The sequence below is a fragment of the Pelomonas lactea genome (genome assembly GCF_043555885.1).
Lineage (GTDB): Bacteria > Pseudomonadota > Gammaproteobacteria > Burkholderiales > Burkholderiaceae_C > Pelomonas > Pelomonas lactea.
In genome coordinates this window covers 223,873-278,386 of sequence record NZ_JBIGHX010000010.1, presented here as the reverse complement: position 1 = coordinate 278,386, position 54,514 = coordinate 223,873, and the positions used below count along the sequence as shown (strand labels likewise).

Below are 54,514 nucleotides of genomic sequence, written 5' to 3'. Positions count from 1 at the left end.
CCGCTGCCGTCGCTGGACATCGAAGTCGACGACTTCGAGCTGCGCGGCAAGCGCATGGGCCGGCTGGAGGTGCTGGCGCAGGCGCCCGCCGCGGCGCGCGACTGGAAGCTGGAGAAGCTGCAGATGCGTTCGCCCGACGCGACGCTGACCGCCAGCGGCCGCTGGGGCGGCACGGGCCTGGACCCCAGCCCCGGCCACCGCCGCACCCAGCTGGACTGGCAGCTGGACATTGCCGACGCCGGCAAGCTGCTGGAACGGCTGGGCCAGGGTCAGGCCTTGCGCGGCGGCAAGGGCCAGCTGGCCGGCCAGGTGGGCTGGGACGGCTCGCCGCTGGCGCCGCACTACGCCAGCATGGCCGGCGCGTTCAACATCCAGCTGGACACCGGCACCTTCCTGAAGGCCGAGCCCGGCGTGGGCCGGCTGCTGGGCGTGCTGAGCCTGCAGTCGCTGCCGCGGCGCTTCCTGCTGGACTTCCGCGACGTGTTCGCCGAGGGCTTCACCTTCGACGGCGTGACCGGCGACGTGAAGATCGCCGCCGGCATCGCCCGCAGCGACAACATCCGGATCCGCGGCCTGCAGGCCGCCGTGCTGGTGGACGGCAGCACCGACCTGGCCGCCGAGACGCAGAAGCTGCGCGTCGTCGTTGTGCCGGAGGTGTCGGCGGGTGGCGCGTCGCTGGCCTACGCGGCCATCAACCCGGCCGTCGCCCTGGGCGCCTTCCTGGCCCAGATGATCCTGAGCCGCCCGATGGCCGCGGCCAGCACGCGCGAGTTCCACATCACCGGCACCTGGGACGACCCCAAGGTCGAGAAGGTGGACGCGCCGGCGCCCAAGGCAGCAAGCGCGCCGTAGCCCCGCGCTCAGCGCGGCGCTGCTTCCAGCGGGCGCAGCGGCAGCCGCAGCCCGGTGTAGCCGCGCAGCTGCGCCAGCGCGGCCTTGAGCCCCGGCTCGGCCAGGAACAACGCGTCGAAGCTGCCGTCGGCCGCGGCGAGGTTGAGGCCGCGCAGCAGCCGCTCGGCCAGCTGCGGCCGCTCGCGCGAGACGAAGAAGTACAGAGGCTGGCGGTACTGCAGCGCCACGCCCGGCAGCTCGGCAAAGCCCAGCTCGCGATGCCGCTCCAGCTCGAAGTCGATCTCATCGCGGGTGCGCGGAATGAAGTCGAAGCGGCCGGCCTTGAGCATGAGGAACAGCGACTCGAACTTGGTGGTCGTCTCCACCGCAAAGCCGTTGGCACGCAGGATCTGCGCGTCGCTCCAGAAGGTGCCGGCACCGGCGCTCAGCTGGCGCAGCTCCGCCAGCGAACGCAGCCCTCGCAGCCGCGGCAGGTCCACCGCGCGCACGAGCAGGAAGCGCAGCTCGTTGGTGCCCTTGAGCAGGTTGAAGCGCACCGGCAGCGCCGCCGCCTCGCGCTCCGGCGTCGTGGTGCTCCACAGCAGGTCCAGCTGCCCGTCCTGCAGCATCTGGCGCAGCCGCTCGCGCGGCACGTCCGGCGGTGCCTGCAGCAGCGTGGGCGGCGGCTCACCGTCGGCCGTGCGGGCCAGCGCCAGCCTCAACAGCTCGATGAAGAACTGCCCATGCCCGCTGTAGGCCTCGGCATGCGGCAGACGCAGCGTCAGCGGCGCACCCGCCGCGCCGGCCGGCGCCAGCGCGGCGGCCAAGGGAAGGGCCAGCAGCTGGCGCCGAAGGCGGGAGGGGCAGGACATCGCCCCCGTATTCTCGGCGGCCGCCCGCCGCGGCAGCGTGACTTCCTTCTCGCCGCGCCGGGGCCGGGCGCTAGCATCGGCCCCATGAAGATCGCCGCCCTCCAGATGGTTTCCGGCCCCGACCCGGCGGCCAACCTCCTCGCCGCCCGCCGGCTGCTCGAAGCCGCCGCCGCCCAGGGCGCCCGCCTGGCCGCGCTGCCCGAATATTTCTGCCTGATGGGCCGGCAGGACAGCGACAAGCTGGCCATCGCCGAGACGCCCGGCCACGGCCCCATCCAGGCCATGCTGGCCAGTGCCGCGCGCGAGCTGGGGCTGTGGATCATCGGCGGCACGCTGCCGCTGCGGGCCGACACGCCCGACCGCGTGCGCAACACAACGCTGGTGTTCTCGCCCGCGGGCGAGGTGGCGGCGCGCTACGACAAGATCCACCTGTTCGCCTACGACAACGGCCGCGAGAGCTACGACGAGGCCCGCGTGCTGGAGGCCGGCAGCCAGCCCACCGTCTTCGACGCCGGCGGGCTGCGCACGGGGCTGTCGGTCTGCTACGACCTGCGCTTCCCCGAGCTGTTCCGCGGCTACGCCCCCTGCGACCTGATCGCCGTGCCGGCCGCGTTCACGTACACGACCGGCGAGAAGCATTGGGAGCTGCTGCTGCGCGCCCGCGCGGTGGAGAACCAGGCTTATGTCATCGCGCCGGCCCAGGGTGGCCGCCACGAGAACGGCCGCCGCACCTGGGGCCACAGCATGGTGGTGGACCCCTGGGGCGAGGTGCTGGCCGTCGTGCCCGAGGGCGAAGGCATTGCGCTGGCCGACGTGGAGCCGGCGCGCCTGGCGCAGGTGCGCCAGCAGCTGCCCGCGCTGGCGCACCGGCGCCTGTGACGGCCGCCACCCGCTGGGGGCCCGTGCTGCTGCTGTGCGCCGGCGGCGTGCTGGCCGGCGGGCAGTTCGCCAAGGTGTCGGTCGAGTTCACGCGGCTGCAGGCGCTGTACGGCGTGGCACCGGCGCGCATGGGCCTGGCGCTGTCCACCGTCGGGCTGGTGGGGCTGCTGTTCGGCGTGCTGGCCGGCGGGCTGGCGCCGCGCATCGGCTTCCGGCGGCTGCTGCTGGCCGGGCTCGCGGGCGGCGCCGCACTGTCGGCGCTGCAGGCCCTGGTGCCACCGTTCGGCTGGTTCTGGGCCAGCCGCGTGCCGGAAGGGCTGTCCCACCTGGCCATCATGGTGGCCACGCCGGCACTGCTGCTGCACGCCAGCGCGCCGGCCCACCGCGCGGTCGTCATGGGCTTGTGGACCACCGTGGTGGGCCTGTCGTTCGCGGTGCTGGCGGGCGTGGACCGGCTGCTGCCGGCAGGCCTGGCGCCGCGCGACGCGCTGGCCGGCCACGCGCTGTTGATGGCCGCCGCGGCGGTGGCGGTGCGGCTGTGCGTGGCGGACGCCCCGGCGGCGCCCGGCGCCCGGCGCCCCGGCTTGCTGGCGCTGCACGCCCAGGCCTATGCCGACCTGCGCACCGCGCTGCCCGGGCTGGGTTTCTTCTTCTACGCCTTCCCCACCATCGCCCTCATCACCTTCGTGCCGCCCGCCAGCGGCGCCGGCGCCGGCTTCGCCACCGTGCTGCCGCTGCTGGCCACCGCGGGCACGCTGGCCGCGGGCTGGCTGGCGCGGCAGGGTTCGGCCGGCACGCGCCTGGCGCTGCGTGCCTACGCGGCGCTGGCGCTGTCCGCGCTGGCCCTGGCGCTGGCGGCGCGGCTGGCCGGACCGGTGGCGCCGCTAGCGCCGCTGGCGCTGCTGGTGCTGGCCTGCGCGGGCCTGGCCGGCGGCGCGTCGGCCACGCTGATCCCGCAGCTGCACGCCGACCCGGCCGGGCAGGCGCGCGCCTCCGGCGTGCTGGTGCAGCTGGGCAACCTCGGCTCGGTGACCGGGCCGCCGCTGTTCGCGGCGCTGGCGGTGCCGCACGGGCTGGCGGGGCTCGCCTTGCTGACGGCACTGGCGGCGCTGGGCGCGGTGGGCCTGATGGCGGCGGCGGGCCGGCGGTTGGAGCGGTCCTAGACTGCGCGCTTTGCGACCGCCCCCGCCATGTCCTCAACCCCGCCCCGCACCCTGCCCACCGCCCAGCCGCCGCGCGCCACGGCCTGGCTGATCGGCGCGCTGGTCGCGCTGGCGCTGTTCGGCAACTACTACGTCTACGACTCCATTGGCCCGGTGGCCGACCTGCTGCAGAGCCAGCGCGGCTTCAGCGACAGCCAGGTGGGGCTGCTGAACGCGATCTACAGCCTGCCCAATGTCGTGCTCATCCTCGTCGGCGGCGTGCTGGTGGACCGCTTCGGCGCGGCGCGCATGACGCTGTGGACGGCGCTGGTCTGCCTGGCCGGCGCGGCGCTGACGGCCTTCAGCCCGAACTTCTCCGGCATGGCCACGGGCCGGCTGCTGTTCGGCATCGGCGCCGAGACCTTCAGCATCGCGACGCTGGCCGCCATCGCCGACTACTTCGGCGGCCGCAGCCTGGCCTTCGCGATGGGGCTGGCGCTGGCCATCGGCCGGCTGGGCTCGTTCGGCGCCGACATGTCGCCGACGTGGTTTGCCGCCGCCTACGCGCAGGGCTGGCAGCCGCCGCTGGCCATCGCGGCGGGCGTCGCGGCCACGTCACTGCTCGCGTCGCTGGCCTACTGGTGGCTGGACCGCGGCCCGCGCCGCGCCGGCCTGCTGCCCACCGGCGCCAAGGCCGAGAAGTTCGTCTGGCGCGACCTGCTGCACTTCGGCCGCGCCTACTGGTACCTGCTGGCACTGTGCGTGCTGTGGTACTCGGTGATCCTGGCCTTCCGCAGCACCTACTCGATCAAGTACTTCCAGCATGTGCACGGGCTGGACCTGGCCGCCGCCGGCCAGATGAACAGCTACGTGTTCCTGGCCGCCGTGTTCGCGACGCCGGCCTTCGGCTGGCTGTGCGACCGCCTGCGCCGCTACGCCCCCTTCCTCGCATTCGGCGCACTGCTGCTGCCCATCGCGCTGGCGGTCATGGCCCTGGCGCCGTGGAGCCTGTGGGTGTCCACCGCGCTGATCGGCGTCAGCTTCTCGCTGGTGCCGGCGGTCATGTGGCCGCTGGCCAGCCGGCTGGTGGCGCCCAGCCGCTTCGGCACCGCCATCGGCCTGATGTGGGTGGCGCAGAACGCCGGCATCAGCGGCGCCAACCTCCTGGCCGGCTGGTTGAACGACCAGGCCGGCGCCAGCGCGGCCAACCCGGCCGGCTATGGGCCGATGATGGCGTTCTTCGGCACCGCCAGCCTGCTGGGCTTTGCCTGCGCGCTGCTGCTGTGGTTCACGGCGGGGCGCCGCCACCACGAGCAGGAGCAGGCGTCTAGGGACGCAGCGTGACGAGGTCGCGCAGCAGCAGGCCGATATTGGCCCGCAGCGTGCGCTCGTTGGCGATTCGCAGCCGCTCGGACGGCGACACGACGGCCTCGGTGAAGCCGGCTTCCTCGGCGTTGGCGATGCGGCGCTGGTACACGACCCGGCCGCTGGCGGTGTCCACCAGCGTGTAGCGCACGGCCGCACCCACGGTCACGGCCAGCGCCGGCACGGTGGGCTGCTCCAGCTCCAGCAGCTCGGCACGCAGCTCGAAGCGCGCGGGCGGCTCGGGTGATGGCGGCCGCATGCCCACCGCGTACAGCGATTCCTCCAGCGCCTGCTGCAGCGCCGTGGCGCTGACCTTGGAGCCCCACCACCGGCCGGTTTCCAGCCCGCCCTGCACGGGCGCCAGGGCAACCTGGGCCTTCAGCGCCTCGGGCACCCAGCCGCGCACCTGCAGCGCCTCGGCCGGCGTGACGGCCATGGTCAGCGGCTGGCTGGGCGTGCCGCAGCCGGCCAGCACGAGGGCCAGCAGCGCGGCAGGGGCAAGGGCAAGGCGGCACATGGGAACGCCCATGCTAGGCCCGCCGCGCGGGGCCCGTGGCGCCAATAAGCGCCGCCGCGGCCGGGCTTATCGTCGCTCAGGCGGCGGCCGGCAGCACGCGGCGCCGCACCGGGTGGCGCGGGCAGAATGGGCCGATGAGCACCCCCGTGCGCCTGGTCGGCGCCAGCATCCAGACCGAGCTGCCCGTCGTCATCGCCGAGCTGGGGCCCATCGCCGACCGCCTGCAGCTGGCGCGCGAGGCGATTGACGAGCTGCGCATCAGCCACCCGCAGTCGCCCGACTCCAACGTCAAGGCGACCTACATGAGCCCGTGGAAGAGCCACCTGCTCAATGCCAAGCTGCTGCCGCTGTGCGCCAGCGTCGTGGAGATCGCGCGCGCCGCAGCGCCGGCGGCCTGGTCGGGCGACCTCGCCGCGCTGGGGCTGGACCTGCTCGTCACGCATTGCTGGGGTGCCATCTACGAGCAGGCCGACTACACGGCCCCGCACAACCACTGGCCGGCCGACCTGAGCTGCGTCGTCTACCTGGAGGCCGAGCCGGGCTGCGCGCCGCTGGTGTTCTCCAAGACCAGCGCCTACCAGCCGCAGCCGGGCACGCTGGTGATGTTCCCGGGCATCGCGATGCACGAGGTGCCGGCGACGCCGGGGCGACGTGTGGTGGTCGCGATGAACCTGTTCAAGCAGCTGGCGACGGGTCCTGCGGCGGCAGCGGCAGGCTGAGCCGCGCACGCAGGCCCGGCCCGCCGTGGGCGTCCAGCAGCGCCAGCCGGCCACCGTGGCGGGCCGCGATGTCGGCCGCGATGGCCAGGCCCAGGCCGCTGCCGGCGCCGGTGGCCTTGTCACCGCGACGGAAGCGCTGCATGGCCGCCGGCCGGTCGGCCGGCGCGATGCCGGGGCCGTTGTCCTCCACCTCCAGCCAGGGGCCGTCGGCGTCGGTGCCGCAGCGCACGGTGATGCGCGCGCCCGCGCCGGCGTAGCTGACGGCGTTGTGGATGAGGTTCTCCAGCGCCTCGCGCAGCAGGAAGGCGTGGCCCAGCGCGGGCGCTTCGGCCAGCTCGAAGCCCAGATCCACGCCCGATGGCAGGCTGCGGTGCGCCCAGTCCTGGCCGCTCTCGGTGGCGATGTCGCGCAGGTCGATGCGCTGGCCCACGTCCACGCTGCGGTCCTCGGCACGGGCCAGCGACAGCAGCTGCTGCGCCAGCCGCGCGCTGCGCACGACGCGCAGGCGCAGCCGCTCCAGCAGCGGGTCCACGCGCTGGTCGTGCGGTTCCAGCATGGCCAGCTCGATCTCGGTCTGCAGCGAGGTCAGCGGCGTGCGCAGTTGGTGGGCCGCGTCGGCCAGGAACTCACGCTGCGCGCCGGCGGCGCGTGACAGCCGCTCGAACAGTCGGTTGAAGGCCGCCTGCAGCGGCACCAGCTCGCGCGGCAGCCGCGCCGTCAGCGGCGTGAGGCGGTGCAGGTCGCGCCGCTCCAGCTCGGCGCTGAGCACCGTCAACGGCGTCAGCCCCTGGCGCACGGCCCACCAACTGGCCAGCGCCAGCAGCACGGCCAGCGCACCGCCGTTCAGCGCGACGTAGGTCGCGATCTCGCGCTGCAGCGCGTCGCGCTTGTGCAGCGTCTCGGCCACCAGCACCTGGCAGGCGCCGTCGCCGCAGTCACGCCCCAGCTGCACCAGGCGCAGCTCGCGGTCACGCAGCCGCACATCGCCGTAGTAGGCGCTGCCCGCCGCCTGCGGCCGGGGCCGCGGCTGCAGCTCCGCCAGGCCCGCATCGCCCTGCAGCAGCTCGCCGCGCGGGCCCAGCACCAGGTAGAACACATCATCCTGGCGGTCGAAACGCAGCGCGCGGTCCATCGTGGCGCTGATGTCGACGCTGGGCGACCCGCTGCGCAGGTCGATCTGGCCCGCCAGCGTCAGCGCGGTGTCCTCCAGGCCTTCGTCCAGCCAGCTCTGCGCGCTCTGCTGCACCTGCTGGTACAGCGCCGCGCCCAGCGCCGGCAGCACCACCAGCAGCGGCAGCATCAACCAGACGAACAGCCGGCGCTGCAGGCTGGAGCGCGGCCGGTCAGGCACGGTCACCCTATTTCTTCGAGGAGGTATCCCAGGCCACGCACGGTACGCAGCTGCACGCCGCCCGGCTCGATCTTGGCGCGCAGGCGCGACAGGCAGACCTCGATGGCGTTGTCGCTGACGCCCTGGTCCCACGCATTGCTGGCCAGCGCGATGTGTTCCTTGGGCACCACCTTGCCGGCGCGCGCCATCAGGAAGCCCAGCACGTCCCACTCGCGGGCGGACAGCGCCAGCGGCTCGTCCTCGATGTAGGCGCGGCGCGCCTCCTGGTCGATGCGCAGGCGGGCCAGCTGCAGCTGGTTGCTGGTGCGGGCCTGGCTGCGGCGCACCAGCGCGCGGGCGCGGGCCACCAGCTCGGTCAGCGCGAAGGGCTTGACGAGGTAGTCGTCCGCGCCACCCTCCAGGCCGCGCACCCGGTCCTCGACGGCGTCGCGCGCGGTCAGGATCAGCACCGGCACGGCCAGGCCCTCGGCGCGCACGCGGCGCAGCGTCTCGAAGCCGTCGATGCCGGCCAGACCGATGTCCAGGATCAGCAAGTCGTAGGCGTCCTCGCGCAGCGAGCGTGGCACGGGCTCGCCACGGGCCGTGCAGTCCACCACCCAGCCCTGCGAACGCAACGCGCGGGCGGTGGTCTCGACAAGTTGTTCGTCGTCTTCAACGAGCAGGATGCGCATGGCGGCAAGTATGGCGCGAGACGCCGGCAGGCGCTGACGCCGGGCTGTCGGCCCCGGACAGCCCGCGGCAAGCCGCCTGGACATCAAGCGCCGCCGCTGCCGAACTCCTTCAACAGCTGGCGCAGCCGCTTGCGGCCGTCGCTGTTGGTGGTGCGGTACGTCTTCAGCGCCAGCGCCAGGAACTGCTGCTCGGCCGGCGTGAGGCCGGTGGGCTCGCGCTCCTCGTCGATCCAGCCGGCCGGCTTGTCGCAGTGGTGCTCGATCTGCCGCGCCAGCTTGTCGCCGATGGGCCGCGCGCCGCTCTTGGCCATGGACCACGTCGCCCCGCTGACGCCGATGCGCGCCGCCCAGGCAGCCTCCAGGCCCTTGGGCGGATCACCCGCGGTGATGCGGGCCTCGGCAAAGGTCTGGAACAACGCGAGCGCGTTGAGCCGGCGGATGGTGGCGGGGCTGGACACGATGGGTGGGAATGGCGACGAGTGTTGTGAAAACACTTCACACTCATTCTAGGTGGTCGACGGCGCTTGACCGCGGCGTGAACATTTTTCACAATGCATGGATTCGCTCAAAGCACTTGAGCGCCCACGATCAACCCCAACCGACGACCGAACCGCTTTCGCACTCCGCCATGAACCGCCCTCTCGTCACCGTCATTGAACTCACCGGCTCGCAGAGCCTGTGCGGTGACGCACGCATGGTGCCGGCGCAGGGGTGGCAGCTGACGGGCAAATTCGCCCCGGTCGCCTATGCACATGACTCCGGTCGTGAGAGCCATGACATCCATCCATCGGGTGAAGGACCCGGCTAACGCCGACCTTCCACGCTCATTCGAGGCCCGGTTTCCGAAAGGAACCGGGCCTTTGTTTTTCCGGCCGATCAACGGCCACAGCGACGGGGCTGCCCCGTTGCCGCTGCGCATGCGCATCGCCTGCTCTTTCACAACTCGCATCGATGGCAGCGCCGGCCCCACGGCCGGCACTGCGATCAACAACTGGCAGGCGCCGAGTCATGCACTCGGCTGCCCTGCCCCATCTCGGGTGTGCCCACGCACAAGCACCGGCCGGCCCGGTGTGCATGTGCGCTCGGGCGGCCGCCTGTCGCGTGCAGCGACGCATCCCCGGCTTGCGCAGGCCGGCCGCGTCGCGTGTGGACACAGCCGAGATGGATACACGAAGCCCCTTGGCGAACTCACGCTTCGAGGGGCGCAAACCGGCCGCAACGATTGGGCGGCGTCGGAACCCGTCACCGACAACCTTTTCATCCACCGTGCCCAGCCCAAGGAAAGGAGGCCGCCATGCACGACGTCTTGCAACTGGACATCACCGGCCAGCCCCAGGCCTGGATCTCGGTGGAGCACGCGGCCTGCCTGGTTGCCACCGGCGCCGTGGTCTGGTCCGCCGGCGACCGGCCGCTGGCCGTGCTGCGCGGTGGCTTCAACAGCGCCACGGGCCGCCAGTCGCGGCTGGAGGTGCCGGCCATCGTCGCGCTGCGCGGCGCGTCCCGCGTCAACCTGTTCGAGCTGACGCCGGTCTTCGGCAAGGCCAAGGTGCTCAAGCGTGACCGCTGCACGTGCGCCTACTGCGGCCTGGTGTTCGACGCCCGCGCGCTGACCATCGACCACATCGTGCCCGCCAGCCGCGGCGGTCGCCTGAGCTGGATGAACACCGTCGCGGCTTGCCGCGCGTGCAACTCGCTCAAGGCCGCCCGCACGCCGGACGAGGCCCGCATGCCGCTGCTGTTCGCGCCGTTCGTGCCGAGCCGCTTCGAGGACTTCCTCCTTAAGGGCCGGCACATCCGCGCCGACGTGCACGACTGGCTGGCCGCGCGGCTGCCGAAAGGATCCCGCCTCAGCTGAGGCGGCAACGAATCTGCCGAGGAAGGCGAAGCGCTCACAGGTCGGGGTTCCCACGCCCCGCCGGTGCGCCGGGACCGGGTCCGCCCGTCGTCCGGGCGTATGCCGCGCCCGCCGGAATCGGCTGATCAAGGAGAGACATGGTGTCCCGCAAGGGTTGGGTTCGACTCCCTACTTTCCTGCCACCTGGATAGCTCAGACGGTTAGAGCGCAACGCCCCTCGCGTTGATGTCGCGGGTTCGACTCCCGTTCCAGACCCTTGGATTTCCCATCCAGGACTTACCGGTCGCAAGACCACCCCGCCGAACGTGCGCCCCGGCCCCGGCCGGATCGCGCATCAGCGGCCCGCGCTCGCGCGCCGGGCAAGCGGGGCCCCGTATCCACGGCCAGCCGGGAGCACCTTCAGGGAGGAGGCGCTCGACGCGCACCGTGGCCTCCGGGGCCCAGGCATCCGGCGTCCGCACGGGTCGCTGTAACGGCACCCCATCCCATCAACACGCGTCACAACAAGGAGAACACCATGACGATCAAGCGTGTGACTGTGAAGAAGAACGAGCGCGGCCTGCTGCTGCGCAATGGCGATTTCGAGCGCGTGCTACAGCCCGGCACGCACTGGCTGTTCGCCGGCCTGGACACGCTGACCGTCGAGCGCTTCAACCTCGGCGCGCCGGCCTTCGTGCACCCGCTGACCGACTACCTGATGGCCAGCGAGCCGGCCGTCGTCGACGCGCACTTCCTGCGCGTCGAGCTGGGCGAGCACGAAGCCGGCCTGCGCGCCGAGAACGGCGTGCTGGTCGAGGTGCTGCCGCCGTCCACGCGGCGCCTGTACTGGCGCGGCCTGGTGGATGTGCGGGTCGACATGATCGACCTGCGCGCGTCCGCCGAGCTGCCGGCCGACGTGGCGGCGCGCCTGGCGCAGCCGCAACTGCGGCCGCGCGCGGTGACCGGCCTGGCCGGCGTGCTGCAGGTGGAGGTGCCTGAAGCCGGCGCCGGCCTGCTGCGCGTGGACGGCCAGGTCGTGCGGCTGCTCGAACCCGGCGCGCATGCGTTCTGGAAGTTCGGCCGCAACGTCGCGGTGGACCTGGTGGACCTGCGGCTGCAGGCGCTCGAAGTCACGGGCCAGGAAATCCTGACCCGCGACAAGGTCGCGCTGCGGCTCAACCTCTCGGCAACCTGGCGTTACACCGACGTGCTGCGCGCGTTCGAGCAGCTGGCCAAGCCGGCGGACCACCTCTACCGCGAGCTTCAGTTCGGGCTGCGGGCGGCGGTGGGCACGCGCACGCTGGACGAGCTGCTGGAGAACAAGTCGGTCATCGACGAGGTCGTGACCGCCCACGTGAGCCCCAAGCTCGCGGGCCTGGGCCTGCAGCTGGACGGCGTGGGTGTGAAGGACATCGTGCTGCCCGGCGAGATGAAAACCATCCTCGCCCAGGTGGTGGAGGCCGGCAAGGCGGCTGAGGCCAACGTGATCCGCCGCCGCGAGGAAACCGCGGCGACGCGTGCCCTGCTCAACACGGCCAAGGTGATGGAGGACAACCCCGTCGCGCTGCGCCTGAAGGAGCTGGAAACGCTGGAACGCGTCGCCGAGCGCATCGACAAGATCTCCGTGTTCGGAGGTCTGGACCAGGTGCTCAACGGGCTGGTGAAGCTGCGTTGAGCGCCACCCCTGCCGTCTGCGCGACGGCGGGGGCCTTCCTCAACCCCTGCGGCGCCGAACTGGGTTCGAATCGCACGCATCTGCCGGCACCTGCCGGCGAGAGCCCCTCATGAAGAAAGCCAAACGACTCACCGCCGCGCAGCAGCGCCGTCTCGGCTGGACGCCGCAGGGCGTGGGCCTCGCGCCCGAGCTGTACGCGGCGGCGCTGCGCTATCTGTTTGATCGCCCTGAGGGCCGGCAGGATGGCGCCTGGTACTGGGGCGCCGACGAAGCCGACTTCGACGCCACGCCGCTGGAATGGACGCGCATCCAGACCGTGCTGTTCGCCAACGCCGGCACCGACCTGGCCGGCTACAGCGACGAGCAGGTCGGCCACGGCCTGAACTACGTGATGAACAACAGTCTCAGCGACGTGCCGTTCGCGGCCATCGACGCCAGCGTGCCGCTGGACGAGGCCATGCGCATGATGGACGCGATGCCGACGCTGTGGCGCGACTGCATCGGCCCGCGGCTGGCGCACGTGCACCAGCCCATCGGGTCGGCCACGGGGGCGCTAGCGCATGTCTGCTACATGTGGTTCGACGTCTGGCCGACGTTCTGGAACGTCAAGCATGAACCGCGCTGGCAGGCCGCCGTGTGGCAGGTGCTGCGCGAAATGCTGGACGTGCCCTGCCGCGAGGTGCAAGTCGCCGCGCTGCACGGCATCGGCCACGAACAGCAGCGCCTGAACCGGCGCGACGAGATCGACAAGACCGTCGCCGCCTTCATCCGTTCGATCGACCGCAACGATCAGAACCTCAAGAACTACGCGCAAGCAGCCCGCCAAGGCAGGGTGCTGTGAGCCGCAACAAGGAAACACCATGGAACCCCAACACATTCGCGAAGACGTCCCCGGCGGGGTGCCGCTGAAGATGTGGACGCAAGGCGTACCGGTCGAGGACTCGGCCAGGCGCCAGCTGCAGAACGCGGCCCGCCTGCCCATCGTCTTCAAGCACATCGCCGCGATGCCGGATGTTCACTTCGGCATCGGCGCCACCGTCGGCTCCGTCATCCCCACCGTCAAGGCCATCATCCCGGCCGCCGTCGGCGTGGACATCGGCTGCGGCATGATGGCCTGCAAGACCACGCTGACGGCCGAGGACCTGCCCGACAACCTCGGCCCGCTGCGCGCGGCCATCGAGCGCGCCGTGCCGCACGGCCGCGCGCCCGGCAACCGCGACCCGGGCGCCTGGCAGAAGCCGCCCGGCTCGGTCAACACGGCCTGGGCGCAGCTGGAGCCCGAGTTCACCGAGCTGTGCCGCGACTACCCGAAGATCGCCAAGACCAACCACATCCAGCACCTGGGCACGCTGGGCTCGGGCAACCACTTCATCGAGGTCTGCCTGGATGAAGCGGGCTCCGTGTGGTTCATGCTGCACTCGGGCTCGCGCGGCGTGGGCAACTTCATCGGCACGATGTTCATCGAGCTGGCCAAGCAGGACGCGCTGCGCCACCAGGCCAACCTGCCGGACCGCGACCTCGCCTACTTCGAGGAAGGCAGCCGCTACTTCGGCGACTACGTGCGCGCGGTCGGCTGGGCGCAAAAATTTGCGGCCCTCAACCGCGAGCTGATGATGAAGCGCGTCATCGAGGCGGCCAAGACCGTCATCCACAAGAACTTCCAGAGCCACATCGAGGCGGTGAACTGCCACCACAACTATGTGCAGAAGGAAACGCACTTCGGCCAGGAGGTCTACCTGACCCGCAAGGGTGCGGTGAGCGCCAAACAGGGGCAGCTCGGCATCATCCCGGGCAGCATGGGTGCGCGCAGCTACATCGTGCGCGGCAAGGGCAACCCCGATTCGTTCGAGAGCTGCTCGCACGGCGCCGGCCGCGTGATGAGCCGCGGCGACGCCAAGCGCCACTTCACGCTGGCCGACCACCGCGCCGCCACCGAGGGCGTCGAATGCCGCAAGGACAAGGACGTGCTTGATGAGACACCGGCCGCCTACAAGGACATCGACGCCGTCATGGCCGCCCAGCGCGAGCTGGTGGACGTGGTGCACACGCTCAAGCAGGTGGTGTGCGTGAAGGGTTGATGACGCCCGTCCGTTCAGGGGCGCCCGACGAGAGTCGGGCGCCCCTTTTTTCATGCCCGGTCCGCCCCTTTTCTTGGGGACCCGCGCCCGGCCCGCCACCGCTCAGCCACTACCATTCGGCCCCTGGCCCGGCAAGCCCAACAACGACAGCAACACCCGCCGCCCGAGGTCCCCATGAAACTGCTCGCCAAATTCAACCTGGTCTACCTGCTCGTCATGAGCCTGGGCATCGCGCTGAGCGGCGTCATCGCGCGCCAGCTGCTGCAGGACAACGCCAAGCAGGAAACCATCGCCAGCGCGCAGATGCTGATGGAGAAGGCGCTGGCCGTGCGCAACTACACCAACACGCAGATCAAGCCGCTGCTGGTGGCGCAGATGACGGAGAAGTTCCTGCCCCAGACCGTGCCGAGCTACTCCGCCACCGAGGTGCTGGGCACGCTGCTGGCCAAGCACCCCGAGTTCGCCTACAAGGAGGCGACGCTGAACCCCACCAACCCGCGCGACCGTGCCACCAGCTGGGAGGCCGACATCGTGGGCCAGTTCCGCAGCGCCGCGGAGCTGAAGGAAGCCGTCGGCACGCGCGACACGCCGGCCGGCCCGTCGCTGTACATCGCCCGCCCGCTGCGCATCACCGACCCCGCCTGCCTGGCCTGCCACAGCAGCGTGGAGGCCGCGCCCGCCAGCATGGTGGCCCAGTACGGCCCGGCCAACGGCTTCGGCTGGAAGCTCAACGAGGTCATCGGCGCGCAGATCGTCTCCGTGCCGCTGGGCGTACCGCTGGAGCGCGCCGACAACGTGTTCAAGATCTTCATCACCTCGGTGGTGGGCGTGTTCGTCGTGGTCGGCGTCGTGCTGAACCTGATGATCTGGCTGCTGGTGGTGCGCCCCGTCACGCGACTGTCGGCGCTGGCCGACCGCGTCAGCCAGGGCGACCTGGACGCGCCCGAGTTCAAGGCCAGCGGCCGCGACGAGATCGCCACGCTGTCCGACTCGTTCTCCCGCATGCGTGCCTCGGTCGTGCAGGCCATGAAGTTGCTCGATGCCTGATGAACTCGCCTTGTTGAACCGGGGCAGTCGGGCCGAGCGCCGGGCTGCTCCCAAGCCGGTCGACCCGGCAAGCATCGCCGTCCCCTCGGGGGACGGGCCCGCGTACCCGCGGGACGAGGGGCTCACATGAAGCATCCCGCGCAGCTGGGCAAGTACCGCATCACCGAGGTGCTCGGTGAGGGCGCGATGGGCGTCGTCTACAAGGGCTTCGACCCCGACATCCAGCGCACCGTCGCGCTGAAGACCATCCGCACCGGGCTGGATGCCGAGGACGACAGCCCCGGCGCGCCGGCCTCGCGCTTTCGCAACGAGGCGCAGGCCGCCGGGCGGCTGGGCCACCCGGGCATCGTGGCCGTCTACGACTTCGGCCGCGACCAGCAGGTGGCCTACATCGCGATGGAGTTCGTCGAGGGCCGCTCGCTGGCGAGCTACCTGACGGCCAAGGTGCGCTTCACCGACACCGACATCGTCGGCATCATGAGCCAGCTGCTGGACGCGCTGGGCCACGCGCACGAGAAGGGCGTCTGGCACCGCGACGTGAAGCCGGCCAACATCATCCTGATGGCCAACGGCCGGCTCAAGGTGGCGGACTTCGGCATCGCCCGCATCGAGACGCAGCACCTCACGCAGACCCACTACATGGTGGGCACGCCCAGCCACATGGCGCCGGAGCAGTTCCTCGGCAAGCCCATGGACCGGCGCGTGGACATCTACGGCGCCGGCGTCGTGCTGTACCAGCTGCTGACCGGCCGCGCGCCATTCGCCGGCACGACCGAGGCGCTCATGTACAAGGTCGTCAACGACGCGCCGGAGCCGCCGTCCATCGTCGAGGGCGCGGACCGCCCCGGCTGGTTCGACGCCATCGTCGCCCGTGCGCTGGCCAAGCGCCCGACGGACCGCTTCGCGACGACCTTCGAGTTCAAGCAGGCGCTGGCCGGCGCCATCGGCCGCAGCGTCGACGACTCGGCCTGGGAGCAGACGCTGCTGATGGCGCCGCCCCGCCCGGCGCGCTCGCCGCTGACGCCCACGCTGGCACCGCCGTCGGTGGCCAGCGCGTCCAGCGGTGCGCCGCCGCCGTCGCACTGGGACAAGGCCCAGCTGACGCAGGCCGAGCAGACGCTGGCCCGACACGTGGGCCCGCTGGCCAGCGTGCTGGTGCGCCGCGCGGCGCGCGAGTGCAGCGACCTGCACGAGCTGTACGCCCGGCTGGCCGAACAGGTGGCCGACCCGCGCGCCCGCGACGCCTTCCTGGGCCAGGCCAGCCAGGTCACCGGCAGCATGGGCCGCACAGCCGGCGGCACCAGCGGCGCGCCGTCGTCGCCCGGCACGCGCAGCACGGCGGGCTCGGCCGGGTCGGCCGGCGCCACGACGCTGGGCGGGCCGCTGAACGACGCGCTGCTGGACCGCACCGTGCCGCTGCTGGCCCAGCATGTGGGGCCCATCGCCAAGGTGCTGGTCAAGCGCGCCGCCGCAGACACGGACAGCCGCGCCATGTTCTTCAACCGGCTGGCCGAGGCGGTCAGCGATCCGACGGCGCGCGAGAAGCTGCTGAAGGCGCTGGCACAGCTGCCCTGAGCGGGCCGCGCAGCGACCGGCCGCCCTGCTTCAGCACGGCGGCGACGACGCGCCCCCCGGCATCGCGCTCGAACTCCACGACGGCCCCAACCGCCGGCACCTCGATGCGATCGGTACCGGCCGCGGTCGCCGCGATTGCCGGCTGGCCGCTGCCCTGCACCATCAGCTGGCCTTCGCGCTCAAACACCTTCAGGCTGAACTGCGGCGCCAGCTCGAACTCGCCGGCCCAGTCGCGCCAGGCGGGGTTGCTGATGCTGGGCGGCGCCTCCACGAGGCCCACGCGGCGCGCCGGCGTCACGCCGCCCAGCTGGTGCCAGGTGAAGCGCGCGACGGGCTGGCCGGGCGCCGGCGGCTCGGGCCGCAGCAGCGCGGGCAGGCCCAGCGGGTAGAAGTCGCCGCGGCTGTCGCGGCGCAGCTCGAACGCCGGCTGCCCCGGTGCCTGCACCGTCAGCCGGCCGTCGGCGTCGCGGATGGTCAGCGTCATCGCGCCCAGCGTGTAGTCGCCCGCCAGCGCCTGGCGCAGCGCGGGCGGCGTGTCGACGGCCCGGCGCGGCTGCAGCGGCACCGGCAGGCCCAGCAGCGCGGCACCCAGGTCGCCCAGCCCGCCGATGTCGGTCAGCGACGTGTCGGCCAGCAGCACGACGGCGCGCCGGCTCGCGGGTTCCAGCATCACCAGCGACGAGAAGCCGCCCGTGCCGCCCTCGTGCAGCACCAGGCTGCGGCCCTGTGCCTGCTGCAGCAGCCAGTTCATGCCGAAGCCATGCGCCAGCGGCTGCTGCGTGCGCTGCAGCCGCGCCACCAGCGCCGGCGGGCCGTCGCCCAGTTGACCGCGGGCGTAGCCCACCATGTCGTCCAGCGTGGCCTTGACCATGCCGACGCCGGCCAGGTTGGTCGCGATGGTCCAGGCCGGCGCGGGCGACCCGTCAGGCAGGTGGCCGGTGGCGGGTGCGGCGCGCCCGGGCTTCGCGATGTAGGCCGTGGCCATGCCCAGCGGCTGGAACAGCTGCTCGCGCAGCGCGGCCTCCAGGTTGCCGCCCAGGCTGCGCGCCACGGCCACCGACAGCACCATCGTGCCGAAGTTGGAGTACTCGGCCTGGCTGCCGATGGCGCGGGTGAGCCGGGCCTTGCCCAGCGACGCGAGCAGGCCGGCCTCGGTCAGCCGCGCGTACGGGTCGGCCTGCGTGCCGCCCTGCAGGTCGGCCGGCAGCACCGGCAGGCCGCTGGCATGCGTGAGCAGGTCCCGCACGAGGATCTGGCGCTCGCCCTGGCGCGGCACGTCGGTGCCGGCGGGCAGGTGGCGGGCTACTGCGTCGTCCAGCGACCAGCGGCCGCTGTCCACCAGCCCGGCCACCAGCGCCGCCAACATCGTCTTGCTGACGGAGCCGATCTCGAAGGCCGCGTCCGCCGCCGGCGGGCCGTCAGCACGCGTGCCGGCGCAGCGGCGGGCGCGCCAGACCTGGCCCGGCTCGATGACGGCGGCCTGCACGCAGGCGCCGGTGCGGTCGCCGTCGAGGCGGGCGGCCAGCAGGCGGTCGACATCGGCGTCGCTGCCGGCGGCCTGCAGCAGCGGGGACAGGGCCAGCAGCGCGCCGGCCAGGGTGATGCGTCTCATGCCGTCTCCTTCGTCAGCTCATCCAGAGCATCGATCTCGCGCTGCAACTGGCGGGCCGCGCGCCGGTTGATCCACACCACGCCGGCCATCACCAGCGCCGTGATCACGAACGACCAAGGCTGCCACTGCCCGTTCTCGATCTGCCGCCCGCTCAGGAACAGTACCAGCCCCGGCACCACCGGCGCCACGTACCAGCGCCAGGCCGACCGCAGCGCGTCCCGCTGACGGGCCAGCTCGGCGCGGTGGAACTGCAGCAGGCTGGCGCCCAGCGCCTCAGGCTGCTGCCGCGCTGACGCGCGGCGCTGCAGCTGCCACAGCATGACGCCCACGCCCGCCACGTTCAGCAGCGCGCCCAGCTTGGTCAGCCAGTACGGAAAGAACCAGGCATAGCCCAGGAACACCACGACCACCAGCACGGCGGCCACGGTCTCGCGGCGGTTGCGCCGGCCCACGGTGTGCTGCAGCCGGCGGGCCTGCGCCGCCAGCGCGTCGGCCGGCAGCGGTTGCAACGCGGTTGCGGCCTGCTCGCGCCACAGCAGGCGGGCGTCTTCATCGATGCTCATCGGGGGCTCCCGGGTGCGGCGAGCTGGCGGGCCAGCAGCGCCTTGATGCGGTGGATCTTGGTGGCGACGTTGCGGGCCGACAGGCCGGTGATGTCGGCCATGCCGGCAGCGTCCAGGCCTTCCAGGTAGAGCAGCATCAGCTCGCGGTCCAGCGGCGCGAGCCGGTGCACCAGCGCCATCACGCGCTGCAGGTCCAGCCGGCGCTCGGTGTGGCCGGGGTCCAGGCGGTCGTCGGGCAAGTGCTCGATCTCGTCCAGCGCCAGCATCGGGCCCTTGCCGGCGTGCTGCTGCACATGGCGCGCGCCGACGTTGTGCGCGACGCGGTACACCCAGGTGCGCAGCGAGCAGTCGCCACGAAAGCCTTTCAGGCTCTGCCACAGCGCCAGGTGCAGCTCCTGCTGCAGCTCCTGGCGCAACGCCGGGTCGCGCTCGTAGCCGGCACAACAGCGGGCCAGCTCCGCGCCATGGGCGGCCAGGGCCTGGCGGTACAGCTGGTCCTGCGAGAGTTCAGGGGTCATGCAGCAGGTAGTGACGGCGCTGCGGGATTTCTTACAGGCGGTACGCCAACACCTTCAGGCTGCGGTCCGGCGACACATCCTCGAACACCGCCGGGTTGGCCACGCGGCCGACGGGCGTCAGCTCGGGCGCGTGCTCGGCCACCACCTCGCGCAGAAATGCCTCGCCCAGCTTCGGCGCGTTCAAACACAGCAGCGCGTGGCCGCCGGGCGCCAGCAGCGCGGGCAGGCGCCGGGCCAGCCGCGCGTAGTCCTTGGTGGCGACGAAGCTGCCTTTCTGGAAGCTGGGCGGGTCGCAGATGACGAGGTCGTACGGGCCGCCGCGCGTCAGCTTGCCCCAGGAGTTGAAGATGTCGTGGGCCAGGAACTTCGCGCCCGTCTTCACGCCGTTGAGCTCATGGTTGGTGCGGCCGGTGGCCAGCGCGCCCGACGCCATGTCCACGTTGACCACCTCGGCGGCGCCGGCCTGCAGCGCGACGACCGAGAACGCGCAGCTGTAGGCAAACAGGTTCAGCACCTTGGCGCCGGGCTTCACCTGCTCGCGCACCCAGCGCCGGCCCTCGGCCATGTCCAGGAACAGGCCGTGGTTCTGGCCGCGCAGCAGGTGCACGAGGTAGCGCGTGCCGGCCTCGGTGACGACGTGCGGCTCGGGCACCGCGCCGGCCATCAGCCGCGTCTCGGCGCCCTCGCCGCGGCATTGGTAGACCCAGTTCAGCGCGGCGCCGAAGCGCGCGGCCAGCGCAGCGCCGACGGCGGCCAGCGCCGCGTCGTCCAGCGGCTTGAAGGACGTCAACAGCAGCACCGGCGGGAACACATCCAGCGCCAGGTGCTCGCAGCCGGGGAAGCGCCCGCCGCGGCCGTGGAACAGCCGGCAGGCCTCGGTGGGCAGGGCGGGGGCGGCGGCGATGGCGTCGAGTAGGGCTTGCATGGGCGTCATTGTCCCGGCGACAGAATCGGCCCCATGAACTTCCAGCTCGTGCTCGACCAGATCAACGCCGAACTGCGCCCGCTGCTGGGCCAGCAAGGCCAGGTGGCCCGCTACATCCCGGCGCTGGCGCGGGTGTCGCCACAACAGTTCGGCATCGCGCTGCGCACGTGCGCGGGCGAGGTGGCGCAGGCCGGCGACAGCGCGGTGCCGTTCTCCATCCAGAGCGTGTCCAAGGTGTTCTCGCTGACGCTGGCCATCAAGGCGCTGGGCGAGGCGCTGTGGACGCGCATCGGCCGCGAACCCTCAGGCAGCCCGTTCAACTCGCTGGTGCAGCTGGAGACGGAGCGCGGCATCCCGCGCAACCCGTTCATCAATGCCGGCGCCATCGCGGTGGCGGACCGGCTCGTCACGCTGGGCGACGGCAAGGCCGAGCTGCTGGCACTGCTGTCGCGCCTGTGCGGCGAGCCGGTGGCCATCGACGCCGAGGTTGCGCAGTCCGAGGCCGACACGGGCTTTCGCAACACGGCGCTGGCCAATTTCATGAAGGGCTTCGGCACGCTGGACAACGACATCGCCACCGTGCTGGACGTCTACTTCAACCAGTGTGCGATTGCGATGACCTGCGAGCAGCTGGCCTGCGCCGCCGGCTACCTGTGCCGCGACGGCCGCCACCCGCTGGCCGGCACGCCGGTGCTGAGCCCCGCGCAGGCGCGGCGCGTGAACGCGCTGATGCTGACCTGCGGCACCTACGACGCGGCGGGCGAGTTCGCCTTCCGCATCGGCCTGCCCTGCAAGAGCGGCGTGGGCGGCGGCATCATCGCCGTCGTGCCGGACCACCTGACGCTGTGCGTCTGGTCCCCCGCGCTGGACGCCACCGGCAACTCGCTGCTGGGGCGCCAGGCGCTGGAGCTGTTCGTCGCGAAGACGGGGCTGTCGGTCTTTTAGCTCGCGTACTTGACGCTGCAGCCGTACGGCCGCGTCGACGCCTTCTCCACCTTGCGGCCGGCGGCCACGTCGGCCAGGGCCAGCTTCACGTAGGGCTCGGCCTTGGCGATGTCCTCGACCTTGGCGCTCGCGATGCTGTCGATGCCGCCCTTGTAGGCCAGCGTGCCGTCGCCCTTGATGACGTAGAGGTGCGGCGTGGTCTGCGCGCCGTACAGGCGGCCCAGTTCGCCCTTGGGGTCCAGCAGCGTCGCGGTGGGTGCGGCGCCGCGGTCGGCGTTGAGCTTCTTCGCGGTCGCGCCGTCGACGAAGCCCTGCTGGCCCGGCGCCGACGAGATCACCTGCAGCCACACGACGCCCTGTCCGGTGGCATCCTTCTGCTGGCCCTGCATGTTGCCGCTGCCGTAGTGCTTCTTCACGTAGGGACAGTCATGGTTGGTCCACTCCAGCACCACGGTCCTGCCCTTGTAGTCGGCCAGGTTGACGGTCTTGCCGTCGGCGGTCGTCGCCGTGAACGCGGGCGCGGGCGCCTCCACGTTGACGTTGGCGACAGCCAGCAGCGGCGCGGCCAGCACGGCGGCGATCAGGGCACGGCGAACAGGATTCATCGTCATGGCGAACTCCGGGGGGCGGGGGTGGAAGCAATGGCCTCGATGACGAGGCCGGGCGTGAGGATCTGCGGCAGCACCTGCGCCTCGGCGGCACCCGGCGCGTAGAAGAGGTACAGCGGCACGCCGGAGCGTCCGTGGGCCTTCAGCACGGCGGTGATGGCGGGGTCCTCGCGGGTCCAGTCGCCCTTGAGGTAGGCGATGCCGGCCTTGGCGAAGGCGTCCTTGACCTCCGGGCGGGACAGCGCCACGCGCTCGTTGACGAGGCAGGAGATGCACCAGGACGCCGTCATGTTGACGAACACCGGCTTGTTCTGGGCGCGCAGCTCGGCCAGGCGCTCGGCGCTGTAGGCCTCGTGGCTGGCCGCCGCAGCTGGCGTGGCCGCGTCGACCGGCTTGATCGCCGTCGACAGCCCCAGCGCCAGCACGACGCCGGCAACCGCCGCGGTGGTGCCCACGGCACTCGCACCGCTGGCGTTGCGCCACCACAGGCCGAAGGCCATGACCACCAGCCCGCCCAGCGCCAGCGCCACGCCGTCCGGCCCGGCCTGCTGCGCCAGCACCCACAGCAGCCAGACGACGGCGGCATACATCGGGAAGGCCAGCGCCTGCTTGAAGGTGTCCATCCACGCGCCCGGCCGCGGCAGCCAGCGCTGCGCCGCCGGCCAGAACGCCAGCACCAGGAACGGCAGCGCCAGCCCCAGGCCCAGTGCCAGGAACACCGCCAGCATGACCACCGCCGGCTGCGCCAGCGCGAACGCCAGCGCCGCACCCATGAACGGCGCCGTGCACGGCGTGGCCACCACCGCCGCCAGCACACCGGTGAAGAAGCTGCCCGCCAGGCCCTGCTTCGCCGCCAGCCCGGAGCCGATGCCGGTGAAGCTGCCGCCCACGTCGAACAGGCCCGACAGGTTCAGGCCCACCAGGAACAGCAGATAGGCCACCACCAGCACGAACACCGGCGAATGGAACTGGAAGCCCCAGCCCACCTGCTGGCCGCCGGCGCGCAGCGCCAGCAGCACGCCGGCCAGCGCGGCAAAGCTCAGCAGCACGCCGGCCGTGTAGGCCAGGCCCTCGGCCTTGTGGTCGCCCTGCTTCACCAGCGCCAGCGCCTTGATGGACAACACCGGGAACACGCAGGGCATCAGGTTCAGGATCAGCCCGCCCACCAGCGCCAGCGCCAGCGCGGGCAGCAGGCCGAGGTCCGACTTGGCCGCGGGCGCTGTAGTGGCCGCGGGGGCCGCCGCCGGGGCGCTCAGGTCGGCCGGGCCGGGGCCTTTGCCGGCGCCTTCGGGCATGGGCGCGGAGACCGTCCAGGCCTGCTCACCGGCCGCCGTGGTCAGCACGACGACGCCGGACAGCGGCTGGCCCGGCTTCACCGGCTCATCGCCCGCGGGCAGGTCCAGCGCCCAGCCGTCGCCTTCCGCCTTCAGCGCCTGCGGCGCGCTGTGCGCGACGGCGCCCCAGGTGTCGGCGAAGAAGTACGCCTTGGTGACGCCCGCCACCGGCCCGCTCAGCCGCACGCCCTGCGGCGCCGCCTTGAGTTGCACCGCGAACGGCGCCGGCCGCGGGATGGCGCGGCGCCATTCGTCGATCTGCGCCGCGTCCGGCCCGGCCTTGGGCTCCGCGGCCACGGGCAGGTCCAGCCCCAGGCTGACCTGTTCGGGGATGCAGACGTCCTTGCAGACCAGCCAGCGCACCTCCGCGCCAGGCTGGAAGCGGCCACCCGGCTTCGCGTCGGCCGGCACGGTCAGCTCCACCAGCAGCGCCGGGCGGCCCTCGTAGCCGTAGTTGACGAGCGGGCCAATGGCCTGCACCGACGGCGTGGGCCACTGGATGGGGCCGGCCTGCGCGCCGGTCCAGTCGATGGTGGTGGCCTGGCCCGAGTCGCCCGGGTTCAGCCAGTAGGTGTGCCAGTGCGCCTTGATGTTCTGTTCCAGCGCCACCGTGAAGCGCTGGCCCGGCGCCACGGCGGCCTGGCTGGACACGAGGCGGGCCTGCACATGCTCGGTCGCGGCCTCGGGCGGCGCGGCCCAGGCCAGCAACGGGGCGGCCAGCAGGGCCAGGGAAACGGGGCGCAGGAACGAGAGCATCCCGAAATCCTAGGTCAAACCCGTTTCACCCCGTCGTGACAGGGCCGCATGAACAAATGCATCGAATGCCGCCCACAGCGGCGCGAAGCGCTCCGCCCCACCCTCCAGCAGCGCCAGCGCATGCAGGCCGGCCTCCAGCGTCGACAGCTGGCCCGGCCGGTGCGCGCGGCGGATGGCGTAGCGGCCGGGCAGCGCCGGCAGGCTCACGCGCGGCAGCGCGGCCAGCCAGGGGTTGGCGGCCAGCAGGCGGCGGCTCTGGCGCCAGCTGCCGTCCAGCAGGATCAGCCGGCGCATGTCGGCCGCGGGCACGGAGGCGCCCTCGCCGGGGTACAGCAGCGCCGTGCCGGGGGTGGCCAGCGCGGCGTCGAACACCTCGCCGCGCAGCAGCCAGGCGCGCTGCAGCCCCAGCGTCAGCAGCAGCGCGGTGTTCTTCGCATGGCCGGCCTCGGCCGGGTGCTGCAGGATCAGCAGTTCCGTGCGGTGCGCCAGCGGCGGCACCGGCAGCGTGGCGCACAGGCAGGTGGCGGCCGGCCGCTCGCAGCGCGCGCAGGTCGGCCGGCTCAATGCGGCGGGGGCACCGTGTGCGGCCCCACCGTCGACACGGTGGAATCCTGCTCCAGCGTCGGCTCGGCATCCTTGGGGCGGCGACGCGAGCGCGTGCTGGGCAGGCTCAGCTGCTTGCGCCGGGCCAGCGCGCCGGCCACCCACACGCCGCCGAGGACGCCGAAGATGTTCAGCGCGCCGAACAGCGGCGCCGCGTTGGACGACAGCAGCATGGTCTGCAGCGGCGCCGAGTAGGCCCGTGGCTTCACCGCGAAGCTGAAGGCGCCAAAGATCAGCCACCCGGCCCAGGCCAGGCCGACGCCGGCCATCATCCACGCCACGTAGGGGCGGTGGCGGCGCCGCGCCGGGCGCAGCGTCAGATAGCCCCACACGACGGCGAGAGCGAACAGCAGCAGTGCGATGGCCACGGCCTCGCCCAGCATCACCTGCGGGCTGTTGCGCCCGCCAAACATCACGTAGAGATGGCGCGGCAGGCCAATCGCGGCGTATTGCATCGCAGCGCCCGCTCCGACGCAGAACAGCAGGGCACCGGAGGCGAAGGCGATGGAACGGCGGGCGGCTTTCATGCGCGCATTCTCGGCGCAGCCGGCGGGGAAAACCGTGCAGCACTGGGCAAAACAAAGCCCGCCGTCCGGTCGACCGGAGGGCGGGCGGTAGGGTGGCTGAAGCGCCGGCCGGGCTCAGCGCTTGCGGTCGAAGCGCATCGCGCGGGCCAGGCCGCGGCGCTCGCCGCTGTAGAAGCCGGTGTCGAAGGCCTCGTGCTTGCGGCCCTTCTCGACCGATTCCTCGGTGGTCCACGCCGCACCCATCTCGGGCACAGGCAGGCGGCGCGGGGCGTGTTCTTGGCGGGTATGGATCTTCATGGTGCTCATCGGGCCCGTTTTTCGGACCGTCTCGCGGTGGGTTGCTGCGCGATTGAGGGCACAACGCCGCCCCGCGCCGCCCGGTTGACAGGCGCCACACACTTCTTTGCATTCGTGTCGACCCGACACGAGCCGACACAATGGCCGCCTCGAATCCCCGGAGCTGACCGATGACCGTCAAGCTGAAGAAATCCCTCCCGGCCAAGGCCACCCCCGTCACCGTCGTCGACCGCGCCGCCTTCCAGGCGCTGGCGCCCACCCTGCCCACGGCCACCCGCGCCTGGCTGGCCACCGTCGGCTTCGTCGGCGCGGCCGACAGCCATGCGCTGGTGCCCGGCGCTGACGGCCGACTGGCCCAGGTGTTTGCTGGCGTCGCGCACGCCGCCCACCCGTTCGCGCTGAGCCACCTGCCGCTGGCGCTGCCCGCCGACGAGTACCGGCTGGACGAGGCTGGCCTGGCGCTGCAGCCGGAGGCCGCGGCGATGTCCTGGGAGCTGGGCGGCTACCGCTTCGACCTCTACAAGCCCGCCAAGCGTGAGCCGGCGACGCTGTGGCTCAAGCCCGGTGCCGACGCCGAACGCGGCCTGGCGCTGGCCACCGCCACCGCGGCCACGCGCGACCTCGTCAACACGCCGGCCGAGCACATGGGCCCGGCCGAGTTGTCGGCTGCCGCCCAGGCGCTGGCCAAACAGTACGGCGCCAAGTTCGGCGAGATCGTCGGCGACGCGCTGCTGAAGAAGAACTTCCCCAGCATCCACGCGGTTGGCCGTGCGAGCACGCGCTCACCTCGGCTGATCGAAGTAACCTGGGGCGACCCCAAGCACCCGACGCTGGCGCTGGTCGGCAAGGGCGTGTGCTTCGACACCGGCGGACTGAACATCAAGCCCGGCGAGGGCATGCGCCAGATGAAGAAGGACATGGGCGGCGCCGCCAACGCGCTGGCGCTGGCCGGGCTCATCATGGCCTTCAAACTGCCGGTGCGGCTGCAGCTGCTGATCCCCGCGGTGGAGAACTCGATCGCCGGCAACGCCTACCGGCCGGGCGACATCATCAAGACCCGCAAGGGCCTGCACATCGAGATCGGCAACACCGACGCCGAGGGCCGCGTCATCCTGTGCGACGCACTGGCCTACGCGGCCGAGGGCGAGCCCGACCTCGTCATCGACCTCGCCACACTGACCGGTGCCGCCCGAGTTGCGCTGGGTGCGCAGCTGCCGGCGCTGTTCGCCAAGCACATGGACACGGCGCGGGACCTCGTCGACCTGGGCCTGAAGCTGGACGACCCGCTGTGGCACATGCCGCTGTGGGCGCCGTACCACGCGGGCATCGAGAGCACGCTGGGCGACATCGTCAACACGGGCAAGAGCGCGCTGGCCGGGGCCATCAACGCGGCGCTGTTCCTGGAAGACTTCCTGCCTGCGCAGCAGGACTGGCTGCACGTGGACCTGTTCGCGTGGAACGACGCGCCCCGCCCCGGCCGCCCGGTGGGCGGCGAGGCGCAGACCATCCGCACGCTGCTCGCCTACCTGGAGCAGCGCTACGCGGCGGGCTGATTACTCGGCCTGATCCTTGGGCGGCTGCGCGTCGGCCGCCGGCTCGGCCTTGGCGGCACGGGCCGCCTGCAGCGCCTGGGCCATCTGGGACTGCACCGGCTGGTCTGCCTGCACCGGCGCCGGCTTGCGGCCGGGTTGCTGCGGGCGGCCGCCCCCTTCGCCACGCGGCGGGCGGTCACCGCGCGGCGGGCGATCGCCACGCGACGCGTCGCGCCGGCCGTCCGGACGCTGGTCCGGGCGGCGCGGGCCGCGCCCCTCGGGACGGCCGCCACCGGGGCGGCGGTCATCGCGGCGAGGTTCGCGCGGCGGGGCTGGCGGCGCCTCGGCGCGTTCCTTGCGGGCCAGGTCCAGCAGGCGCGGCAGCTCCTCGGGCGTGGTGCCCTTGAGCACGCAGAAATTGGCCTCGGTCAGCGTCGTGCGCTCGAAGTCCCAGAGCAATTGCGCGCGGTTGCGGCGCTGCTGGGCTTCCAGCTGGTGGCGCTGCTGCTCCGCCTGCTCGCGCTCCTGGCGCGCGCCCTTGCGGCGGGTCAGCTCCTCCTTGGCCGCGGCGAGGTGCTCCTCGCTGATGTCGCCGGCGGGGTTGCCGTCCAGGTCGAAGCGGGTCTTGCTCTGCGTCAGCGCGATCAGGTAGCCGGTGCTGCCGGTGTGGCGACGCAGGAAGGCGCTGAGCTGGGCCTTGCTGAACTTGCCGGGCGCGCGCTCCTGGATGTCGGCCTGCACGCGCAGCTTGACGGGCTTGGGCTTGCCCGTGAACAGCGCCGGGAACAAGGCCTTCAGTTCGGCGCTGGCGTCGGCCACCGGCTTCGCCTCGGGCGATGCGGTCACGGCAGCGGCGGCGGGCGCGACCTCGATCGGGGTGTCGGCAGCGGGCGCCACGGCGGCAGCCGCCGGTGCTTCGGACGGGGTCACGGGATCGGGAAGATCGGAATTCATCGCAAGGCCGACGCGTCGGCAGCAAACAGGCAAGGGGCGGGATTGTCGGCCATCAGGCCGCCCGGCGCGCCATCCCCCGAAAAGCGGCCGGTTACAAGCCGCCGAAGACCTTCTTCAGGATGGCGCTGCCGGTGCCCACCGGGTCGCGGCGGATCTTCTTCTCCTCCTCGCCGATGATGCGGAACAGCCCGTCCAGCGCCCGGCCCGTCACGTACTGCTGGATGTTGGCCTCATCGCCGCGCACCAGGCCGAAGCCGGACGCTTTCCTCGCGACGGCGTTGTACTTGTCGGCCAGCGCCACGCGCTCGGTGGCCCGCGTGACAATGGGGAGGAACTGCTGGCCCAGCGGCTCGCGGGTCTTGTCGGCGAAAAAGTTCGTCACGGAGTCGTCGCCGCCCTGCAGGATCTTCAGGCCGTCCTCCACGCTCATGTCCCGCACCGCCTTCAACAGCAGCGGCTTGGCCGCGGGCACGGCGGCCTCGGCGGCGCGGTTCATCGCGGTGACGAGCTCATCCAGCTTCGCCCCCTGGCCGGTGGCCTTCAGCAGCTTGGCGGCATCCTTCAGCGAGCCGGGCAGCTCGATCTTGACGAGCGGGTTGCCGAGGAAGCCGTCGGGCCGGCCCAGCAATGCGACGGCGGCATTGGCGCCGCGCTCCAGCGCGGTGCGGATGCCGGCATTGGCATCACCCTCGGACAGGTTCAGTGCCCAGGCGGGGCGCAGCAGCAGCGCGGGGGCGCAGGCGATGACGAGACGACGGCGTGACATGGCGGGCTCCGGTGCAGCGGGAACACGATCTTCCCACCTCACGGCCGGGCCCGCCTCAGGCCGCGACGCGCGGCAGGCCACGCCCGGCGTGGTCCATGCGCCGGTCGACCTGCCGTCACAGCCATGAATGACGAGGACGAAGCCCCACAGCGCGCAGGAACGATGCGCCACTTGCCCTGGGTCAACGCGGCGTCAGCACGGCTGCCTAGGATGGCGGCCGGGGCCGTGCCCTGCCGCGGCCCCGTGCAGCTGTCGATCAGCGCCGACTAGAGTTCCCCGAATGGACGACCATTTCCTGACCCCGCTGTTCATGCCCCGTTCGGTCGTGGTGTTCGCCGGCCCGCCGGATGAGCCCGAGCGCCAGACCCGCCAGGCCCGCGTGCTGCGTGCCGCGCTGGCCGCCGCGCCGGGGCCGCACCCGCCGCAGTTCCTGCATGGCGACACCACCGGCACGCTGGGCGAACTGGCGCGCTCGCGGGCCGACCTGGCCGTCATCGCGCTGCCGGCCGACGAGATCGCCGCGTCGCTGGAAGTGGCCGGGCGCATCGCCTGCCGCTCGGCGCTGATCGTCAGCGACGGCATCGCGCCCGAGCAGGCCGCGCAGCTCAAGCGCATCGCCCGCCGCGAGGGCGTGCACCTGCTGGGCCCCAACTGCCTGGGCTTCCAGCGCCCGCATCTCAACCTCAACGCCAGTGCCGCCGGGCCGCTGGCCGCCGAGGGGTCGCTGGCGCTGGTGTCGCAGTCCGGCGCGCTGACCTCGGCCATGCTGGACTGGGCGCGGCAGAACGGCGTGGGCTTCAGCCAGGTCGTGTCGCTGGGGCCGAACGCCGCGGTGGACCTGGCGCAGGTGCTGGACTTCCTCGCCGCCGACACGCGCACGCAGAGCATCGTCGTCTACCTGGAGGGCATCTCCAGCGCGCGCCGCTTCATGAGCGCGCTGCGCTCGGCCGCGCATGCCAAGCCGGTCGTCGTGCTGAAGGCCGGCCGCCGCAGCGCGGGCAACGAGGCGGCACTGACGCACAGCCGCGCCATCGTCGGCAGCGACGACGTGTTCGACGCCGCGCTGCGCCGCGCCGGCGCGGTGCGGGTGCGCAGCTTCGTCGAGCTGTTCTCGGCCGCCAAATGCCTGGCCGCGCGCTACCGCCCGGTGGGCAAGCGGCTGGCCATCATCACCAACGGCGGCGGCCCCGGCGTGCTGGCAGCCGACTGGGTCAGCGAGATCGGCCTGCAGCTGGCCAAGCTGTCGCCGGACACCGCCCGCGCGCTGGCACCGAAGCTGGCCGACCTGGCGTCGCTGGCCGACCTCATCGACCTCTCCGCCGCCGCCACGCCGGAGCACTTCCGCGCCGCGGTGGAGGCCGCTGCGCAGGACCCGGCGGTGGACGGGCTGCTGGTGGTCTACGCACCGCAGATCGGTTCCGAGGCGACGGAGACGGCCCGCGCCGTCGCTGCCGCGAAGGCCGCCACGGCGAAGCCGCTGCTGGGCTGCTGGATGGGAGACGCCTCCGTGCTGGAGGCACGTCGCGTGCTGAACGACGCGGCCATCGCCAATTTCCGCACGCCCGAGGCCGCCGTCGGCGCCTTCGGCAACATCGCGAGCTTCTACGCCAACCAGCAGCTGCTGCTGCAGACGCCGCCGCCCATGTCCAGCCTCGCGCAGCCGGACGTGGAGGCCGCGCGGCTGCTCATCGAGAGCGTGCTGGCCGAGCGCCGCCGCACGCTGACCGAGATGGAAAGCAAGGCGCTGCTGGCGGCCTTCCACATCCCGGTCACGCAAACCGTGCTGGCCCGCAGCGCCAACGAGGCCATGATGCTGGCCACGCAGATGGGTTTCCCCGTCGCGCTGAAGATCGACTCACCCGACATCGCGCACAAGAGCGACGTGCAGGGCGTGGCGCTGAACATCCAGAGCGGCGCGGCTGCGCGCGACACCTACAACGAGATGGTGGCCCGCGTGAAGCGCCTGCAGCCGCAGGCGCGCATCAACGGCGTGACGGTGCAGAAGATGGCCCGCGCCCACCGGGGCCGCGGCGGCCAGGAAGTCTGCGTGGGCCTGGTGACGGACGAGGCGCTGGGCCCCGCCATCGTCTTCGGTGCCGGCGGCACGATGATCGAGCTCATCGCTGACCGGGCGATGGAGCTGCCGCCGCTGAACCAGTTCCTGGCCCGCCGTCTGGTCGAGCGGGCGCGCGTGTCCGAGACGCTGGCCGAGGGCCGCGGCGGCGGCGCGCCGGCCGACCTGGAGGCGCTCGAGCGCGTGCTGCTGCGCGTCAGCGAGATGGTGTGCGAGTTCCCGCAGCTGCGCGAGATGGACATCAACCCGCTCATCGTCGACGAGCACGGCGCCGTGGCGGTGGACGCCCGCATCGTGCTGCAGCCCGGCCCGCAGACCGGTGTTCCGCGTGCCTTCGACTACCCGCACCTGGCCATCCTGCCCTACCCGGCGCGCTTCGAGCAGGTCTGGCCGCTGGCCGGCGGTGGCGAGGTGACGGTGCGCCCCGTGCGCCCGGACGACGCGCAGATGCTGCAGGACCTGGTGCGCGGGCTGAAGCCCGAGAGCCGCTACTTCCGCTTCGCCAGCGCCATCCAGGAACTGCCGCCTGGGCTGCTGGCGCGGCTGACGCTGATCGACTACGACCGCGAGATGGCGCTGGTGGCCGTCTACTGCGAGCGCACCGCGCGCGACGACGGCGGCTTCGACGAGCGCGAGCGCATCGTCGGCGTCAGCCGCATCATCACCAACCCCGACCAGACCAGCTGCGAGTTCAGCCTGCTGGTGGCCGACGACTTCGGCGGCAAGGGCCTGGGCTCGCGGCTGATGGAAGGCATCACCGACGCGGCCCGCGAGAAGGGCCTGAGCGACATCGAAGGCCTGGTGCTGACGAACAACGCCGACATGCTGAAGCTGATGCGCGGGCTGGGCTTCACGATCAAGCCGCACCCCGAGGAGCCGGAGTTCCGGCTGGTGACCAAAGGACTGTGAGCCCCTCGCCCGTCCCGCCGCGCTGAACGCGGGCGGGCCTGGTCGGTTCCCGGAGGGGCCGGCTGGGTAGCGGCCCGGCGCCCGGCCCGAAAGCTCAGCCGAGCCGCGCCAGCCGCTGCGTCAGCAGCGCGAAGAAGCCGTCCGCGTCCGCGTGCCGCAGCACCTGGGCGTTGGCCGGCAGGCCGGTGACGGCCCACCAGTCGATGACGGTCATGCCGCGCGTCAGCTCGCTCTGCGTCTCGATGCGCACATTGCAGTTGCGCCCGGTGAAGAGGTCGGGCTTCAGCAGCCAGGCAATGACGCAGGGGTCGTGCAGCGGGCCGCCGTCCTGGCCGTACTTTTCCTCGTCGTAGCGCTCGAAGAACTCCATCCAGGCCGCCACTACGGCGCCCACGCGGTTGGGCAGCGCGCGGATGGCGTCGATGCGATTGGCGGCGGTGAGTACCTCGTGCGTGACGTCCAGCGGCGCCATCGTGATGGGCACGCCGCTGGTGAACACCTCGTGCGCCGCCTGCGGGTCGACGTAGATGTTGAACTCGGCCGCCGGCGTCACGTTGCCGCCCTCGAAGAAGCCGCCGCCCATCAGCACGATGCGGCGGATGCGCGTGGCGATGTCGGGCGCCTGGCGCAGCGCCAGCGCGATGTTGGTCAGCGGGCCCAGCGGGCACAGCGTGACGGTGCCGGCCTCGCGCTCGCGCAGCGTCTGGACGATGAAGTCGACCGCGTGGCGGGCATCGACCGGCAGCACGGGCTCGGGCAGGTCCACGCCGTTCAGGCCGGTGTCGCCGTGCACGTGCTCGGCGGTCACCAGCGGCACGTCCAGCGGCCGGTCGGCGCCGGCGCAGACGGGCACGTCCGTGCGGCCGGCCAGCTCCAGCACCTTGCGCGCGTTCAGCGTCGTCAGCGCCAGCGGCACGTTGCCGGCCACCGTCGTCACGCCGAGCAGTTCCAGTTCGGGCGAGGCGGCGGCCAGCAGCAGCGCGACGGCGTCGTCCTGCCCGGGGTCGGTGTCGATGATGATGGGCAGGCGGTTCATGGGGTGAGGTCCGGGGGGGCGATGTCGAGGTCGATGGCGCCGAAGAGGCTGCTGCCCTCGGCGGTCTTGAGGTCCAGCAGCAGGCTGTCGCCGGCGGCGAGCGCCTGCTCCAGCGAGCCTAGCGCCGCACCGACGACCTGCCCGGCCCGCAGCGCCCGCAGCCGGGCCACGCGGGCCAGCGCGGCGCCCGGGTGGGCGTCGATGTCGCGGACGGGTTGCTTGCTGCCGTTGTGCAGCAGGTGCAGGCAGGCCTGCACGCGGCCGTTGCGCCAGGCGCTGCCGAGTTCATCGGGCGTGACCGCCAGCGGCGCGGCCTGCGTGGCAATCAGTTCGTCATCCAGGCGCCAGTCCACGACGAGGGTCAGCAGGCGCAGCGCGTCCAGCGCCGCGGCCGTGTCGCTGGCGGCACCAAGGTCGCCAGTGACGGCGGCCAGCGCCACCTCGCCGTGGGCCGGCGCGCGCAGCGGCTGGTGCGCGGCGGCGAACTGGCCGGCATCGCGGCGCACGGCACCGTCCGCGCCGACGACGGCCCAGCCGCTGGCGCGCGGCAGCGGCGCCAGGCATTTGTCGGGGTCGAACGGGAAAGCGTGGCGCAGCTTGCCGTGGTTGAGCTGCACGGCCAGGTCTTCCAGCTGCGGCGCGAGGAAGCCCCAGTCGTCGAGCACCTGCTGCAGGCGAGTGGCGATGCCGGTGGCGTAGTGAGCCTGGGTCAGGTCGCGCGAGACGACGACGAGGTGGCCGTCGCGCGAGCCGTCGGCGTAGCTGGCGAGTTTCATGGGGATCTCATGGGTGGTGGCAGCATTGTGCGATGCGCGACCGCCCTGCCCTGCCCCGCGCCGCCTGGCTCGCGCTGGCGGCCAGCCTAATCGCCCACGCGGCGCTGCTGGGCGGCGGGCGTGTGCGTGAGGACGCGGCGCGGCCGGCACGGGCCGTCAGCGTCGCGCTGCTGCCACCCACGCTGCCCGTGGCGCTGCCAGAACCCGCGCCGCCTGCCCTGCCCCTGCCCACGGCGCGCTCGACGCGGCCGAGCGAACAGCCCCCGGCGCCCGCCGTCGATGCCCCTGCGACGGCGCCGGACACGCCGCTGCTGCGCCTGGCCGGCCCGGCAGCCTGGCGCTACCGGCTGCGCCAGGGCGGGCAGGACGGCGAAGCGCTGCTGGACTGGCAGCCCCAGCCCGACGGCCGCTACAGCCTGCGCCTGACACGGCGCATCGGCGAGCGCGCGCTGCCGGCGCTGGAGAGCCTGGGCCGCACCGGCAGCGCCGGCCTGGCGCCCGAGCGCTTCGCGCTGCAACGCGGCGGCCAAGACCGCCAGGCCGTCAACTTCGACGCGGAGGACCGGCGCATCAGCTTCTCCGCCAGCCCGGTGCAGCACGAGCTGCCCGAGGGCACGCAGGACCGGCTGTCCTGGTGGCTGCAGCTAGCCGCGCTGGTGCAGGCCGCGCCGACGCCCGGCGGCCGCTGGCGCGTCTGGGTGGCGGGGCTGCGCGGCGAGCTGCGCGAGTGGACCTTCGAGGCGGTGGACGCCGAGCCAGCCGACGCCGGCACGCTGCATCTGCGCCGGCTGCCGCTGGGGCCGCACGACCCCGGCGTTGAACTCTGGCTGGACCCGGCACGCGGCCACTGGCCCGTGCGGCTGCGCCAGGGCGACCCCGAAACCAGGGGTTACGAAATCACCTTGACCGACGTGAACTCCTGACGGTTCCTACACGTTGTCGGCCCGGGGGATGACGCGAACAGAGCCCCCTTCTGCCAGTATCTGAACCGAGCGGGGCTTGAAACGCCGGGCCCCACCCGCAGCTGAAGCCACGAGGAGAACTCCATGCACATGCTCTACAACTCCGACAGCTTCATCGTCGTCCAGTTCGAGGTGCCGCTCGCCGAGGCCGACACGGGACCGCAACTGAACCGCGGCGGATTCGAGATCGTCGACAAGTTCGCCCGCAAGGAAATCTTCATCGAGGGCGCGCTCGCCGAGTCGTTCTCGCAGGGCGTGCAGGCGCTGATCGAAGACGGCCAGCCCTCCGAGGACGAACTCGACGCCTTCATCGAGCAATACGCCGTGATGGGCCAGCAGCCCGTCGTGATGCACTGAACGTTTAGGGACACGGCCACGCATTGATTCGCCAAGAACCCTGATACAAGATGGGCCAACGCCGGCCGCTGCAGGCCGCGCAAGGAGCCCATCGATGGTGAAGCGAACCGCCGCAGAGACTGCCCCCCGGGCCGCCGCTGCCCGCGTACTGCCTTCGCCCGGCCTGGACAGCGCCCCGGTGCTGGACCGCATGTGTTCGCAGTTCGTGCTGACGCTGACCGTCAAGCACGCCAACCGCTTCAATCTGCGGCGCGACTTCAACGGCCTGCTGTCCTTCACCGGTCGCCACCTCGTCTGGCCGGCCCGCGTGCTGCAGCGACTGCGCGGCTACCTGGCCCAGCGCTGCGCGGGCAACGAGCTGTGGCGCGGGCATGACGGTCTCTCCGACGAGGCCTTTCTTGACCGCTTCGGCCAGTGGAGCGGCCCGTTCTCCGAAGGCACGCTGTTCTTCTACCTGGACGAGTACGCCAAGGACGCTCCCAAGGACATGATGGCCTTGCTGGCCACCACCTGCGAGCACCTGGACCGGCAGCTCAAGCGCGAGTCCACGCTGGTGGAGAAGAACATCGACGCGTTGGGCCAGCTGTTGCAGCTGAACCCGGCCGAGCGCGCCATCCTGCTGTACGGCACGCTGGCCCGCTACCAGCGCGAGCTGCGCGGCGCGCTCGTCGAGTTCAAGGTCAACACGGCACAGGAGGCCTTTGCGGCCATCGCCGCCGTGGCCGGCGTGGACGAGCGCGAGGTGGCCGAAGCCCTGCGCGCCGGCTCGCGGCTGGAACGCATCGGCATGGTGGAGAACCTGATCTCCGAACACAACATCACCGACCTGGCCGACCTGATGAAGGTCAGCGACCAGTTGCCGCCGGTGCTGATGCGCGAGTACCAGGGCCCGCACGACCTGATGGCCGTGTTCACGCGGCCGGCCGCCCCCAGCACGCTGGCCCCCAGCGACTTCCATTTCGTCGTCGAGGACCTCGACTTGCTGAAGGGCCTGCTGCGCCAGGCCGTCGCGACGCACGCCACCGGCGTCAACGTGCTGCTTTACGGCCCGCCGGGCACCGGCAAGACGGAGCTGGCCAAGGTGGCCGCCGCGGCCGCCGGGCTGGACCTGTACGAGGTGGAGTACGCCGACCGTGACGGCAATTCGCTGTCCGGACGCGACCGCTACCGTTCGCTGCAGATCAGCCAGGTGTTCCTGAAGGCCAGCGCCAACGTGGCACTGCTGTTCGACGAGGTGGAGGACGTGTTCCCGCCGCTGTCCAGCGACACCGCATCGCTGCTGAACCGGCTGGACGCCAGCGCCGAGGGCGGCGTGGGCAACTCGGTCAGCGGCAAGGCCTGGGTGAACCAGATCCTGGAAACCAACCCGGTGCCGGTCATCTGGGTGACCAACCGCATCGAGCAGATCGACCCGGCGTTCCGGCGCCGCTTCCAGTACCACCTGGAGCTGAAGTCGCCGCCGCCCGGCGCGCGCCGCGGCCTGGTGGCCAAGGCGCTGGGCGAGGTGGCTGTCAGCGAGGACTTCGTCGCCCGGCTGGCCGAGCGGCCGGGCCTGACGCCGGCGCAGATCCGCACCGCGGTGCGCTTTGCACAACTGGCGGGTTCCGCGGGCGACGCTGAAAAGCTCATCGAACGCCAGCTGCAGAACGCCGACAAGGCCCTGGGCCGCGACGACGGCGCCAGCGTCACCCGCCCGTGCGTCACGCAGTACACGCTGGACCTGCTGAACTGCGAGAGCCGCTTCGAGATCCCGCGCATCGTCGAGGCGCTGCGCCGGAAGGGCCGCGGCCAGCTGTGCTTCTACGGGCCGCCGGGCACCGGCAAGACCGCGCTGGCCGAGCACATCGCACAGGCGCTGGGGCGGCCGCTGATGGTCAGGCGCGCCAGCGACATCGCCAGCAAGTTCGTCGGCGAGACCGAGCAGAACATGGCCCGCATGTTCGACATGGCGCAGCTCGAGGGCGCCGTGCTGCTGCTGGACGAAGCCGACAGCTTCCTGCGCAGCCGCAAGCACGCGGAGCGCAACTACGAGGTGTCCGAGGTCAACGAGATGCTGGCCGGCATGGAGCGCTTCAACGGGCTGTTCATCTGCACCACCAACCTGTTCGACGACCTGGACGAGGCCGCGCTGCGGCGCTTCGCGTTCAAGATCTGCTTCAAGGCGCTGAGGCCCGAGCAGCGGCTGGCCATGTTCGAGCGCGAGGCGGGCGCGGCGCCCACCGACGAGCAACGCTCACGCCTGGTGGCGATGGACTGCCTCGCTCATGGCGACTTCGCGGCGGTGCGGCATCAGGTCGAGATCCTCGGCGAGGCCTTCACGCCGGACGAGTTCCTGGCGCAGCTCGAGGCGGAGCACCGGGCGAAGCCAGAGGTGCGGGAGCGGCGGGGGATGGGGTTCAGAGCGGCTTGAAGTAATAGGTCGTCGAACAGAGAGGCCCATCCGGCATCAAAGCGTAGTTCGGGATGTCTCCCGCTTTCTGCCAGCCCAGCCTTTCGTACACCCGCGACGCATCGCTGCCCGTGACGGTGTCCAGCACCAGTGTCGTCTTGCCCAGCTCGCACGCCTTGGCCTCCAGCGCCTTCAGCAGCCGCTCGGCAATGCCCTGCCGGCGCGCGCGGCGGTGCACCAGCATCTTGGACACATCGGCGCGGTGCGGCTGGTTGTCGGGCATGTCAGTCACGAGCGACACCGTGCCGCAGATCCGGCCGGTCTCGTCTTCGGCGACGAACAGGTGGCGCTCACCCGCCGCGACGCCGTCGGCCACGCGGCGCCAGAAGGCCTCGGGGCGGCCTTCGGCCAGCGGCAGCATGAAGCCCACCGACGCGCCGCCCTCCACGCAGTCGCGCAGCACGTCGGCCAGTTCGCCCACGCGGGCCAGCGCCTCGGCGCCATCGAGTTCACGGAAGTTCATGGCCGGGCTCCGGTCAATGCGACGAGGTAGCGGGCCGGCCGGGTGCCGGGGTTGAAAAAGTGGATGGGCGCGTTCAGCTGCACCGCCAGGCAGTCGCCGGCAGCCAGCTGCCACTGCGTGTCGCCGTGGGTGATCTCCATCGCGCCGTCGATCATCCAGACGAGCTGGTGGATGTCACGGTCGCGCTCGGCGGTCTCGAAGGAGACGCGCTGACCGGGCGGGAAGACGACGTCCACCAGTTGCAACGGCGACGCGCCCGGCGGCGACACATTGCGGCGCACATAGCCCGAGGCCGGGTCGCGCCACACCGGCTGGTCGGCCACGCGGGCCAGCGGCGACGGCGCGGCCGGCGCCTCGCTGGCCTCGAACAGCGAGGCGACGCTGACGCCCAGCGCCGACGACAGCTTGTCCAGCACGACGGCCGTGGGGCTGCTCTGGCCGCGCTCGATCAGCGAGATGTTGGAACGGCTGACGCCGCTCTTGTGGGCGAGCGCGTCCAGCGACAGGCCGGCGGCGGCGCGCAGGTCGTGCAGGCGGCGGCCGATGCGTTGAGAGATGTCCATGCATCCAGCATACTGGAATTTTCCATCCATCAAAATGGAATTGCACGTTCCACGGCGCGGCGCCAGGCGGGGTCGGGCCAGCGCCGGCCCAGGCGCCAGGCGGCGTGCGTGAGCTTGATGACGTGCGCGTCGTCCTGTTCGCAGGCGGCGGCGATGAGCGCCGGCCAGGGGCGGCAGGGTGGGTGGTCCAGCGCGAGGGCCGGCATGGCGCCGCTGGCGAGCAGGCCGGCTGCAGCAGCGACGCTGAAGCCGCGCGGCAGCTCGGGCGTAGGCCACCAGGGCTGCAGCACGCTCATCGCGTGGCTGGCCGTCAGCAGGTGCAGCAAGGTGAAGTTGCCGGTGGCCGCGTAGGTGCGGGCGGCCAGCAGCGCGAGATCGCGCAGTGTGTCGGGCCCGTGCTGCAGCCGCCCGGCGATGGCCGCGAAGCCGGGCGTGTCGCCCCAGGCCCGCATGCGGTCGGCAATGAAGCTGCCGGCCGGGTAGGCGGGGCGAGGCAGTGACGCCAGCGCCTGCAGCCAGTCGGCCAGCGTCAGCGGCGCTTCGTCGGCGGTGGGCAGCGGCATGAAGTGCGATGCCCAGTGCGCCAGCCCCGCGGCCAGCTCGCCGTCGTGCCCCGCCAGCACCGCGTGGCCCGTGCGGATCAGGCCGTGGAAGGCGATCGCACCGGCGCCCGGCAGCAGCAGCGCCAACGCCTCACGCAGCGCGGCGGGCGAGCCGAGCGTGGCGATGCGGCCGGCAAAGTGCGCGCGCCAGGCGGCGTCGCTGTCCGGCCGGCCGAGGTCACGTGCGGCGTCGATACGCGCCGGCCGCGCAGGCGCCCGCGGTTCGAGATGCACCTCCTCCGCCTCGGTCACGGCCTGCAGCCGCCCGGACGAGGCACCCAGCTCCAGCAGCGCCTGCTGGGCCATCGGCAGGTGGTTGCTCATGCGGCCGCGGTAGGTGGCCGACCACGCCTGACCGGCATCGAGCAGGTGGTGCAGCTGGGCCAGCGTGGCGGGCGTTTCACGCGTGGGCGGGACGGTCTTCATCAGCATGGGCGACTCCATTCGTGGGAACATGGCCGCCATGCTCGAAGTTGAAGTTGACTTGAAGTCAAGCGATCCGTCGCCGAACACGCCACTGACCATCGGCCAACTGGCCCGGCGCGCGGGTGTCGCGACGAGTGCGTTGCGCTTCTACGAAGCCGAGGGGTTGCTGGCCGGCACGCGCAGCGCGGGCGGCCACCGCCAGTACCCGCGCCATGCGCTGCGCCGCGTCGCCTTCATCCGCGCGGCGCAGACGGTAGGGCTGAGCTTGCCGCAGATCAAGGCGGCACTGGCCACGCTGCCCGACAGTCGGACACCGACCAAGGCCGACTGGGCGCGCCTGTCCGCCAGCTGGGCGCCGCTGCTGGATGCCCGCATCGCCGCACTGCAGGCGCTGCGCCAGAAGCTCACCGGCTGCATCGGCTGCGGCTGCCTGTCGCTGAAGGTCTGTGCGCTCTACAACCCGCTCGATGTCAAAGGCGACGAAGGCCCGGGTGCGCGCAGCCTCGGCATGGACAGCACCTCGCCCCCCTCAAGTGCAGGCATCCCGAACGAACTGACACCAAACGCTCACTAAGATGCGCGTCCGACCGGCCTGACCGAGGCTCGGCGTTCAGGGAGAAATCATGATCAAGACGATTCGGCACGCGGCCGTCGCCGCGTGCACGGCCGCTGCTTTGCTGGCGTTGAGCGCCTGCGGCGGTGGAAGTGCCGGGGGCAGCTCGCCCACCACCAATCCGGTCGCAGCGGAACCGCCGACAGCAGTCATCCGCGCGACGGCCCTCGCAGCCACCACAACGAGCAATGCCACGGTGCAGGCGCCGGTGGGCAGCACCCTCACGCTCGATGGCACGGGCAGCACGTCCGTGTCAGGCGGCATCACCAGCTACCTGTGGACGGTGACCAACAAGCCCGCCGGCAGTACGGCCACCTTGCAGAACGCCACGACCGCGACGGCTACTTTTGCACCGGATGTGGCGGGCAACTACCAGTTCACGCTGCAGGTAGGCGCCAACGGCACCACGGCCAGCACGATGCTGCCGGTGACCGTCACCGCCGCGGTACCTGTCGTGAACGTGGATGCATCCGTGAGCTTCGCTGGGCCCACGCTGACCCGCCCCACCCAGTCCGTATCCGTCGGGGCCGTCATCGCGTTGGACGGCGCGGGCAGCACCGACGCCAACGGTGGCCCGGTGACGCTGGCGTTCTCGCTGTTGTCGGCTCCCGCGGGCAACACCGCAGCACTGGCCGTCACCGGCACGACGGCCCGGCTGACGCCTGACGCCGTCGGCGCCTACCAGGTGCGTGTGCGGGCGACCTCGCCGTCTGGTCTCTATGCCGATGCGGTGCACACCTTCGATGCGGCCAAGCTGGCGCCGGCACTCGCCGTGTCGACCAGCGTTTCGACGGTGGTCGCCAACAGCAACCTCAGCGCCGCGGTAGGCAACATCGTGTCGCTGGACGGCGGTGGCTACTGGTCCTCCAACAGCGATGGCACGTGGGCGGTCGCCGGCAAACCCACCAACAGCGCACTGACGCAGCTGACCAGCACGTCCGCTTGGGCCGTGAGCTTCGTCCCCGACGTGCCGGGCACGTACTCGCTGCAGTACACGGTCGTGGACCGCAGCAGCGGCGCGTCGGCCATCCACCGTGTCGCCGTCAACGTCGAGCGCGGCCCGATCGCCATCGTGTCAGCCAGCGCAGCGCCCGTGGCCCAGGCTGGCGGCCCCAGCTATGTCGCCGCCACCGGCAGCGCCGTCACACTGCGCGGCACGGGCAGCCAGGACCCGGCAGGCGGCGCACTGACCTACAACTGGGTACTGGACACGCTGCCGGCAGGCAGTACGGCCAGCTTGAGCGGCGCCAACACGGCCACGCCCAGCTTCACGCCAGACAAGGACGGCCGCTATACGGCCACGCTGACGGTCACCAACCCGGCAGGCCTGCGCGCGGTGCAGTCCGTCAGCGTTGACGTCGGCAGTTACGCGCCAGTGGTCGTGCTCGACCGCAGCCAGGCCATGGTGCTGCAGGGCGGCAGCATCACGGCGTCGGCAGCCAGCAGCTACAGCAAGAACAACGTTGGCGCGCTGACCTACCGCTGGGCGCTGGACACGCGTCCGACGGGCTCCAACGCCAGCATTTCGGCGCCGAATGGCCCCGCGCTGAGCTTCACGCCCGACGTCCCCGGCAGCTACTACGCATCGGTCACCGTGACGGACGGCCAGGTCAGCGCCGTCTCGGGCGTCAGCATCACCGTGCTGAGCGCTACCGCGGGAACCGTGCCGCTGGCCTACAAGCCGCTGTTGATGCGCTTCAGCAAGTCGCAGAACAAGCTGGTGGTCGTTTCCACCAACCCCAATCAGTTGCATCTGGTCGATCCGTCGGCAGGCACCGATGTCGCCATCGCGCTGCCCACCACGGTGAAGGCCATGTCGCTGTCGGCCGATGGCCGGCTGGCCGGCCTGCTGCATGAGGGCAGCGTCAGCCTGGTGGACGTCGTCACCGGTTCGCTGCTCGCCACGACGGGCACGTCAGGCTCACAGGGCGAGGTGTTCACAGCCAACTCGGGCATCGTGTTCGTGGCGGGCTCGTCGAACTCCTGGCCGTACACCAACGTCGTCGCCATCAACGGACGCACTGGTGTAACGCTGGGAACCACCAGCCTCTACAACACCGCCACCAGCCCGCGGGGCGTGATGTCGGAATCGCTGGGCCGCCTTCTGATCGGCGACTTCTCGTCGCTGTCCTGGACGGGCGTCAATGTCACCACCGGCAGTTTCACGGGCATGAATGGCCAAGCGTCGTCCAACTATTCGGCGTCCAGCCCGATGTGGCTTTCGGGTGACGAGTCGCTGCTGTTCACCAGCGGCGGCAGCTACTTCAGGGTCTCAGATCTGCAGTACCTGGGCACGCTGGGCACCGCTGCCCTGTCGGTCAGCCACAGCGCCACCGATGTGGAGGCCGTCGCGGTGACCACCAACGGCACCAACACCTCGCAGTACGCCGAGGTGCTCAAGCGGTTCACCGGCTCGTTGCTGTTCCCCGCAGGTGACATCCGACTGCCGGTGATCAACGGCGCCCAGTCGTACGGGCTCGCGGTGTTCCACGCCAGCGACGACCGCCGCGTCGCCGTGGTGCAGACGGGCAGCAACGAGATCCAGGCCAGCGGCGTCCAGTACTTCCTGATCGTCCGTTGACCCGCAAGTCCGGCTCCTCACGGGGCCGGACTTGAACCGGGCTGAACGTGCCGCGAAGGCCGCCCACGCGACTGCTTGACCCTTGTGCGACGCGCGCATATCACTTCCAGGCGAAAATCCCGGGGTTAACCCCGCCAAGATCACCGCCCCATGAGTGCCTTCCACGAAGAGACCGTCCTGACCGTCCATCACTGGACCGACCGCCTGTTCAGCTTCACGACGACGCGCGACCAGGCGCTGCGCTTCTCCAACGGCCACTTCACGATGATCGGCCTCAAGGGCGACAACGGGAAGCCGCTGCTGCGCGCGTACTCCATCGTCAGCGCCAACTACGAAGAGAACCTGGAGTTCCTCAGCATCAAGGTGCCCGACGGCCCGCTGACGTCCAAGCTGCAGCACATCAAGCCGGGCGACAAGATCATCGTCGGCCGCAAGCCCACGGGCACGCTGCTGATCGACTACCTGCTGCCGGGCAAGAACCTGTACCTGCTGGGCAGCGGCACGGGCCTGGCGCCGTTCATCAGCATCGTGCGCGACCCCGAGACCTACGAGCGCTTCGAGAAGGTCGTCATCGTGCACGGCGTGCGCGAGGTGGCCGAGCTGGCCTACCACGACCACCTGACCGTGGACCTGCCCAAGCACGAGTTCCTGGGCGAGTACGCCAGCGAGCAGCTGCTGTACTACCCCACCGTCACGCGCGAGCCCTACAAGAACATGGGCCGCATCACCGACCTGATCCAGACCGGCAAGCTGCAGGCCGACCTGGGCCTGCCGCCGCTGGACCCCGAGAACGACCGCATCATGCTGTGCGGCAGCCCCGCGCTCCTGAAGGACATGCAGGAGATGCTGGAGATCCGCGGCTTCAAGGAAGGCAGCACGACGACGCCGGGCGACTACGTCATCGAGCGCGCATTCGTCGAGAAGTGACACGGCTGCCGCGAACGCGGCGGCCTGGCAAGCGCGTCCCGCATGAGGGACGCTCAGGCGGCGCCTCAGGTGATTCCTGACGTCGCCTGACTTTTGGCTGTGCCCCGGGAGGCGGCACACTCCGCACCTGTCGACATGGCAGGAGGCGAGAAAAGCCAGATGAACAACCCCAAGCGCATCGCCGGCACGCTGGTCGTGCTGGCTGTGTTCGGCAGCGCGCTGTTCTGGGCGCTGCGCAGCAACCAGCAGACCCAGGCGCTCGAGCACGAGCAGACCGTCATCGCGCAGACCGCGCCGCTGAAGGGCCTGATCGCCGTGGACGTGGAGCCGTTCTTCAAGGACGAGCGCGTCGCCCGGCTGCTGGCCGGCCAGCGCCTGCCGGTGCAGGCGGTGCGCGTGGGCAGCCGCGACATGGCGGGCAAGCTGGCCGAGGCGCCGGACTTCTTCCTGGCCAGCGGCGTCGTCGCCGCCAACATGATCCTGGACGCCGCGCGCAAGGCCAACAAGCCGGCCACGCAGAGCTCGCCCTTCCACACGCCGCTGGTCGTGGCCTCCTGGGAGCCTGTCGCCAAGATCCTCGTCGCCAACCAGATGGCCCGGCCCATCGCGCCCAAGGTCTACGGCCTGGACATGGAGAAGCTCACCGAGGCGATGCTGGCCAAGAAGCGCTGGCGCGACCTGAAGGACAGCGGCGAGTACGCCGTGTCGCGCAGCGTGCTGGTGTCGACGACGGACATCCGCCGCAGCAACTCGGCGGCCATGTACCTGGCGCTGACGTCGCAGGCGCTGAACGGCGAGGTCGTCAGCGACCGCGCGCAGGGCCAGGCGCTGGCGCTGAAGCTGGCGGAGCTGTTCAAGCGCCAGGGCTTCCAGGAGAACTACGTCAACGGCGCGTTCGACGACTACCTCGCCATCGGCATGGGCAAGACGCCGCTGGCCTTCATCTACGAAAACCAGATGCTGGCGCAGGCGCAAAAGGCCGGCGGCGGGCTGCGGCCCGAGATGGTGCTGCTGTACCCGCAGCCCACCATCGTCAACAAGCTGGTCGTCGTGGCGATGACCGAGCGCGGCAAGAAGCTGGCCGAGCTGCTGGCAACCGACAAGGCGCTGCAGGCCATCGCGCTGGAGCAGGGCTTCCGCACCGGCGACCCGGCCGCCTTCGCCGCCACCGCCAAGCAGGCCGGCCTGGCCGTGGACACGCAGCTGCGCCAGGTGGTGGACCCGCCGGGGTTCGACCTGATGTTCGACATGATCGACACCGTCAGCCGGGAGATGAACCAATGATGCGACGCCTCGCCCTTGCTCTCGCCCTGCTGGCCGCCGCGGCACTGACCGCCTGCGGCAAGCGCGACGACCCCGCCCCCGTGCAGACCGCGCCTGCCGCTCCAAAGACGACGCTGCAGGTGCTGGCCACCAGCGACCTGAAGGACATCGAGCCGCTGGCCGCGCAGATCGAGGCCGCCACCGGCGTGGCCGTGAAGTTCCGCTTCGGCGGCACGATGGAGAGCACGCAGGAGGTGCTGAGCGGCTCGACCGCCGACGCCGCCTGGTTCGCCAATGCCAAGTACCTGCTCAGCGACGCCGCCGGCCAGGGCCGCGTGAAGCTGCAGGAAAAGATCATGCTGTCGCCCATCGCCGTGGGCGTCAGCGAGAGCGATGCGGCGCGCTTCGGCTGGAACAAGCCCGACGCCAAGCTCACCTGGGCCGACATCACCAAGGCCGCCAAGCGCGGCGAGCTGCGCTACGCGCTCAGCAACCCGGCGACGAGCAACCAGGGCTTCATGGCGCTGCTGGGCGTCGTCGCCGCGGCGGGCGGCAAGGGCGAGGCGCTGACGGCCGCCGACGTGGACCGCCAGGCCATTGCCGACTTCCTGACCGGCTACAAGATCGTGGGCGACAACTCCACCTATCTCGCCGAGCAGTTCGCCAGGCAGCAGGGCACGCGCGCCAACGCCTTCATCAACTACGAGAGCTGGCTGCTGACGCTGAACGCCAGCGGCAAGCTGCGCGAGAAGCTGCACCTGATCTACCCGTTCGAGGGCGTGTCCACGGCGGACTACCCGTTCATGCTGTTGAACGACGCCAAGCGCGCCGACTACCTCAAGGTCGTCGAGTACCTGAAGGGCGACGCCGCCCAGCTGTGGCTGGCCCGCCAGACGCTGCGCCGGCCGATGAAGGCCGAGCTGGCGGCCCAGGTGGCCGACCTGCTGCCCGCGCGCGGCGTGCAGGTGGAGCTGCCGTTCTCGCCCGACCGGCAACTGGCCGACGGCCTCATCGACGCCTACCTGAACGAGTTCCGCAAGCCCATCGCGAGCACCTTCGTGCTGGACACCAGCGGCAGCATGCAGGGCCAGCGGCGCGAGCAGCTGGTGGAGGCCATCCACTACCTGGCCGGCGCCGACGTGTCGCTGACCGGCCGCGTCGCCAAGCTGACCAACCGCGAGAAGCTGTGGTTCCTGCCGTTCAGCGACCGGCCGCGCGAGCCGGTGCTGTTCGAGATCCCGGCCGGCACGCGCGTCGCCAAGGGCGTGGCGCCGCAGGCCGACACCGACGCCAAGAAGGCCGAGCTGCAACGCGTGCGCGACGCCGCCGACGCGCTGCGCATGAACGGCGGCACGGCGCTGTACGACTCGGTGCTGGCCGCGCTCAACCACATGCTGGAGCAGCGCAAGCTCCACCCGGACTACCAGTACTCGGTGGTCGCCTTCACCGACGGCAAGAACACGGTGGGCCGCAACCTGGAGGCCTTCAAACAGGCCTACGAACAGCTGCCGGAGGACGTGCGCGGCATCCCCGTCTTCATGGTGCTGTACGGCGATGCGGCCGAGGGCGACCTGAAGCAACTCGTGGGCATCACCGGCGGCCGCGTGTTCGATGCGCGCAAGACTCCGCTGTATGCGGTGTTCAAGGACATCCGGTCTTACCAATGAGCGCCTTGTTTCGATGGCTCAACGCACCGGCCAACTGGTGCGGCCTGCTCGCCGCCACCGGCGTGCTGGTGCTGAAGGCGCTGGGCCTGCTCGGCGGCCTGGGCCTCGGCGTGGCCGCGCTGGGCTACGCGGGCGGCCTCGTCGTCGGCGCGCTGTGGTGGGGCTGGCCCAGCTTCAAGGAAGCCGAGTGGGAGGCGCTGCAGTTCAAGGACGAGGGCGACGCCCGCGAGGCGATGGGCCGGGCGCTGTCCGGCGTGCGCCGGCTCACCGAGCACAACCCCGGCAACCGCATCCCCGGGCCGCTGGCCACGCGCATCCAGCACCTGTGCGCCAAGCTCGAAGGCCTGCTGGACCAGTGGGAGCGCAGCCAGGGCCAGCTGCCGCTGCAGGAGAGCTTCCACGCGCGCCACATCGCCATCAGCTACCTGCCCGACGCGCTGAACACCTACCTCAGCATCCCGCCGCAGTTCGCGACCAAGAAACTGCTCAGCAACGGCATGACAGCGCAGGCCACCTTCGAGGGCGTGCTGGCCGAGCTGGAGGCCAAGGTCGAGCAGCTGGGCGACGACCTGGCCGGGCAGGACGCCCAGGCCTTCCTGCGCCACAGCGAATTCCTCAAACAGAAGTTCGGAGCCAAGCAACCATGAGCGACACCACGACGACGACCAAGCCCGCCTTCACGCTGACGCCGCCCGAGGTCATCACGCCCGTCGAGCCGCCGCAGGCCGTCGAGGCCGTGCCGCTGAAGCCCGAACTCGCCACGCAGGTGGACGAGCAGGTGCGCCGCTTCATCGACGCGCTGGAGAAGGAAGACCTGCACAGCGAGCCGTTCAAGCAGAAGCTCGACAGCGCCTTCCAGCTCGGCCGCCAGGAGATCAGCCTCGCCGCCAGCCTGATGCAGGGCAGCCTGATGCAGCGCAACTTCGTCGGCGCGACGGACACGCCGGCCTACCAGGCCATCAACGCCATCCGCGCGCAGCTCGACGAGCTGAACCCCGGCAAGGACGGCGACCTGCTGCAGCCGCGCAAGCTGCTGGGGCTGATCCCGTTCGGCAACAAGCTGGAGGCCTACTTCCGCAAGTTCGAGAGCGCCGCCAGCCAGCTGCAGACCAGCATGACGCAGCTCTACGCGGCCAAGGACGGCATCCAGAAGGACGTCATCGACATCGAGGCCACGCGCACCAAGCTGTGGGACGCGATGCAGTCCCTCGCGGCGGCCGCGCGCTTCGCCCGCACGCTGGACACGCGGCTGGCCGAGCGCGTGGAGCAGCTCAAGCCCACCGACCCTCTCAAGGCCAAGGCGCTGGAGCAGGAGGTGCTGTTCTACGCGCGCCAGAACCTCGCCGACATCCAGACCCAGCAGGCCGTCTGCGTGAATGGCTACCTGGCGCTGGACGTGCTGAAGAAGACCGGCCGCGAAATGATGATCGGCTGCGACCGCGTCGCCACCACCGGCATGAGCGCGCTGGCCGTGGCGCAGACGGTGGCGCGCGCGACGGGCAACCAGATCGAGGTCATGAAGATGCTGCAAGGCGTCAACGCGACCATAGCCAACCTCATCAACCAGACCGGCCAGGCGCTGAACCAGCACGTCGACCAGACGGCCGAGTTCGCGTCCAACCCGATGCTGGGCATCGAGCAGATCCAGTCCATGTTCGACCAGACCTTCCAGGCCATGGACGCGATGGACAACTTCCGCTCGAAGGCGATTGCGACGATGGGCGCCAACAACAAGCTCATCGAGGCGCAGCTGCAGCGCGCGGATAGTTATGTGGACCGGACGCGGCAGCAGCAGGCCAGGGCGGCGGTGGCGAGTGGGGGTGTGGCGGGGCCGGTGAGGCTGTGAAACAGCTCGACCGCCAAGGCGCTCGAGATCGTCGCGGCTGGTCGATGGCAGTCACCGCGCTCGTGCCGCTTTCTGCACGGATTTAATGGTACGGAAATCCTTCGCCGCCGCGACAAACCCGTTGCCCGACAACGGGTTAAACCGACTAACCTCGACCGAGTTAAACAGCGCCTTGCCGAGTCATGCGGCAAGCACGGATGCATAAACCAATAGTTCGGCTTCATGAACAACATCAGCCTGAAGGCGCTCTTAGTCCTGACACTCGCTGGGTGTACTGTTGCAAGCCACGCTTGCTCGTGCGTTGGAGCGCGCGCTTTCACCGGGCGGAGCGATTGGGCGCAGGAAGCCTTCACCTCCGCTACCTACATCGCACACGTTCAAGTGGTTTCAGTTCTACCAGGCAAGCGAGCCCGTATTCGCGTCCTTGAGCGATTCAAAAGTAGCGAGCAACTGCAAATCTTGCAAGCGCTCGACGCGGAAAGCTCAATGTGCGGAACGGGCTTCACGTCGGGCGAAGAGTTCGTTGCGTGGGTCGAGCGCGACACGGTGAACCTTTGCGGCAAGCTTTTTCCCGAGGAGCCGCTTCTCAAGGCGCTGCGGCGGCTCGCAGCCGCGACAAAGAGCGCTGCGGAAAGCCATAAGTGAAGCCGAACCTGCCAATGGAGCGGACCTCCTTCGGCGTCCGCTCATCTTCACGTTGAATCGCTACGAAGCAGCAGGCGCGCGCATCCGTCGGGCGAGAACAAGACGGGCCGGTCAAGCCTTGACCAGTTGTACCTGCGTCTCCCGCGCATACCGCCGCGCAATCGACGCGCAGACCATCAGCTGCAGCTGATGGAACACCATCAACGGCAGCACCAGCAGCCCCACCGCCTGGCCGGCGAACAGGATCTGCGCCATGGGCACGCCACTGGCCAGCGTCTTCTTCGAGCCGCAGAAGACGATGGCGATCTCGTCCTCGCGGGAGAAGCCCAACACCCGGCTCAGCCACGTCAGCAGCGGCATGACGATGGCCAGCAGCAGCGCGCAGATGCCCAGCAGCGCCGCCAGCGTGGCCGGCGGCAGGTGCTGGTAGAGGCCTTGCACCGTGGCCGCGCTGAAGGCGCCGTAGACGACCAGCAGGATGGTGCTCTGGTCGCTGACGCGCACCCAGGCCTTGTGCGCGGCGACCCACGGGCCCGTCCAGCGCTGCAGCGCCTGGCCGGCGACAAACGGCAGCAGCAGCGTCGTGACGATGCCCTCGAACGTGTGCCACGACAGCTGCGCCGCGCCCGAGCCGGCCTGCGCGCCGACCCAGTGGCCGAGTGCCGCCATCAGCAGCGGCGTCAACGCCATGCCGAGGATGTTGGACGTGGACGCGCTGCACATCGCCGCGGCGACGTTGCCGCGCGCCAGCGACGTGAAGGCGATGGACGACTGCACGGTGGACGGCAGCGCGCAGATGAACAGCACGCCGAGGTACAGCGTCGGCCCCACCAGCGGCTCCAGCCACGGCCGCAGCGCCAGGCCCAGCAGCGGGAACAGCACGAAGGTGGCCGCGAACACAAGGGCATGCAGCCGCCAGTGCAGCAGCCCTTCCCACACGGCGCGGCGCGACAGCTTGCTGCCCTGCAGGAAGAACAGCAGCGCGACGGCCGCCTGCGTCAGCGCGTCCAGCACCGCGACGCCGCGGCCGTGCACCGGCAGCAGCGTGGCCAGCACGACCACGGCGATAAGCAGCAGGACGAGGTTGTCGGGGAGCCAGCGGGGACGTTGCATGGCCGGCATTGGAACCGAGGCGGCGCCGCGGGCACGCCGCGCGCCGCGGCGACGCGCCCTACATGCCCTTGAACAGGTGCGTGTAGCTGCGGCTGACTTCGAGCTTCTCGGTCAGCCCCTTCACGCCCACCAGCTGGCGGCCGCGGAAGTCGCGCGTGATGCCGTCGATGGCGCGGGCGTTGACCAGCGTGGAGCGGTGGATCTGCCAGAACAGCTGCGGGTCCAGCTCGTCCACCAGCTCCTTGATGGGCTTGCGGATCAGCGCCTCGACCTTGGCGGTCTGCACACGGGTGTACTTCTCGTCGCTGATGAAGAACAGCACGTCCTCCACGGGGATCATCTGGATGGCCTGGCCCACCGTGGCCTGGATCCACTGCAGGTACTGCGGCTTCGCGGCGGCCGGGCTCATGCCGGCAGACAGCTTGTGCAGCAGCTGCTGCAGCGGCATGGGGGCGCTGTCGCTGAAGTCGGCGCTCGGCGCCTCGCGCTGGGCCAGGCGCTTCTTGATGCGCGCCACGGTCAGCTGCAGGCGGTCGCGCTCGGCGGGCTTGAGCACATAGTCGGCCACGCCCTGCTCGAAGGCCTCCACCGCGTACTGGTCGTAGGCGGTGATGAAGACAATCTCGGGCACTTCCCAGTCGTCGTCCTGCGGCAGGTCACCGGGCAGCTGCGCGATCTGCCGCGCGGCCTCCACGCCGGTGAGGCCGGGCATGCGGATGTCCAGGAACACGAGGTCGGGCTTGTGTTGCTTCACCAGCTCGACGGCCTCCAGGCCGTTCTTGCCCTCGGCCACGATGTCCAGCTCGGGCCAGACCTCGGTGAGCCGGGCGCGCAGCTGCTCGCGCATCAGTCGTTCGTCGTCGGCCAGAACGGCGCGGATGGGTGTGTTGCTCATGGCCGGCGATGCTACTGGTTCAGACAGGTTCGATGCGCGTTGCGGCGGCCGCGGCGTTGGCGCGGCTGCGGTTGCGCAGCACGACGAACAGCAGCAGGCCCAGCAGGATCAGCGGCGAGCCCAGCACGGCACCGGCGCCCAGCAGCGCGGCAAGGATGACCGCCACGACGCCGCCGACGATGAGCAGCGGCAGCGCCACGCCCAGCAGCAGCACCAGCGGCACGACGAACAGGCACACGATGCCGGCGATGAACAGGCCCAGCGACGCGCCCAGCCAGTCGCCCAGGCCGTTGCCGAGGAAGAACTCGCCGTCGTCCAGCACGATGTGCATGTCGGGGCCGTGGTGGTTGAGCAGCGCGAAGCCGCCAATCATGGCCAGCAGGACCATCAGCGCGCTGCCGATGAACAGGATCTTGAACAAGGTCTTCATGCTGCGACTCCTTCGTCGTTGCGGCTGCGGTAAGGCACGGTGATGGTGACCACGGTGCCCGAGGGTTGGTTCTCGGTGACGGTGACGCTGGCCTTGCTGCCGTGCAGCAGTTGCAGCCGTTCGCGGATGTTGGCCAGGCCCACGCCGGTGCCGCTGGTGGCGGCGCGGCCGAAGCCCAGGCCCGTGTCGGCGACCGTGACGGCCAGCTTGCCGTGCAGGATCTCGGCCTTGACCTTCAGCAGGCCGCCCTCGGCCTTGGGCTCCAGGCCGTGCTTGATGGCGTTCTCGACGAGGCCCTGGATCATCATGGGCGGGAACTCGGCGGACATCAGGCCCTCGGGCACGTCGATCTCGGTCTGCAGGCGCTCTTCCATGCGCATCTTCAGGATCTCGAGGTAGGGCCGGATGACGGCCAGCTCGCGGCCCAGGTCGCGCACGGCGCCGCTGGCGTTGGCCTCGCGCATGGTGGGCATGGAGGCCCGCAGCAGCGCGATGAGGTTCTTCTGCATCTTGCTGGCGGTGGGCGGGTCGACCTCGATGAGGTGGTCGATGCTGGCCAGCGTGTTGAACAGGAAGTGCGGCTCCACCTGCGCCTGCATGGCGGCCATGCGGGCCTCGACGACCTGGCGCTTCAGCGCCTCGGCCTCGGCGTTCTCGGTGGCCTGCGCGGCCTTGACCTCGGCCTGGATGCGGCCCTTGTACATGGCCTTGATGACGGCGGAGGCCAGGATCCACAGGATGGCGAAGTCCACCAGCGAGTCGCCCAGGCGCACGACGGTCACGCGCTTGCGGCCCTGTGCGTCCTTGGCCTCCTGGATGGCCTCCTTCAGTGCGGCCTGGGCCTCGGCGGCGGCCTCCTGCGCCTCCTTGACCTCCTGCGCCTGCTCGCGCAGCTGGCCCAGCTGCTCCTTGGCCTGCTCGACGGCGGCGCGGATGTCCTCGGGGCGGGCGCTCTTGGGGAAGTCCAGCGAGATGGACGGCGCCGATGCGGCCGCCTCGGCCGGCGGGGCGATGGGCTCGCCGCTGGCGTCGCGCGCCTCGCTGGCGGCCGACGCCGCCGGGCGCACCGGCTGCAGGCGCACGCCGCGCTCGTCGATCTTGATCTCGTACTTGAGGCCGGTGTCGACGGGCTGGTTGCGGCCCAGGTCCTTCTCGGCGGCCCGGCGGGCGCGCTCGGCGGCCTTCTTCGCGTCGACATCGGCCTTGGCCTGGCGGCGCTGGGCGGCGCCGTAGTCGGGGTCCTCGAACTCCTGGCTGAAGCGCCACGTGAACGGCGGCAGGTTCTTCAGCACGTTGACGCCGATCAGCAGCGCCAGCGACAGCAGTACGAAGCGCTTCCAGCTGATGCCCACCAGCCAGCCGGCGTAGAGGTGGAAGTAGCGCACCACGCTGGCGGAAAAGCGCTGCCAGCGCTCAAGCCAGAGCTTCTGCTGGGGGCTGGGGGTGAAGGAGGGAGTCATGGCCGGGCGGGCCTGTTGGCCCTACGAGGATCAGTGCGAGAGGGTCTGCGCGGGCGCAGGGCTAGGCGCCGCGCCGAAGCCCGGGCTGGTTGCCCGGGCAAGGCGCGCAACGACGCCATGCACCCGCGCAGCCCCTCTCCCGGAGGGTTGTCACTCAAAAGCCCGCGCGCGGCGTTGCAAAGCCTCGCTGGAGATGACCCCAGCTTCGACTTCGCGCCTTGCTCGCGGGCTTTTGAGTGGCAACGCATCTGATCCTCGTAGGGCCAGCAGGCCCGATGTCGTTGGCGCCACTGTACGCAGGGGCTCCGGGAGGCGTGGTGCCCGAGCGACACGCCGGCCAGCACGGATGACGAACTGCATGGGTGCGCGACAGGCCGTCTGGCCCCGCGTGACCGGCCCGTGAAGCCACCGTGAATCCGTCACGCGCAGGCAGCAAAAAGCCCGCCGGAGGGCGGGCTTCTTGGGAGGGGCCGGCAGCGATTACTGCTTGATCGCCTCGACCTGGATCAGCAGGCGCACGCTGTCCGGGATGCCCGGCAGGCCGTAGGACATGCCCCACTGGCTGCGCTGGATGGTGGTCTCGAAGTCGCCGCCGCAGACCTCGCGCTTCAGGCGCGGGTTCTCGTAGCAGCCGAAGCTGCTGGCCGTCAGCGTGACGGGGTTGGTCTTGCCCAGCAGCGTCAGCGTGCCGGCCACGCTCGCCACCTTGTCGCCGTTGAACGTGAACTGCTCGCCGACGAACTTGGCCGTGGGGAACTGCTCGACGGCGAAGAAGTCCTTGCTCTTCAGGTGGCCGTCGAACGGGCCGATGCCGGTGGAGACGGAGGCCATGTCCAGGGTCAGCTCGACCTTGCCGGTCTTGGCCGCCTTGTCCAGCGTGACGGTGCCTTCCTTCTTGTCCCAGCGGCCGCGGTTGCTGCTGACGCCGAAGTGCTTGGCCTCGAAGAACACCTGGGTGTGCGTCGGGTCGATGGCGTAGGTGGCGCTCTGGGCCTGGGCGGCGCCGGCGGCGGCCAGCAGGGCGGTGATCAGCAGGGCGTGTTTCATCGGGAAGGTCTCCGGGGGGTGGGGAAGAACGGGAAGGATGGAACGGCTCACAGGCCGGCGAAGGACAACTTGAACTTGACGACGACGTCGTTGGCGACGACCGAGGTGTCGGCCCATTCGCCGTCACCGATCTTGAAGTCCAGGCGCTTGATGGGCACGGACCCTTGCGCCACGCCGCCCGCCAGCGTGATGGGCACGACGACGTCGCGCACGGCACCCTTGATGGTCAGCTTGCCGGCCACGTCGTACTTGCCCGGGCCGGTGGCCTTGATGCCGGTGGACACGAACGTGGCCTTGCCGTTGCGCTTGGTGTCGAACCAGGGCACCTTGGCCAGCTCGGCGTCGAAGCTGGCGTCGCCCAGCGACACGCTGCCCAGGTCCACCGTGAAGGCGATCTTGCCGGCCTCGGGCTTCTTGGGGTCGAAGTCCAGCTGGGCGTCGAACTTCTTGAACTTGCCGTCGCTGGCAACGCCCATCTGCTTGAACGTGAAGCTGAGGTCGCTCTTGTCGGCCTGCAGCGTGGCGGCCTGCGCCGGCACGAGGGCGGCGGCCAGCAGCAGTGCGGAGAGAAGCTTGGTCATGAGGTGATCCTGTTCAGGGGCGGCGCAGCGACATGCGGGCCAGCAGCCCGTCGCGGTCGACGAAATGGTGTTTGAGGGCGCCGCCGAGATGGGCCAGCACCAGCGCGGCCAGGCCCCAGGCCAGTGCGGCGTGCACTTCTTCCAGCAGCTCGCCCAGGTCGTGGTCCTTGGGCACGAAGTCGGGCAGCGGCAGCACGCCAAACCAGACGATGGGGAAGCCCTTGGCCGAGCTCATGGCCCAGCCGGTCAGCGGCACGGCGAAGAAGGCGGCGTACAGCAGCCAGTGCACGGCATGCGCGGCGCGGGCCTGCCAGGCGGGCATGGGCGGGTCGG

At 71.1% G+C, this 54,514-nt stretch carries 54 protein-coding genes (2 of these 54 running past the window's edge); 26 read left to right on the top strand and 28 right to left on the bottom strand.

Annotated features, from left to right (window positions below):
- A protein-coding gene (locus ACG04Q_RS23715; protein ID WP_394514033.1) for a YhdP family protein crosses the window boundary here: on the top strand, positions 1-852 show its 3' end. The gene continues 3,180 nt to the left of window position 1, outside the view; the window shows 852 of its 4,032 coding nt (coding positions 3,181-4,032); its start codon lies off the left edge, out of view; it ends in the stop codon at positions 850-852.
- 8 nt (positions 853-860) lie between these two features.
- On the opposite strand, the gene ACG04Q_RS23710 is transcribed toward ACG04Q_RS23715, so the two are convergent.
- The gene (locus ACG04Q_RS23710) at positions 861-1,703 is read right to left on the bottom strand and encodes a substrate-binding periplasmic protein (RefSeq protein ID WP_394514032.1); all 843 of its coding nucleotides are present in this window, start codon (positions 1,701-1,703) and stop codon (positions 861-863) included.
- Positions 1,704-1,787: 84 nt separating this feature from the next.
- Between ACG04Q_RS23710 and ACG04Q_RS23705 the strand changes: the two genes are divergently transcribed.
- The 3 genes from ACG04Q_RS23705 to ACG04Q_RS23695 are packed head-to-tail and all read left to right on the top strand — an operon-like array spanning position 1,788 to position 5,068.
- Positions 1,788-2,582, top strand: coding sequence for a carbon-nitrogen hydrolase family protein (locus tag ACG04Q_RS23705; RefSeq protein WP_394514031.1), 795 nt, complete (start codon positions 1,788-1,790; stop codon positions 2,580-2,582).
- A complete protein-coding gene (locus ACG04Q_RS23700) occupies positions 2,579-3,745 on the top strand; it encodes an MFS transporter (protein ID WP_394514029.1) in 1,167 nt (388 codons plus the stop codon). Before ACG04Q_RS23705 ends, ACG04Q_RS23700 begins: the two co-directional genes overlap by 4 nt.
- Positions 3,746-3,772: 27 nt before the next feature.
- Entirely contained in the window at positions 3,773-5,068 is a 1,296-nt protein-coding gene (locus tag ACG04Q_RS23695; RefSeq protein ID WP_394514028.1) for an MFS transporter, read from the top strand.
- Here the strand turns inward: ACG04Q_RS23695 and ACG04Q_RS23690 are convergent.
- On the bottom strand, positions 5,052-5,606 hold the full coding sequence (locus ACG04Q_RS23690) for a hypothetical protein (RefSeq protein ID WP_394514027.1): 555 nt from the start codon (positions 5,604-5,606) through the stop codon (positions 5,052-5,054). The two genes, ACG04Q_RS23695 and ACG04Q_RS23690, sit on opposite strands and share 17 nt — an antisense overlap.
- A gap of 134 nt (positions 5,607-5,740) precedes the next feature.
- Between ACG04Q_RS23690 and ACG04Q_RS23685 the strand changes: the two genes are divergently transcribed.
- Complete coding sequence (locus ACG04Q_RS23685; protein WP_394514026.1) at positions 5,741-6,325, top strand: 2OG-Fe(II) oxygenase family protein; 585 nt, start codon at positions 5,741-5,743, stop codon at positions 6,323-6,325.
- On the opposite strand, the gene ACG04Q_RS23680 is transcribed toward ACG04Q_RS23685, so the two are convergent.
- From ACG04Q_RS23680 to ACG04Q_RS23670, 3 genes are all read right to left on the bottom strand, one after another.
- Positions 6,282-7,682 (bottom strand): sensor histidine kinase, encoded by a 1,401-nt coding sequence (locus tag ACG04Q_RS23680; RefSeq protein ID WP_394514024.1) that lies wholly within the window; start codon positions 7,680-7,682, stop codon positions 6,282-6,284. The genes ACG04Q_RS23685 and ACG04Q_RS23680 overlap by 44 nt on opposite strands.
- The gene (locus tag ACG04Q_RS23675; protein ID WP_394514023.1) at positions 7,679-8,347 is read right to left on the bottom strand and encodes a response regulator; all 669 of its coding nucleotides are present in this window, start codon (positions 8,345-8,347) and stop codon (positions 7,679-7,681) included. Before ACG04Q_RS23675 ends, ACG04Q_RS23680 begins: the two co-directional genes overlap by 4 nt.
- Before the next feature lie 83 nt (positions 8,348-8,430).
- Entirely contained in the window at positions 8,431-8,841 is a 411-nt protein-coding gene (locus ACG04Q_RS23670) for a hypothetical protein (protein ID WP_394514022.1), read from the bottom strand.
- Between the two features lie 134 nt (positions 8,842-8,975).
- On the opposite strand from ACG04Q_RS23670, the gene ACG04Q_RS23665 reads away from it, so the two are divergent.
- The 7 genes from ACG04Q_RS23665 (at position 8,976) to ACG04Q_RS23635 (ending at position 16,556) form a co-directional block, all read left to right on the top strand.
- On the top strand, positions 8,976-9,155 hold the full coding sequence (locus tag ACG04Q_RS23665) for a hypothetical protein (RefSeq protein ID WP_394514021.1): 180 nt from the start codon (positions 8,976-8,978) through the stop codon (positions 9,153-9,155).
- Positions 9,156-9,641: 486 nt separating this feature from the next.
- Positions 9,642-10,202 (top strand): HNH endonuclease, encoded by a 561-nt coding sequence (locus ACG04Q_RS23660; RefSeq protein WP_394514020.1) that lies wholly within the window; start codon positions 9,642-9,644, stop codon positions 10,200-10,202.
- 517 nt (positions 10,203-10,719) lie between these two features.
- On the top strand, positions 10,720-11,856 hold the full coding sequence (locus tag ACG04Q_RS23655; protein WP_394514019.1) for a slipin family protein: 1,137 nt from the start codon (positions 10,720-10,722) through the stop codon (positions 11,854-11,856).
- Between the two features lie 109 nt (positions 11,857-11,965).
- Complete coding sequence (locus tag ACG04Q_RS23650) at positions 11,966-12,697, top strand: hypothetical protein (protein WP_394514018.1); 732 nt, start codon at positions 11,966-11,968, stop codon at positions 12,695-12,697.
- Between the two features lie 19 nt (positions 12,698-12,716).
- Positions 12,717-13,934, top strand: a complete 1,218-nt coding sequence (locus ACG04Q_RS23645) for an RtcB family protein (protein WP_394514016.1) — start codon at positions 12,717-12,719, stop codon at positions 13,932-13,934.
- A 174-nt stretch (positions 13,935-14,108) separates the two neighbouring features.
- Positions 14,109-14,981 carry a c-type heme family protein gene (locus tag ACG04Q_RS23640; protein ID WP_394514015.1) on the top strand — a complete coding sequence of 291 codons (873 nt, stop codon included), beginning with the start codon at positions 14,109-14,111 and terminating at the stop codon, positions 14,979-14,981.
- Positions 14,982-15,107: 126 nt separating this feature from the next.
- On the top strand, positions 15,108-16,556 hold the full coding sequence (locus tag ACG04Q_RS23635; protein ID WP_394514013.1) for a serine/threonine-protein kinase: 1,449 nt from the start codon (positions 15,108-15,110) through the stop codon (positions 16,554-16,556).
- On the opposite strand, the gene ACG04Q_RS23630 is transcribed toward ACG04Q_RS23635, so the two are convergent.
- Genes ACG04Q_RS23630 through ACG04Q_RS23615 form a run of 4 tightly spaced genes read right to left on the bottom strand, consistent with a single transcriptional unit; the run spans position 16,501 to position 20,174 of the window.
- Positions 16,501-18,168 (bottom strand): serine hydrolase domain-containing protein, encoded by a 1,668-nt coding sequence (locus ACG04Q_RS23630; protein ID WP_394514012.1) that lies wholly within the window; start codon positions 18,166-18,168, stop codon positions 16,501-16,503. The genes ACG04Q_RS23635 and ACG04Q_RS23630 overlap by 56 nt on opposite strands.
- The gene (locus tag ACG04Q_RS23625) at positions 18,165-18,731 is read right to left on the bottom strand and encodes a hypothetical protein (protein WP_394514011.1); all 567 of its coding nucleotides are present in this window, start codon (positions 18,729-18,731) and stop codon (positions 18,165-18,167) included. Before ACG04Q_RS23625 ends, ACG04Q_RS23630 begins: the two co-directional genes overlap by 4 nt.
- Complete coding sequence (locus ACG04Q_RS23620; RefSeq protein WP_394514010.1) at positions 18,728-19,249, bottom strand: RNA polymerase sigma factor; 522 nt, start codon at positions 19,247-19,249, stop codon at positions 18,728-18,730. Before ACG04Q_RS23620 ends, ACG04Q_RS23625 begins: the two co-directional genes overlap by 4 nt.
- 31 nt (positions 19,250-19,280) lie before the next feature.
- A complete protein-coding gene (locus tag ACG04Q_RS23615; protein WP_394514009.1) occupies positions 19,281-20,174 on the bottom strand; it encodes a class I SAM-dependent methyltransferase in 894 nt (297 codons plus the stop codon).
- Positions 20,175-20,207: 33 nt separating this feature from the next.
- Here ACG04Q_RS23615 and ACG04Q_RS23610 point away from each other — a divergent pair, with 33 nt between their 5' ends.
- Positions 20,208-21,119, top strand: coding sequence for a glutaminase (locus ACG04Q_RS23610; RefSeq protein WP_394514008.1), 912 nt, complete (start codon positions 20,208-20,210; stop codon positions 21,117-21,119).
- Here ACG04Q_RS23610 and ACG04Q_RS23605 read toward each other — a convergent pair.
- From ACG04Q_RS23605 to ACG04Q_RS23585, 5 genes are all read right to left on the bottom strand, one after another.
- The gene (locus tag ACG04Q_RS23605; RefSeq protein ID WP_394514006.1) at positions 21,116-21,730 is read right to left on the bottom strand and encodes a redoxin domain-containing protein; all 615 of its coding nucleotides are present in this window, start codon (positions 21,728-21,730) and stop codon (positions 21,116-21,118) included. The genes ACG04Q_RS23610 and ACG04Q_RS23605 overlap by 4 nt on opposite strands.
- Positions 21,727-23,817 carry a protein-disulfide reductase DsbD family protein gene (locus ACG04Q_RS23600; RefSeq protein WP_394514004.1) on the bottom strand — a complete coding sequence of 697 codons (2,091 nt, stop codon included), beginning with the start codon at positions 23,815-23,817 and terminating at the stop codon, positions 21,727-21,729. The genes ACG04Q_RS23605 and ACG04Q_RS23600 overlap by 4 nt, the downstream gene beginning before the upstream one ends.
- Before the next feature lie 9 nt (positions 23,818-23,826).
- Positions 23,827-24,381: a tRNA-uridine aminocarboxypropyltransferase gene (locus tag ACG04Q_RS23595; protein ID WP_394514003.1), complete on the bottom strand. Its 555-nt coding sequence runs from the start codon at positions 24,379-24,381 to the stop codon at positions 23,827-23,829.
- Positions 24,378-24,947 (bottom strand): hypothetical protein, encoded by a 570-nt coding sequence (locus ACG04Q_RS23590; RefSeq protein WP_394514002.1) that lies wholly within the window; start codon positions 24,945-24,947, stop codon positions 24,378-24,380. Before ACG04Q_RS23590 ends, ACG04Q_RS23595 begins: the two co-directional genes overlap by 4 nt.
- A 114-nt stretch (positions 24,948-25,061) precedes the next feature.
- Positions 25,062-25,244 (bottom strand): hypothetical protein, encoded by a 183-nt coding sequence (locus ACG04Q_RS23585; protein WP_394514001.1) that lies wholly within the window; start codon positions 25,242-25,244, stop codon positions 25,062-25,064.
- Between the two features lie 170 nt (positions 25,245-25,414).
- Between ACG04Q_RS23585 and ACG04Q_RS23580 the strand changes: the two genes are divergently transcribed.
- Complete coding sequence (locus ACG04Q_RS23580) at positions 25,415-26,797, top strand: leucyl aminopeptidase family protein (RefSeq protein ID WP_394514000.1); 1,383 nt, start codon at positions 25,415-25,417, stop codon at positions 26,795-26,797.
- Here ACG04Q_RS23580 and ACG04Q_RS23575 read toward each other — a convergent pair whose 3' ends face one another.
- Together ACG04Q_RS23575 and ACG04Q_RS23570 are read right to left on the bottom strand one after the other, a co-directional pair.
- On the bottom strand, positions 26,798-27,706 hold the full coding sequence (locus tag ACG04Q_RS23575; protein WP_394513999.1) for a ProQ/FINO family protein: 909 nt from the start codon (positions 27,704-27,706) through the stop codon (positions 26,798-26,800).
- Positions 27,707-27,821: 115 nt separating this feature from the next.
- Positions 27,822-28,496, bottom strand: a complete 675-nt coding sequence (locus ACG04Q_RS23570; protein WP_394513998.1) for a DUF4197 domain-containing protein — start codon at positions 28,494-28,496, stop codon at positions 27,822-27,824.
- A 280-nt stretch (positions 28,497-28,776) separates the two neighbouring features.
- On the opposite strand from ACG04Q_RS23570, the gene ACG04Q_RS23565 reads away from it, so the two are divergent.
- A complete protein-coding gene (locus ACG04Q_RS23565; RefSeq protein ID WP_394513997.1) occupies positions 28,777-31,479 on the top strand; it encodes a bifunctional acetate--CoA ligase family protein/GNAT family N-acetyltransferase in 2,703 nt (900 codons plus the stop codon).
- Positions 31,480-31,573: 94 nt separating this feature from the next.
- Here ACG04Q_RS23565 and ACG04Q_RS23560 read toward each other — a convergent pair whose 3' ends face one another.
- Positions 31,574-32,515 carry a nucleoside hydrolase gene (locus ACG04Q_RS23560; protein WP_394513996.1) on the bottom strand — a complete coding sequence of 314 codons (942 nt, stop codon included), beginning with the start codon at positions 32,513-32,515 and terminating at the stop codon, positions 31,574-31,576.
- Positions 32,512-33,291 (bottom strand): fumarylacetoacetate hydrolase, encoded by a 780-nt coding sequence (locus tag ACG04Q_RS23555; RefSeq protein WP_394513995.1) that lies wholly within the window; start codon positions 33,289-33,291, stop codon positions 32,512-32,514. Before ACG04Q_RS23555 ends, ACG04Q_RS23560 begins: the two co-directional genes overlap by 4 nt.
- A 32-nt stretch (positions 33,292-33,323) precedes the next feature.
- On the opposite strand from ACG04Q_RS23555, the gene ACG04Q_RS23550 reads away from it, so the two are divergent.
- The 3 genes from ACG04Q_RS23550 to ACG04Q_RS23540 all read left to right on the top strand — a co-directional run bounded on the left by ACG04Q_RS23550 (position 33,324) and on the right by ACG04Q_RS23540 (position 37,020).
- Positions 33,324-34,214 carry a DUF3108 domain-containing protein gene (locus ACG04Q_RS23550; protein ID WP_394513993.1) on the top strand — a complete coding sequence of 297 codons (891 nt, stop codon included), beginning with the start codon at positions 33,324-33,326 and terminating at the stop codon, positions 34,212-34,214.
- Between the two features lie 123 nt (positions 34,215-34,337).
- Entirely contained in the window at positions 34,338-34,610 is a 273-nt protein-coding gene (locus tag ACG04Q_RS23545) for a BTH_I0359 family protein (protein WP_394513992.1), read from the top strand.
- Between the two features lie 94 nt (positions 34,611-34,704).
- Positions 34,705-37,020, top strand: a complete 2,316-nt coding sequence (locus tag ACG04Q_RS23540) for an ATP-binding protein (RefSeq protein WP_394513990.1) — start codon at positions 34,705-34,707, stop codon at positions 37,018-37,020.
- Here the strand turns inward: ACG04Q_RS23540 and ACG04Q_RS23535 are convergent.
- From ACG04Q_RS23535 to ACG04Q_RS23525, 3 genes are read right to left on the bottom strand one after another with little or no spacing between them, the layout of a single operon-like run.
- A complete protein-coding gene (locus ACG04Q_RS23535) occupies positions 37,007-37,522 on the bottom strand; it encodes a GNAT family N-acetyltransferase (protein WP_394513989.1) in 516 nt (171 codons plus the stop codon). The two genes, ACG04Q_RS23540 and ACG04Q_RS23535, sit on opposite strands and share 14 nt — an antisense overlap.
- On the bottom strand, positions 37,519-38,085 hold the full coding sequence (locus ACG04Q_RS23530; RefSeq protein ID WP_394513988.1) for a helix-turn-helix domain-containing protein: 567 nt from the start codon (positions 38,083-38,085) through the stop codon (positions 37,519-37,521). Before ACG04Q_RS23530 ends, ACG04Q_RS23535 begins: the two co-directional genes overlap by 4 nt.
- A gap of 29 nt (positions 38,086-38,114) precedes the next feature.
- The gene (locus tag ACG04Q_RS23525) at positions 38,115-39,119 is read right to left on the bottom strand and encodes a questin oxidase family protein (RefSeq protein WP_394513987.1); all 1,005 of its coding nucleotides are present in this window, start codon (positions 39,117-39,119) and stop codon (positions 38,115-38,117) included.
- 31 nt (positions 39,120-39,150) lie between these two features.
- On the opposite strand from ACG04Q_RS23525, the gene soxR reads away from it, so the two are divergent.
- The 8 genes from soxR to ACG04Q_RS23485 all read left to right on the top strand — a co-directional run bounded on the left by soxR (position 39,151) and on the right by ACG04Q_RS23485 (position 48,655).
- On the top strand, positions 39,151-39,687 hold the full coding sequence (gene soxR, locus ACG04Q_RS23520) for a redox-sensitive transcriptional activator SoxR (protein ID WP_394514060.1): 537 nt from the start codon (positions 39,151-39,153) through the stop codon (positions 39,685-39,687).
- 49 nt (positions 39,688-39,736) lie between these two features.
- Positions 39,737-42,307, top strand: a complete 2,571-nt coding sequence (locus ACG04Q_RS23515; protein WP_394513986.1) for a PKD domain-containing protein — start codon at positions 39,737-39,739, stop codon at positions 42,305-42,307.
- 150 nt (positions 42,308-42,457) lie between these two features.
- Positions 42,458-43,234: a ferredoxin--NADP reductase gene (locus ACG04Q_RS23510; protein ID WP_394513985.1), complete on the top strand. Its 777-nt coding sequence runs from the start codon at positions 42,458-42,460 to the stop codon at positions 43,232-43,234.
- A gap of 159 nt (positions 43,235-43,393) precedes the next feature.
- Positions 43,394-44,518, top strand: a complete 1,125-nt coding sequence (locus ACG04Q_RS23505; RefSeq protein WP_394513984.1) for a hypothetical protein — start codon at positions 43,394-43,396, stop codon at positions 44,516-44,518.
- Positions 44,515-46,164 (top strand): substrate-binding and vWA domain-containing protein, encoded by a 1,650-nt coding sequence (locus tag ACG04Q_RS23500; RefSeq protein ID WP_394513983.1) that lies wholly within the window; start codon positions 44,515-44,517, stop codon positions 46,162-46,164. The genes ACG04Q_RS23505 and ACG04Q_RS23500 overlap by 4 nt, the downstream gene beginning before the upstream one ends.
- Positions 46,161-46,811, top strand: coding sequence for a hypothetical protein (locus ACG04Q_RS23495; RefSeq protein ID WP_394513982.1), 651 nt, complete (start codon positions 46,161-46,163; stop codon positions 46,809-46,811). Before ACG04Q_RS23500 ends, ACG04Q_RS23495 begins: the two co-directional genes overlap by 4 nt.
- Complete coding sequence (locus ACG04Q_RS23490; protein WP_394513980.1) at positions 46,808-48,010, top strand: toxic anion resistance protein; 1,203 nt, start codon at positions 46,808-46,810, stop codon at positions 48,008-48,010. Before ACG04Q_RS23495 ends, ACG04Q_RS23490 begins: the two co-directional genes overlap by 4 nt.
- A 222-nt stretch (positions 48,011-48,232) precedes the next feature.
- On the top strand, positions 48,233-48,655 hold the full coding sequence (locus ACG04Q_RS23485; protein ID WP_394513978.1) for a hypothetical protein: 423 nt from the start codon (positions 48,233-48,235) through the stop codon (positions 48,653-48,655).
- 111 nt (positions 48,656-48,766) lie between these two features.
- On the opposite strand, the gene ACG04Q_RS23480 is transcribed toward ACG04Q_RS23485, so the two are convergent.
- The 7 genes from ACG04Q_RS23480 to ACG04Q_RS23450 form a co-directional block, all read right to left on the bottom strand.
- Positions 48,767-49,768 carry a bile acid:sodium symporter family protein gene (locus tag ACG04Q_RS23480; RefSeq protein WP_394513977.1) on the bottom strand — a complete coding sequence of 334 codons (1,002 nt, stop codon included), beginning with the start codon at positions 49,766-49,768 and terminating at the stop codon, positions 48,767-48,769.
- 58 nt (positions 49,769-49,826) lie between these two features.
- Positions 49,827-50,663, bottom strand: a complete 837-nt coding sequence (locus ACG04Q_RS23475) for a LytR/AlgR family response regulator transcription factor (RefSeq protein ID WP_394513976.1) — start codon at positions 50,661-50,663, stop codon at positions 49,827-49,829.
- Between the two features lie 19 nt (positions 50,664-50,682).
- Positions 50,683-51,093 carry a hypothetical protein gene (locus ACG04Q_RS23470; protein ID WP_394513975.1) on the bottom strand — a complete coding sequence of 137 codons (411 nt, stop codon included), beginning with the start codon at positions 51,091-51,093 and terminating at the stop codon, positions 50,683-50,685.
- A complete protein-coding gene (locus ACG04Q_RS23465; RefSeq protein ID WP_394513974.1) occupies positions 51,090-52,553 on the bottom strand; it encodes a sensor histidine kinase in 1,464 nt (487 codons plus the stop codon). Before ACG04Q_RS23465 ends, ACG04Q_RS23470 begins: the two co-directional genes overlap by 4 nt.
- Before the next feature lie 480 nt (positions 52,554-53,033).
- Positions 53,034-53,600: a YceI family protein gene (locus ACG04Q_RS23460; RefSeq protein WP_394513973.1), complete on the bottom strand. Its 567-nt coding sequence runs from the start codon at positions 53,598-53,600 to the stop codon at positions 53,034-53,036.
- Between the two features lie 47 nt (positions 53,601-53,647).
- Complete coding sequence (locus ACG04Q_RS23455; protein ID WP_394513972.1) at positions 53,648-54,181, bottom strand: YceI family protein; 534 nt, start codon at positions 54,179-54,181, stop codon at positions 53,648-53,650.
- Positions 54,182-54,194: 13 nt separating this feature from the next.
- Positions 54,195-54,514: the 3' portion of a cytochrome b gene (locus tag ACG04Q_RS23450; RefSeq protein WP_394514059.1), read on the bottom strand. 217 nt of this gene lie beyond the right edge of the window; only the last 320 of its 537 coding nucleotides appear in the window; its start codon lies beyond the right edge, outside the window — the gene reads right to left on this strand; the stop codon is at positions 54,195-54,197.

Bases quoted from the DNA above. Each gene is read 5' to 3' on its own strand.
- ACG04Q_RS23530 (WP_394513988.1), bottom strand. From the start codon at position 38,085: ATGGACATCTCTCAACGCATCGGCCGCCGCCTGCACGACCTGCGCGCC.
- ACG04Q_RS23465 (WP_394513974.1), bottom strand. From the start codon at position 52,553: ATGACTCCCTCCTTCACCCCCAGCCCCCAGCAGAAGCTCTGGCTTGAG.
- ACG04Q_RS23510 (WP_394513985.1), top strand. From the start codon at position 42,458: ATGAGTGCCTTCCACGAAGAGACCGTCCTGACCGTCCATCACTGGACC.
- ACG04Q_RS23475 (WP_394513976.1), bottom strand. From the start codon at position 50,663: ATGAGCAACACACCCATCCGCGCCGTTCTGGCCGACGACGAACGACTG.
- ACG04Q_RS23690 (WP_394514027.1), bottom strand. From the start codon at position 5,606: ATGTGCCGCCTTGCCCTTGCCCCTGCCGCGCTGCTGGCCCTCGTGCTG.
- ACG04Q_RS23600 (WP_394514004.1), bottom strand. From the start codon at position 23,817: ATGCTCTCGTTCCTGCGCCCCGTTTCCCTGGCCCTGCTGGCCGCCCCG.
- ACG04Q_RS23685 (WP_394514026.1), top strand. From the start codon at position 5,741: ATGAGCACCCCCGTGCGCCTGGTCGGCGCCAGCATCCAGACCGAGCTG.
- ACG04Q_RS23655 (WP_394514019.1), top strand. From the start codon at position 10,720: ATGACGATCAAGCGTGTGACTGTGAAGAAGAACGAGCGCGGCCTGCTG.
- ACG04Q_RS23605 (WP_394514006.1), bottom strand. From the start codon at position 21,730: ATGACGATGAATCCTGTTCGCCGTGCCCTGATCGCCGCCGTGCTGGCC.
- ACG04Q_RS23505 (WP_394513984.1), top strand. From the start codon at position 43,394: ATGAACAACCCCAAGCGCATCGCCGGCACGCTGGTCGTGCTGGCTGTG.
- ACG04Q_RS23665 (WP_394514021.1), top strand. From the start codon at position 8,976: ATGAACCGCCCTCTCGTCACCGTCATTGAACTCACCGGCTCGCAGAGC.
- ACG04Q_RS23620 (WP_394514010.1), bottom strand. From the start codon at position 19,249: ATGACCCCTGAACTCTCGCAGGACCAGCTGTACCGCCAGGCCCTGGCC.
- ACG04Q_RS23565 (WP_394513997.1), top strand. From the start codon at position 28,777: ATGGACGACCATTTCCTGACCCCGCTGTTCATGCCCCGTTCGGTCGTG.
- ACG04Q_RS23460 (WP_394513973.1), bottom strand. From the start codon at position 53,600: ATGAAACACGCCCTGCTGATCACCGCCCTGCTGGCCGCCGCCGGCGCC.
- ACG04Q_RS23550 (WP_394513993.1), top strand. From the start codon at position 33,324: ATGCGCGACCGCCCTGCCCTGCCCCGCGCCGCCTGGCTCGCGCTGGCG.
- ACG04Q_RS23625 (WP_394514011.1), bottom strand. From the start codon at position 18,731: ATGAGCATCGATGAAGACGCCCGCCTGCTGTGGCGCGAGCAGGCCGCA.
- ACG04Q_RS23660 (WP_394514020.1), top strand. From the start codon at position 9,642: ATGCACGACGTCTTGCAACTGGACATCACCGGCCAGCCCCAGGCCTGG.
- ACG04Q_RS23570 (WP_394513998.1), bottom strand. From the start codon at position 28,496: ATGTCACGCCGTCGTCTCGTCATCGCCTGCGCCCCCGCGCTGCTGCTG.
- ACG04Q_RS23535 (WP_394513989.1), bottom strand. From the start codon at position 37,522: ATGAACTTCCGTGAACTCGATGGCGCCGAGGCGCTGGCCCGCGTGGGC.
- ACG04Q_RS23455 (WP_394513972.1), bottom strand. From the start codon at position 54,181: ATGACCAAGCTTCTCTCCGCACTGCTGCTGGCCGCCGCCCTCGTGCCG.
- ACG04Q_RS23675 (WP_394514023.1), bottom strand. From the start codon at position 8,347: ATGCGCATCCTGCTCGTTGAAGACGACGAACAACTTGTCGAGACCACC.
- ACG04Q_RS23485 (WP_394513978.1), top strand. From the start codon at position 48,233: ATGAACAACATCAGCCTGAAGGCGCTCTTAGTCCTGACACTCGCTGGG.
- ACG04Q_RS23590 (WP_394514002.1), bottom strand. From the start codon at position 24,947: ATGAAAGCCGCCCGCCGTTCCATCGCCTTCGCCTCCGGTGCCCTGCTG.
- ACG04Q_RS23615 (WP_394514009.1), bottom strand. From the start codon at position 20,174: ATGCAAGCCCTACTCGACGCCATCGCCGCCGCCCCCGCCCTGCCCACC.
- ACG04Q_RS23515 (WP_394513986.1), top strand. From the start codon at position 39,737: ATGATCAAGACGATTCGGCACGCGGCCGTCGCCGCGTGCACGGCCGCT.
- ACG04Q_RS23640 (WP_394514015.1), top strand. From the start codon at position 14,109: ATGAAACTGCTCGCCAAATTCAACCTGGTCTACCTGCTCGTCATGAGC.
- ACG04Q_RS23705 (WP_394514031.1), top strand. From the start codon at position 1,788: ATGAAGATCGCCGCCCTCCAGATGGTTTCCGGCCCCGACCCGGCGGCC.
- ACG04Q_RS23585 (WP_394514001.1), bottom strand. From the start codon at position 25,244: ATGAAGATCCATACCCGCCAAGAACACGCCCCGCGCCGCCTGCCTGTG.
- ACG04Q_RS23490 (WP_394513980.1), top strand. From the start codon at position 46,808: ATGAGCGACACCACGACGACGACCAAGCCCGCCTTCACGCTGACGCCG.
- ACG04Q_RS23580 (WP_394514000.1), top strand. From the start codon at position 25,415: ATGACCGTCAAGCTGAAGAAATCCCTCCCGGCCAAGGCCACCCCCGTC.
- ACG04Q_RS23480 (WP_394513977.1), bottom strand. From the start codon at position 49,768: ATGCAACGTCCCCGCTGGCTCCCCGACAACCTCGTCCTGCTGCTTATC.
- ACG04Q_RS23495 (WP_394513982.1), top strand. From the start codon at position 46,161: ATGAGCGCCTTGTTTCGATGGCTCAACGCACCGGCCAACTGGTGCGGC.
- ACG04Q_RS23560 (WP_394513996.1), bottom strand. From the start codon at position 32,515: ATGAACCGCCTGCCCATCATCATCGACACCGACCCCGGGCAGGACGAC.
- ACG04Q_RS23500 (WP_394513983.1), top strand. From the start codon at position 44,515: ATGATGCGACGCCTCGCCCTTGCTCTCGCCCTGCTGGCCGCCGCGGCA.
- ACG04Q_RS23540 (WP_394513990.1), top strand. From the start codon at position 34,705: ATGGTGAAGCGAACCGCCGCAGAGACTGCCCCCCGGGCCGCCGCTGCC.
- soxR (WP_394514060.1), top strand. From the start codon at position 39,151: ATGCTCGAAGTTGAAGTTGACTTGAAGTCAAGCGATCCGTCGCCGAAC.
- ACG04Q_RS23555 (WP_394513995.1), bottom strand. From the start codon at position 33,291: ATGAAACTCGCCAGCTACGCCGACGGCTCGCGCGACGGCCACCTCGTC.
- ACG04Q_RS23525 (WP_394513987.1), bottom strand. From the start codon at position 39,119: ATGCTGATGAAGACCGTCCCGCCCACGCGTGAAACGCCCGCCACGCTG.
- ACG04Q_RS23710 (WP_394514032.1), bottom strand. From the start codon at position 1,703: ATGTCCTGCCCCTCCCGCCTTCGGCGCCAGCTGCTGGCCCTTCCCTTG.
- ACG04Q_RS23470 (WP_394513975.1), bottom strand. From the start codon at position 51,093: ATGAAGACCTTGTTCAAGATCCTGTTCATCGGCAGCGCGCTGATGGTC.
- ACG04Q_RS23695 (WP_394514028.1), top strand. From the start codon at position 3,773: ATGTCCTCAACCCCGCCCCGCACCCTGCCCACCGCCCAGCCGCCGCGC.
- ACG04Q_RS23545 (WP_394513992.1), top strand. From the start codon at position 34,338: ATGCACATGCTCTACAACTCCGACAGCTTCATCGTCGTCCAGTTCGAG.
- ACG04Q_RS23645 (WP_394514016.1), top strand. From the start codon at position 12,717: ATGGAACCCCAACACATTCGCGAAGACGTCCCCGGCGGGGTGCCGCTG.
- ACG04Q_RS23630 (WP_394514012.1), bottom strand. From the start codon at position 18,168: ATGAGACGCATCACCCTGGCCGGCGCGCTGCTGGCCCTGTCCCCGCTG.
- ACG04Q_RS23610 (WP_394514008.1), top strand. From the start codon at position 20,208: ATGAACTTCCAGCTCGTGCTCGACCAGATCAACGCCGAACTGCGCCCG.
- ACG04Q_RS23650 (WP_394514018.1), top strand. From the start codon at position 11,966: ATGAAGAAAGCCAAACGACTCACCGCCGCGCAGCAGCGCCGTCTCGGC.
- ACG04Q_RS23635 (WP_394514013.1), top strand. From the start codon at position 15,108: ATGAAGCATCCCGCGCAGCTGGGCAAGTACCGCATCACCGAGGTGCTC.